Origin of the sequence: Modestobacter roseus, assembly GCF_007994135.1 — a bacterium.
In the GTDB taxonomy this organism is placed as follows: Bacteria; Actinomycetota; Actinomycetes; order Mycobacteriales; family Geodermatophilaceae; genus Modestobacter; species Modestobacter roseus.
On sequence record NZ_VLKF01000001.1, the window covers coordinates 4,402,187 to 4,459,299 of the forward strand.

Below are 57,113 nucleotides of genomic sequence, written 5' to 3' on the forward strand. Positions count from 1 at the left end.
GGTTGATCCCCATGTCGCCCTTCTCGAACGCGAGCGCGCTGGCGGCCATGTACAGCCGCCACACCCGGGCCCGGCCCTCGGTGGTCGCGGCGACGGCGGCGTCCCAGTGGGTCTCGAGCCGCTGCACCCACGCGCGCAGGGTGAGCGCGTAGTGCCGGCGCAGCGCCTCGACGTCGAGCACCTCCAGGCCGCCGGCCTCCAGGGCGCCGACCGTCTCGGTCAGCCCCAGCAGCTCGCCGTCGGGGAAGACGTAGCGGGCGATGAAGCTGTCGCGGCTCCAGGTGGTCGTGCCGGCGTTCCAGGCGATGGCGTGGTTGAGCAGCCGCGCACCCGGGGCCAGGAGCGCGGCCAGCGTGCGCACGTAGGTGGGCAGCTGCTCCCGGCCGACGTGCTCGGACATGCCGATGGAGCTGATCGCGTCGAACGGCCCGTCGTCGACCGTCCGGTAGTCCTGCACCCGGATGTCGATCCGGTCGGTCAACCCGGCCTCGGCGGCCCGCTTGCGCGCCAGCCGGGCCTGCTCCTCCGACAGCGTGATGCCGACGACGTCGACGCCGTAGCGCTGGGCGGCGTGGATCGCCATGGACCCCCACCCGCAGCCCACGTCGAGCAGCCGCATCCCCGGCTGCAGCCCGAGCTTGCGGCAGACCAGGTCGAGCTTCGCCTCCTGGGCGGCCTCCAGGTCGGCGACCAGATCCCCGGAGGCGGACTCCCAGACCGCGCAGGAGTAGACCATCGACGGGCCGAGCACCAGCTCGTAGAAGTCGTTGCCGACGTCGTAGTGGTGGCTGATCGCGGCGGCGTCCCGGGCCCGGGAGTGGCGCCGGCCGACCCGGCCCAGGTCGGCCTCCTCGGCCGGGGGTGCGGGCTCCGGGCCGATCGCACCCAGCCGCAGCGCCGTGCCCAGCAGGTCCAGCCGCTCACGCACGGTCGGGGCGGCCATCGGTCCGGTCTCGGCGAGCCGGCCGGCGGAGCTCAGCGCGGCGAAGGTGGCGAAGACGTCGCCCTCGACGTCGATCTCCCCGGCGACGTAGCCGCGGCCCAGCCCGAGCTGACCGGGCGACCAGAGCAGCCGGCGCAGCGCCTTCCGGGACCGGACGGCGACCACCGGCGCACCGGGCGGGCCGGCCAGCGAGCCGTCCCAGCCGCGCAGCCGCAGCGGCAGCTCCGTCGTCCCCAGCACCGCACCCAGCGCTGCTGCCAGCCGGTCCGCGACCGTCGGGCGTCCCGCCATGACCACGCTCCTCGCCTCCGCACGCAACCGGACAGGCCGGTTGCACTCGCCAACTGTCTCGCGCAACACCGGGCGATCGGAAGATCATCCCGTCCCGAGGCGGTCAGCGGAACCAGGTGCGGTGCGGCTGGTCAGCCCGGCTGGGCCAGCGCCACCGAGGTGATCCGGTGGACGGCGAACGTGCGGGTCTCCCCGCGGCCCTCGTCGAACCCCTGCAGGAAGCCCCCGGCCAGCGACACCGGCTGCACCATCCGCTGGCTGCCCGACCCCTGCGCGTCGACGTAGCCGAGCCACACCGGCACGCCGTCGCGCACCGCCTGGGACAGCAGCTCCAGCGTGCCCGCCGTCGTCACCCCGGGCACCTGGCGCACCGGCTCGGTGCGGCGGGCGGCGAGCGCGGCGTCGCCGGCGCGGATCTCGCGCACGGTCGCCGCGACGTCGTCGGCGGACATCGGGCGGGGCGCCACCGGTGCGGAGCCGCCGGGCCGGCGGCCGGCCGCGCGCGGCGGCTGGGCCGGCCGGGTCAGCACCGCGCCCCCGGCGTTCTCCCCGGCCGGGGCGTAGCCCGCCGCGCGCAGCACGGTGAGCACCTCCTCCGGGGGCAGCCCGCTGACCAGCACACCCGGTGCGAGCCGGCGGAGCTCGGCGTTCGCCGTCCGCCGGTCGCTGAGCACCTGGGACACCAGGCCATGGTCGTCGGAGCGCACGTAGCACTCGATGGCGCCGACCCGCAGCCGCCCGTGCTGGCGGGCGACGTCGTCGACGAGGTAGTCCAGCGCCTGCGGCACCGGGGTGCGCGAGACCCGGGTGAAGAGGTCGTGCAGGTCGGTGGCCGACCAACCGGCGTCCAGCGCGCGGCGGATGCTGCCGTCGCTGACCCGGTAGACGGTGGCACCGCCGGAGGACTCCACGTCGGCGACGACGGCGAGCGTCGCGGCCAGCTCGGCGACCAGCGGGCCGGGGGCGATCAGCGACAGGTCCGGCTGGGCGAGCACGTGGTCCAGCGGCTCGGGCAGCAGCCCGCGCATGCCGTCACCGGCGGCGTCCTCCCCGCCGGTGAGCAGGCCCCGCCCCGCGGTGCTCAGCACCCCACCCACGGCGATGCCCAGGCGTTCGGCCTCGGCCAGCAGGGCCGGCACCGGCGCCAGCCGGTCGGCCCGCCGCGGGGTGCGCCAGCGCAGCAGCGCGACGAGCTCGTCGGCGACCAGGCCGCGCCCGGGCGGGAACTCGGCCAGCACGGCCAGCGCCGAGCGCCGCAGCACCGGGGCGGTCTGCCGGACGACGTCGGGGGAGAGCACGTTGACCGCCTTGCCGGCCACGTCGCGCTGCCCGACCAGCGAGATCAGCCGGGTGCTGGCCAGCCAGCCGCCGGCCAGCGACGCCCACCGGTCGGGGAGGTCCTGCTCGCGCCAGGCGTCGTAGAGCCGGGTGGGCAGCCACTCGTCGCGCTGCGCCCCGCCGACGTCCAGCAGCCCGGCCACGTGCGCGAGCTCGATCAGGACGGCGACGTCGGCCTCGCCGATGCGCAGCTCCTTGGCCAGCCGCTTCTGGTCGCGCACCCCCAGCCCGCCGCTGCGCAGCAACCCGGCCGGCTCCTCCTCCAGCGCGGTGAGCAGGTCGGCGACCCGGCCCAGCACCTCCAGCGCGGCGCCGGCGGCCTGCCGGTCGACGACGGTGGCGTCGCGCTCGGCGACCCGGGGCTCCGGGCGGAGCCGGGGCGGGCCGAGCGGCGCGTCCCCGCGCAGCAGCAGCCCGATCTCGCGCGGGAGCTCGACGTTGACCGCGTCGATCCGGGCGAGCAGGCCCTGCTGCAGCAGCCGGCGGGCGGGGGAGGGCGGCCCGCCGGCGGTGGTGTCGGGCAGGTGCCCGACCGGGCGGTCACCGGCGAGCCGCTCCAGCACCGCACGCTCGTCGTCGTCCAGGCCGGCGAGGGCGGCCGCCAGGTCGCGCGGCAGCGGCACCCGCAGGTCGGTCGCCCGCCGGCCCAGCCCGGCCGGGTAGCGCACCGCCCGGCGGACCGGCTCCGGCGCGTGCAGGTCGGCGTCGCCCCACAGCAGCGCCCGGGTGGTCAGCTCCTCCACCGCGGCGTCGACCACGTCGGCGGGCACGCCGGGCAGCAGACCGGGCAGCTCGGCCCGCGGGACGCCGTCGGTGGGGGAGAGCAGCACCGCGTCGAGCACCTGGAGCGTGGCGGCGTCCAGCTCGTCGAGGGCCCGGTCGACCGAGACCGGCACCGCCAGCCGGGTCGCCAACCCGACGACGTCGGAGGGCGCCGGGCGCGCCACGTCGGGCCGGGCGGCCAGCAGGGCGCCCAGCTGCTCGTCGGTGCGGGTGCGCAGCCAGGCGGCGAGCGTGGCGGGCGGCTGGTCCGGAGACATCCGGTCCACGCTACGTCCTGGGCGGAGCGGGCCGCTCTGTCACGATGCCCGCGTGGCCGCCCTGGACGATCCGCAGACCCGCACCGCCCTGGCCGCCCATCGTGCCGGGGCGCTGCGCTGGCTCGGTGGGGGCGCGCTCGCCGTCGTCCTGGGCTGCGTGGCCGGGGCGGCGGTCGTCCGCATCGCCCGGGACGGCGGGGAGCGGGCGCCGTTCGCCGGCCTGGTCGTCGTCGCGCTGGTGGCCGGGGGCGTCGTCGGCGTCGTCGTGGGGGTCGGTGCGCTGCTGCGCACCCGGCGGTGGACCCGGGCGCTGGCCGGCACCGGCTGGCGGGCCGGGGTGCTGCGGGTCGCCGGACCGGCGACGCTGCAGGTCGAGCCGGTCGGCTACGACGACCTCACCGACGAGCCGGTGCGGCTGCGGCTGCAGTCCACCGCGATCTGGCGGACCCGGGCGGTGCAGCGGCTGGACGGCGCCGAGGTGCGCTGCGCGGAGGTGTCCCCGCGCGAGTGGCTGCTGACCGCCGACGGCGCGGGCACGGTGTACGGCGCCCGGGTCGCGACCCGCTGAGCGACCCGCTGGCCCACCCGCTGGTGCGACACCACGGAGTGCGGTGCGTGTCACGGGGCGGCGACACGGGAAGATGAGCTACGAACGCGCCGGTGTCCGGACCGGCGGCACCGCACACGGAGGCGACATGGCCAAGCGCAACGACAAGCAGGCCCACCTGGTCGAGCCCACCTGGGGACGGCGCTCCGAGGGGGAGCCGCCGGTGACCGAGCTGGTCAGCGAGATGGCCGGCGGGCTCTCCCCGTTCGGTGAGGACCACGCCTTCCCGCTGCCGCCGGAGATGCTGCGCTACGCCCACCCGCAGGACCGCCCCAACCGGGCGGGCGTGCAGCTCCCCGAGAACCGGCGCTGACCACCCGCGCGTAGCCGTCCTCGAGCAGCGGCACCTCCGCGGTGCCGCTGCTGGACGGCGCCGTGCCGACGACCTCGACGACTGAGCGTGCGCCCGCTCAGCCGGCCGGGGGCGCCTCGGTGGTCGTCGTCGCGCCCTCGCCGGCGCGGATGAAGCCCACCGGCCAGGCCCCGGAGAGCCCCTCGCAGGCGTCCGGGTCCGCGCGCTGCACGACCACCAGGTAGTACGTCGGCGGGACGACGTCGGAGGTGCTGATCCCGTCGAACACGGCCTGACCGGCGTCGACGTCCACCTCACCGATCTGCTCCTCGAGCTGCTCGTCGAAGACCTGCACGCTCCAGCCGTCGTCGGCGACCTCGTCGGGCACCTCGAGGGTCACCGGGGTGTCCGGGGAGACCTCCAGGATCGGCGCGGTGACCTGGTACCGCTCGCCCTCGCCGTCCCGGCACCACTGGGTGGGGTCCAGCGTCACCTGCTGCGGGCCGACCTCCACGGCGACCGTCGGCACCGGGTCGCCGGTGGCCCGGTCGCCGCAGCCGGAGAGCACCGCCAGCCCACCCAGCAGTGCCACCGCGGCTGCGCCGCGTGCCGTGCTCACGTCCGTACCTCCTCGTCGGCGGCCCGGCCGCCGGCTCCGTCGCGGCGGGTCCGCAGGCTCCACAGGGTCAGCCCGACGGCGAGCACCAGCAGCGCCGACGCCACGGTGAAGCCCAGCCAGCCGATGGTGGGCAGCACGATGCCCAGGGCGCCGCCGACCACCCAGGCCAGCTGCAGCCAGGTCTCCGAACGGGCGAACGCCGAGGCGCGCAGCGCGTCGGGCACCTCCCGCTGGATGATCGCGTCCAGGGCCACCTTGCCCAGCGCGTTGGTCACCGCGGCCACCCCGGCGACCAGCGCCGCCATCGGCAGGCTGAACACCGCGGCGGCCAGGCCGGTGATCACGGCGGCGATGCCGGCGGCCACGAGCACCACCCGGTCCGGGCTAGCGGTGCGCAGCCGGGACCCCACCGCGGTGCCCAGGAAGCTGCCCGCGCCCGCGGCGGCGGCGATCCCGCCCAACGCGGCGGTCGCCGGCCAGCCGCCGTCGACGGTGGCCTGCACCAGGAACGCCGAGAAGATGGTCAGGAAGCCGGCCAGCCCGCGCAGGGCGGCGGTGGCGCGCAGCGCGGTGGCCACGTGCGGGACCACCGGCCGCCGGCCGCGCCCGGGCAGCCGGATCGGCGTCGTCCGCAGCACGTCGGCGGGCTGCTCCCCGACGGCCACGTCGACGTGGGGTGGCAGCCGCACGGCCAGCACCGCAGCGACGACGAAGACGGCGGCGGTGGCGCCGAGCTCCCAGGCGAAGCCGAGCAGGGAGGCGATGCCCGCGCCCACGGCGCCCAGCACGCCGCCGGCGGCCAGGCCGAACACCGACAGCCGGGCGTTGGCGGAGGTCAGCGACAGGGCGCCGGGCAGCACCCGCGGGACGACGGCGGCGCGCAGCACGTTGAACGACTTGCTCAGCACGAGCACGCCCAGCGCGGCCGGGTACAGCCCCAGGTCGTCGTGGTGGACGGCCATCAGCACCGCCAGCACGGCCCGGCCGCCCAGGCTCGCGGCGAGCGCCCAGCGCCGGCCGCGCTGCAGCCGGTCGAGCGCGGGGCCGATCACCGGTGCGACCAGGGCGAACGGCGCCATCGTCACCAGCAGGTACAGGGCCACGTTCCACCGCTGCGCGTCGGTGGTGGCCGCGGAGAAGAACAGCGTGCCGGCCAGCGAGACCATGATCATCGCGTCGCCGGCGACGTGCAGGGCGTTGACCCAGACCAGGTTCGACAGGCCGGTCTGCCCGGCGCCGTCGGCGCGGCCCGCAGCGCGGACCCGCCGGACCGTCGCCGCGGTCAGCTCCCGGCTCCGCGCCGCCGCGACCCGGGTGACGGTGAGCTTGGCCGGGCTCGTGCCCGCCGCGGGCGGTGCGGTCGTGGCGCCCGGCGGGGCGGCCTGCGGCGGCGGGCCCGGGGGAGCCGGCGTGGTGACCGGGGGCGGTGGCACCGGCCGGGTCGGGTGCGCGGCGGGTGCGCCGCGGGGGCGGACGACGGCGGTCGGGGCGTCGTCGCCCCGGGGCTGGGCGGTGGCCACCGGCATCGGCGTGGTCTCCTGCCGGCGGATGCCCATCGGAGCGGTCTCCACCCCGGGTCCGGGCTCGCCCCGCGGGCGGCGCCGGCTCCGCCAGGAACGGGGTCCAGGAGCGGCGGGCACGGCCCCATCGTGCCGCAGTCACCTGTGCGACCGGCGGGAACGGCGCCGCGGAGGTGCGGTGGCGTGCGCCGACGCGGGCATCCGGGACAATGGCCCCGTGTCCGACTCCGCGTACGCCGCTGCCCATGGTCCCCAGCCGGACGAGGTGCTGGCCGCTGCGGTCGACCTGGCCCGGGCCGCCGCCGTCGAGGTCGCCGGTGACGCCGGCGTGGTCGGCGACCACCTCGGCGTCCACGTCGAGCCGCTGCTCGCCGAGGAGACGGCCGGCGAGGAGCCGCCGGCCGAGGTGCTCGGCGCCGTCCTGACCCACAGCTTCGCCGCCACGCTGCCCGGCTACCTCGGCTGGCACTGGGCGGTCACCGTGGCCCGGGTCCCCGGCGACGACGAGGTGACCGTCGACGAGGTGGTCCTGCTGCCCGGCGACTCGGCGCTGCTCGCCCCGGCCTGGGTGCCGTGGCACGAGCGGCTGCGGCCCGGCGACATGGCGGTGGGCGACGTGCTGCCGGCCACCGAGGACGACGACCGGCTGGTGCCCTCCTACCTCGCCGAGGACGACACCGCCGACGACCCGGCCGGCCGGGTGGTGGCCGAGGAGCTGGGGATGGGCCGCGAGCGCGTCCTCTCCCCGAACGGCCGCGGGAAGGCCGCCGACCGCTGGCGGGAGGGCGACTTCGGTCCGCGTTCGGCGATGGCCCGGCACGCCCCCGGCCCGTGCGGCACCTGCGGCTTCTGGATCCCGCTGGCCGGGTCGATGCGGCTGTCGTTCGGCGCGTGCAGCAACGCCTACGCCCCGGCCGACGGTCGCGTGGTGACCGTCGACTACGGCTGCGGCGCGCACAGCCAGGCGACCCTGGACCGCACCGGTGGCGACCCGGTCGAGGTCACCAACACCGCCCGCTACGACACGGCCGACTTCGACGTGCTCTGACATCGTCGCCCTCCGGGCGACACCGCGGCGCTACCGCTGCCCCTGCCGGCGCATGAGGACGAGGCCGAGCCCGGCGAGGACGATGGCCGCGACGCAGGTCCAGGTCCAGACCCGGTCGACCCGGTCGCCCAGCACGAGCAGCACCACCAGCGCGACGGCCCACAGCGCGGTCCCGATCTGCACGACGCGGGCGGTGTCGACCTTCAGCGGCGGCGGGGACGGGCGCGTGGGTGCGGGCACGCGCCGAGCCTAGGGGCCCGCGCGCCCCGCCTGCCGGCGCCCCGTCGGGCCATCCGCAAACCCGGTGCCGTGACCGGTGTGCGGCGCTACCGTCCCGGCATGCCGTTCCGTTGACCCGTCTCCCGAAGCCCGCTGCCACTCGCGGCCCGGCCGCTCGCGCGCCTGGCCGTGGCCTGGGCCGCGCTCTCCGAGCTCGTGCCGTACTACCCGCTGTACGCACTGCTCTTCCTCGACACCGGGCTGTCCGGCGCCCAGATCAGCCTGCTGTTCGCGGTCTGGTCGGTCACCGCCCTGCTCACCGAGGTGCCGGCCGGTGCACTGGCCGACCGGTGGTCGCGGCGCGGGGTGCTCGTGCTGGGTGGCGTGCTGCAGGCGGCCGGCTTCGTCGTCTGGACGGCGGCGCCGGGGTTCCGGGCCTTCCTCGTCGGTTTCGTGGTGTGGGGCGTGGCCGGCGCGCTCTGGTCGGGCGCCGCCGAGGCCCTGGTCTACGACGGGCTGGCCGCCGTGGGCGCCGAGGAGTCGTTCGCCCGGGTCAACGGGGCGATGACCGCCGCCGAGCTGCTGGTGCAGGTCCCGACCGCGGTCGCGGCGGCGCTGCTCTACGCCGCCGGTGGCCACGAGCTGGTCGGCTGGGTCAGCGTCGCCTGCTGCCTGGCCGCCGCCGCCCTGGCGCTGCGGTTCCCGGAGGCGCCGCGGGCCGAGGACGGGGAGGACCTGCTCGACACCCTGCGGGCCGGTGTCCGGGCCGCCGTGCGCACGCCGGGTCTGCGGGTCGTGGTGCTGGCGGTGTCGCTCATCGGCGGGCTGGACGCGGTCGAGGAGTACTTCCCGGTGCTGGCCGACGACTGGGGCCTGGAGCCGACGGTCGTGCCCCTCGCGGTGCTGGCGGTGTCGCTGGTGGGTGCCCTCGGTGCGTGGCTCGCGGGGCGGGCCGGGCGGCTGCCCTCGCCCGCGCTGCTGGGCTCCCTCGTCGCCGGGGGCGGGCTGCTGTTCCTGGCGGGCGCCTGGGCCCGGCCCGCCGCGCTGGCCGCGGTCGCCCTGTTCTACGGCCTCTACCTGGGCGTGCTCGTCGTGGCCGAGGCCCGGCTGCAGGAGCGGATCGAGGGGCGGCACCGGGCGACGATCACGTCGGTCGCCGGGCTGGGGGTCGAGCTGGCGGCGCTGGCCGTGTTCGGCGCGTGGGCGCTCGCCGGCGTCAGCGGTGTCGCCGTGGTGGTGCTCGCGACCGTGCCGCTGGTCGCCGCCGGGCTGCGGCTGCCCGCCCGGGAGCCGGTGGACGACGGCTGAGTCCGTCCGGTGTGGCACGCTGTCGCCGCTCGTTGCCAGCTGCACCGGGCGGTCCGCAGGTGCGCCGTCGCACTGTCGCGCCGCGCCGGCCCGCGTCCCCCGGGGGTCCCCATGCCCGACAGGTCCCGTCCCGCCCGCACGTCCGCCGCCGGTCCGCAGGCGCCCGACGCGGCCGACGGCACGGCGGTGCTCGGCACGTCGGAGGGCGGCTCGCCGCGGCGCAGCGCCGGCCCGCGGGTCAAGCCGCGCAACGGCCTGGACCGGTACTTCGAGATCAGCGCCCGGCGGTCCACCGTGGGCCGGGAGGTCCGCGGCGGGTTCACCACCTTCTTCACGATGGCCTACATCGTGGTGCTGAACCCGATCATCCTGTCCGGCGTCGACGTGAACGGGAACGCGCTGCCCTTCACCGCGGTCGCCGCGACCACCGCCGTCGTCGCCGGCGTGCTGACCATCGCCATGGGCGTGTTCGGCAAGTACCCGCTGGGGCTGGCCACCGGGCTCGGGATCAACGCCATCGTCGCGGTCTACGCCGCCACCCAGCTGTCCTGGCCGGAGGTCATGGGCCTGGTCGTGCTGGAGGGCCTGCTGATCGCGGTGCTGGTGCTCACCGGCTTCCGCCGCGCGGTGTTCAACGCCATCCCCACCCAGCTGAAGGTCTCCATCGCCGTCGGCATCGGGTTCTTCCTCACCATCGTCGGCCTCGCCGACGCCGGCGTGGTCCGGCCCGGGGAGGGCGCGCTGATCAGCTTCGGCGTGGGGGGTCAGCTCGCCGGCTGGCCGCTGCTGACCTTCGTCGTCGGCCTGCTGGTCACCAGCGTGCTGGTGGTGCGCCGGACCCGCGGCGCGCTGCTGATCGGCATCGTGGTGACGACCGTGTTCGCGGTGGTCGTCGAGGCGATCGCCCAGGTCGGGCCGCGCACCGGCGCCGACGGCGCGAGCAACCCGCGGGGCTGGGCGCTGCAGGTGCCCTCCTGGCCGGACTCCTGGTTCGACCTGCCCGACCTGTCGCTGGTCGGCCAGTTCTCGCTGTTCGGCGGCTTCGACCGGATCGGCGTGGTCGCCGCCCTGCTCATCGTCTTCTCGATCATGATCGCGGACTTCTTCGACACCGTCGGCACGGTCACCGCCGTCGGCGCGGAGGGCGACCTGCTGGACTCCGACCGCAACCTGCCGCGTTCCCAGCCGGTGCTGCTGGTCGACTCGCTCGCCGCCGCCGCGGGTGGGGCCTCCAGCATCTCGTCGAACACCACCTACATCGAGAGCGCGGCCGGGGTCGGCGACGGCGCGCGCACCGGGCTGGCCAGCGTGGTCACGGGACTGGTCTTCCTGGTCGCGGCCTTCTTCACCCCGCTGGTGCAGGTCGTGCCGTCGGAGGCCGCCGCGCCGGTGCTGGTGATCGTCGGGGCCATGCTGATCAGCCAGATCCGGGAGCTGGCCTGGGACGACATGGCGCTGGTCATCCCGGCCTTCCTCACCATCGCGCTGATGCCGTTCACCTACTCGATCACCATCGGCATCGGCGCCGGCGTCATCAGCTACGTGCTGCTGAGCGTGGTCACCGGCCGGCGGCGCGACGTGCACCCGCTCATGTGGGTGGTCGCGGCGGTGTTCGTCGTCTACTTCGCGCTCGAGCCGATCCAGCAGCTCCTGTAGCGACGGCCCGGCGGGGGGTCGGGTCGTTAGGCACGCTTCTCACCTCCGTTACGCTGGCGACGTGGCTCGGACGACGCTGGACACCGCGGCGCTCGCCCACGACCTGCGGCTGGCCGTCATGCGGTTCTCCCGGCGGCTGCGCAACCAGCGGGTCGACACCTCGGTGACGCTGACCCACCTGGCCGCCCTGTCGACGCTGAAGCGGCACGGTGCGATGAGCCCGGGCGAGCTGGCGGCGCACGAGCGGGTGCAGCCGCCGTCGATGACCCGGGTGGTCGTCGCGCTGGAGGGCAAGGGCCTGGTCACCCGCACCCCGCACCCCACCGACGGGCGGCAGGTGGTCATCGACCTCACGCCGGCGGCGGAGGTGCTGCTCGACGAGGAGGTGCGGGCCCGGGAGGCGTGGCTGACCGGGCAGCTCCAGGAGCTGACCGCCGAGGAGCGCGCCACGCTGCGCGAGGCGGCGGCGATCATGGACAAGCTCGCCAGTGGGTGACCTCCACGCCTGAGGCAGCCGCACCGGGACGGGCGGGGATGTTCGCGGCCCTCCGGGTCCGCAACTTCCGGCTGTACGCCTCGGCGAACCTGGTCAGCCTCACCGGCACCTGGATGCAGCGGATCGGCCAGGACTGGCTGGTCCTGCAGCTGTCCGGGGGCAGCGGCGTGGCCTTGGGCATCACCACCGCGCTCCAGTTCGCCCCGACCCTGCTGTTCAGCTTCTACGGCGGGGTGCTGGCCGACCGGTACGACAAGCGCCGGGTCCTGACGATGACGCAGTCGGTCATGGGGGTGCTGGCCCTCGGGCTCGGCCTGCTGGTGGTCACCGACGCGATCGCGCTCTGGCACGTGTACCTGCTGGCCGCCGCGCTCGGCGTCGCCTCGTCGCTGGACATGCCGGTCCGCCAGTCCTTCGTCTCGGAGATGGTCGGCCCCGACCGGCTGGCCAACGCGGTCAGCCTGAACTCCACCGTCTTCAACGGCGCCCGGCTGGTCGGGCCTGCGCTGGCCGGCACGCTCATCGGCGTCTCCGGCGGCGACACCGGGCCGGCGTTCCTGGTCAACGCCGCGAGCTTCGCGGTGACCATCACCGCGCTGCTGGCGATGCGCGGCAGCGAACTGCACCGCAGCCGCCCGGTGGCCCGGTCCCGCGGGCAGCTCCGCGAGGCGCTGGGCTACACCCGGCGCCACCCCGACCTGGTGCTGGCCATGGCGCTGGCCTTCGTGGCCGGCACCTTCGGCTTCAACACCCAGATCACCATCGCGCTGATGGCCCGGGAGGAGTACGGCCTCGGAGCGACTGCCTTCGGGTTCCTGTCCACCTGCTACGCCGTCGGCTCGCTGTCCGGGGCGCTGCTGTCCACCCGGCGCAGCACCCGGCCGCTGCAGCGGTTCCTGGTCGTCTCCGCGGGCGCGTTCGGCGTGCTCCTCGTCGTGGCCGGGCTGATGCCGAACGAGGCGTCGTTCGCGGTCGCGCTGGTGCCGACGGGTGCCGCCGCGCTGGTGTTCAGCGTCGCCTGCAACAGCTTCGTGCAGCTCGGCGTCGCGCCGGAGATGCGGGGCCGGGTGCTGGCGCTGTACTTCACCTGCTTCATGGGCGGCACCCCGCTGGGAGCGCCGGTGATCGGCTGGGTGTCCGAGCACCTGGGGGCCCGCTGGGGGTTCATCGCCGGCGGGCTGGCCTGCGCCACGGCCGCCGTGGTCGCCGCTGCGCTGCTCGCCCGTGGCCGGCGGGTGCGGTTGGAGCTGCACGTCCGGCCGCCGCGGGCGCAGCTGCACGTCGCCGCCCGGCCGCCGGTGCCCGCGGCGGCGGCCGCGCTGGTCGATGCCGCCGACGGGGAGGTGCCGGGGGAGCAGGTGGCGCGGGACCCGGACCCGCACGCGGACCCGGGACGATCAGCTCACCGGCTGCGCTGACGTCGTCACGTTGTGGTCTTGATGACAGCGTCGTACCGTTTCCTCGTGCCGTCGGGAGGGTCGGGCTCTGCAGACGTCGGGACGACGCTGATGCGCCTCGGCGTGCTCACCGTGCTCCTCGCCGTCGCGGTGCTGGTGATCCTGCTGCTCGTCCGCTGGGCGACCGGGGAGCTGGAGCACCGCCGAGCGGCCCGCCGCCGCGCCGAGGCCCGGGCCCTGGCCCGTCGGACCGCACCGCCGCGGCCGCCCACCCGGCGCCCCGCCACCCATCCGGCCGGTCGCCGTGTCGGGCCGCCGACCGATCCGAACCTGCCCGCGCGCCGGCCGCTGGAGGCCGTCGCCGCCGACGTCCGGCGGCTCACGCGCGAGCTGGCGATGGTGCCCGGGGGGATGCCGATGGCCCGCCGGCGTGGGCTGCTGGCCGCCTACGACGACGTGCTCGTCGAGGCGGCCGCCCTGCTGCAGGTCGACCACCGGCTGACCGAGGTGCCACCGGAGCACCGCGAGCTGGAACGGATCCGGCTGATCGGCTCCCTGGAGGCCGCCGGGCTGGTGGTGGGTCGCTGACCCGCCCGGACGCCGACGGCTCGGCGGGCCGGCTGTTCCTCGCCGTCGACCCGGCGCCGGACGCCGTCGCGGAGCTCGACCGCGCGCTGCAGCCGCTGCGCCAGGCCCCGGGCGCTCCCCGCTGGAGCCCGCTGGACCGCTGGCACCTCACCCTGCTGTTCCTCGACCAGGTGCCCGGGGTGCGGCTGACGCCGCTGCTCGACGCGGTCGGGCCCGCCGTCGGCGCGGCGCCGCCGATGTCGCTGGCGATGGCCGAGGGCGGCCGGTTCGGGTCGCGGCGCCGCCCCACCGTCTGCTGGGTCGGCGTCACCGGCGACGTCGCGCCGCTCACCGCGCTGGCCGACCGGCTGGCCACCGCCGCCCGCGGCGTCGGCCTGCCCGTCGAGGACCGGCCCTTCCGGCCGCACCTGACGGTGGGCCGGTGGCGCCGCGGGCAGCCCGCCGACGGCGACCTGCCCGACCGGCTGCAGGGGCACCGGGGGCCGTCGTGGCCGGTGACCGAGGTGGTGCTGTGCCGCAGCCACCTCGGCCCGGTGCCGCGCTACGAGCGGGTCACCGCCTGGCCGGTGGGCTGACCCGCGTGCCGCACCGTGGCCGGCTCACCACGCGTACTCCATCGGGGCGGCCTGCTTGCCGGGGAACAGCTCGTCCAGCCGGTCGAGCTGAGCCTGCTCCAGGGTGATCGAGGTGGCACCCAGGGAGCCCTCGAACTGCGCCATCGTGCGCGGACCGATGATCGGCGCGGTCACCCCCGGGCGGGTCAGCAGCCACGCGATGCCGACGTCGGCCGGCGCCAGCCCCACTCCGCGCAGGCGTCCTCGTACGCCTGGACGGCGGGCCGGTGCTGCTCCAGCCGCTGCTGGGCCGCCTCGGCGCTGCGCCGGTCCCCGTCGGCCTTGGCCAGCACCCCGGCCAGCAGGCCGCCCTGCAACGGGCTCCACGGGATGATGCCGATGCCGTAGTGCTGGGCGGCCGGGAGCACCTCCAGCTCGATGTCCCGGACCAGCAGGTTGTAGATGGACTGCTCGCTCACCAACCCGGTGAAGTGCCGCGCGCGGGCGGACTCGCTGGCCGCGGCGAGCTGCCAGCCGGCGTGGTTGGACGAGCCGACGTAGAGCACCTTGCCCTGGGCGACGAGCGTCTCGCAGGCCTGCCAGATCTCGTCCCACGGCGTGGCCGGGTCGGAGTGGTGGAACTGGTAGAGGTCGATCCAGTCGGTCTGCAGCCGACGCAGCGACGCCTCGCAGGCCCGGACGATGTTGCGGGCGGACAGGAACGTGTCGTTGGGCCAGTCGGTCATGCCGCCGTAGACCTTGGTGGCCAGCACGGTGCGGTCCCGGCGCTCTCCGCCCTGCGCGAACCAGGTGCCCAGCACCTCCTCGGTGCGGCCCTTGCCGGCGTCGAAGCCGTAGACGTTCGCGGTGTCGAAGAAGTTCACGCCTTCGGTGTGGGCGCGGTCCATGATCGCGTGGCTGTCCTCCTCGGAGGTCTTCCAGCCGAAGTTCATCGTGCCCAGGCACAGCCGGGAGACGGAGAGGCCGCTGCGGCCGAGGTGGGTCTGGTCCATGCCGTCGAGCCTGGCACCCTGTCCGGCGTGCCGCAGACCGACCAGCCCGCCAGCGCCTTCGACACCGCCACCGCCGTCACCCGGACCGAGGGCGGCGTCCTCACCACCGAGCTCGACCCCGGCTGGGACGTCGGCGGCGGGATCCTGAACGGCGGCTACCTGCTCTCGATCGCCGCCCGGGCCGCGGTGCTCGAGTCGCCGCACCCGCACCCGGTGGCGCTGTCGGCCAGCTACCTGCGCGCGCCCGCGGCCGGGCGGGCCTCGCTCACCGTCGTCCCCGGGCCGGCCGGGCGCACCCTGGCGCACAGCCAGGTGGTGCTCGCCGACGACGCCGGGCCGGCCATCACCGTGCAGGCGACGACGGCGGTCCTGGGCGACGAGCCGTCGGCGGTGGCCGCGGTGCCGCCTGCGGTGGCCCCGGTCGGGCAGTGCCTGTCGATCGCCGAGCACGCACACCTGGCGCCGCCGGAGATCCAGGTGCCGGGGCTGGTCCGGCGGATCGACGTCCGGCTGGACCCGGCGAGCGCCGGGTGGGCGCTGGGACAGCCGGGGGAGGAGCCGGTGCTGCGGGCGTGGCTGCGCTTCACCGACGAACGCGAGCCGGACCCGCTGGCGCTGGTCGCCTTCGCCGACGCGCTGCCGCCCACCAGCTGGGCGCTGGGCCGGTTCGGCTGGGCGCCGACGGTGCAGCTCCAGGTGCTCGTGCGCGCGCTGCCGGCGCCGGGCTGGTGCCTGGTGGAGGCCCGCGCCGGCGAGATCGCCGGTGGCTGGCTGGACGAGGACTACCGGATCTGGGACTCCACCGGCCGGCTGGTCGCGCAGAGCCGGCAGCTCGCCCGCGCCCCTCGCTGACGCCCGGGACAGGTCGGTCCGGGAATCACCCCGGCGCGTGGCGGTCCAGGAAGGGCACCAGCACGTCCCGTAGGGCACCCGGATGGGTGAGCGCCACGTCGTGCCCGGCGCCGGGGATCGTCACCTGCTCGGCGTGCGGCAGCCAGCCGCGTACCAGCGCATCGACCCCCTCGAAGAGCGGACCGTGCTCGCTGCCCGCGACGTGCAGCACCGGGCAGCGCACCTGGGCGGCGGTACCCGCGTCGAACCGCCAGCCGAGCAGCGCCGGGACGTCGACGTCGAAGAACGTGGCGCTGTCGGCCAGCGCCCGCGCCGCGCTGCCGGGGGCGGTGCCGTCGAGCAGCTCGCGCCAGTGCGGCCCCGTCGTCCGGGTGAGGAAGCGGTCGGCCGCCTCCGCCGCCCCGCGGGCCTGCCGGTCGCTGCGCACCTCGGCGTTCGCGGCGCGGAACGCGGCGTCCCGGGCGCCGTGCACCGGCGGCGGTTCCACCAGCGTGAGGGTGCGGACCGTGCCCGGGTGGTCGACCGCCAGCTGCAGGGCCACCGCGGCGCTGTAGGAGACCCCGAGGACGTGCGCGCTGCCGATGCCGAGTGCCGCGAGCAGCCCGGCGCAGTCCGCGGCGTCCCGCGCGACCGAGCCGGGGAGCGGAGCCGGGCTGCTGCCGCCGTACCCGCGCCGGTGGTGGTGGACCACCCGGAAGCGGTGCTGCAGCCGCTCGGCCAGCGGCAGCAGCTCGTCCGCGACCAGCGCGGTCGGCACCAGGGCAACGGGTTCACCGGCGCCGAGCACGGCCGTCGCCAGCTCCGCGCCGTCGACGGCGACCGGCACCATCGGCCCGAGCACGCGGCGATCCTCGCGCACCGGCGGGCCGGCGGCCAGGTGCCCGGGCGCGGCTCGTGCGGCCGGGACCTCAGGCGTCCTGGCGGAGCACGGTGGCGGGGTCGGCGCGGTCGGCGGCGCGCTGCGCGTAGAGCGCTGCCAGGCCAGCCACGGCGAGGACGACGGCGGCCGTGCCGGCCGCTGCTGCCCATGGCACGTCGAGCAGCGGCGTGGGCGGGCGGAGCAGGTCGACGTCGAGGCGCCGGTACACGAGCGCGACGGCGCCCGCGGCGAGCACCGCACCCAGCAGCACGCCGGCCACCGCGACCCCGGCGAGCTCGACGAGCAGCGACCGCAGGTGCGCCGCGCGGGTCAGCCCCAGCCGGCGGGCCATCACGTAGCCCGACACCCGGGTGCGGGAGCGGGCCTCCAGGTACAGCAGCAGCCCGCCGACGGCGATCACCCCGACGAACACCGCGAGCGCGGACAGGTAGCCGAACGTCCAGGTGATGCCGAGGAAGTTCGCGGTGTTGAGCACCAGCGGCGGGGTGAGCGTGCGGTTGCGCGCGCCGCCGGCGTCGACCAGGGCGGTGACCGCGGCGTCGGGGTCGTCGTTCGTCCAGACCTCGGCCCGCCGCTCCGCGCCGGCCTCCCGGGGGACGTCGGGCAGCCGGTCGGCGTCCACCAGCACGACCGGCCCGTCGATGCGCCGCCCGGGCAGCACCTGGGCGGTGGCCACCACCTGCGCGGGCAGCTCCATCCGGCCCAGTCGCAGCCCGGGGTCCCCGGTGGGCAGGCCGGCGGCGACCACCGGCAGCCGGCCGTCGACGGCGGGGCCGGTCAGCTCGGCCACCAGGTCGGCCAGCGGGCGGTCGGCGAACGACTCGTCCCAGAAGGCGGTGCCGGCGAAGGTGTCCGGGTCGACGCCGAGCACCTGGACGTCGACGCGCGACCCGTCCGGCTCGACCGCATCGGCCTCGTAGCGCTCGACCAGGGTGCCCACCGCGTCGATGCCGGTCGTCGGCGCGAACCGGGACAGCGAGGTGACCGCCGCCTCCGCGCCGATCTGCACGCCGACCTTCGCGTCCAGGGTGGTCTGCGCGCTCGCGGTGAGGGTGGCGGTGTAGCCCAGGACGGCGACCGGCAGGGTGACCGCGACCAGCAGGGTGGCGGTGGCCAGCCGGGCGGCGCTCAGCCGGTTGACGGCGAGGAAGACGGCGGGCCCCCGGCGTCCGGCCCAGCGCCGCAGCCGGGGCAGGCCCGCGCTGAGCACCCGGGCGAGCAGCGCCGCGGCGCCGGCGATCGCCAGCAGCGGGAACGCCACCAGCAGCCCGTTCACCTGGGCCACCCCGGCGTCGTCGACGACTGCGTCGCGCCCCTCCAGCAGCAGCCAGCACCAGGCGGCGGCCAGCAGCAGCGCCACCTCCCACGGCACCCGGGCCGGCCACCGGGGCGCGGCGCCGAGTGGTCGCTCGGCGGTGCCACGAGCACGCAGCCCGGCGACCAGCGACGCGGCGGCCAGCCCGACGACGAACGCGGCGACGCCGGCCCAGACCGCGGCGGTGGTGGCGGCGGGGTCCAGGTCGTCGGCCGGGCCCAGCCGGGCCACCAGCAGTCGGGAGGCAGCCCAGCCCAGCGCGGCACCGGCCAGCGCGGGCAGCCCCAGCTCGAGGGCGGCCTTGCCGGCCAACGGCACCGGGCCGACGCCGCGGGCGGCGAGCAGCCGCACCTCGGTGGCCCGGCGGTCGGCCCAGAAGCTGCCGGCCGAGGCGACCAGCACCAGTGCCAGCAGTGCACCGGCCACCGCCACCGGGATCACCGGGCCGCGCAGGCCGCGCTCGATCAGCCGGGCGCGGTCGATGGCGTCGGGCATCCGGTCGTTGAGCACCGGCCCGGCCACCTGGGCTCCGAGCCGCGCGATCTCCGGCTCGGCGACCGCCTGGACCTCGGCCTGCTCGGTGAGCAGCTGCTCGGCGTCGGTGACCGAGAGCGTCTCCGGGTCGACCTGCACCTGCTGCAGCCGCCGGGCACCACCGGTGGCGGTGGCCAGCCGGTAGAAGGTCGCCTCGTCGGTGGCCAGCACCACCGGCGGGGGCGCGCTGTTGGCCGAGGCCTCGTTGAGGAACAGCAGCTCGTAGTCGCACCAGTAGGGGTCGTCGGGGGTCTCGGCGAGGTCGGTGTAGACCCCGGCCACCGGTAAGGGCACCCCGCCCACGGCCAGCTCGTCGCCCGCAGTCAGGGCGTCGCCGCGCGCCACGGACCGCGGCAGCAGCAACCCAGGCGTGTCCAGGTCGCCGTCCAGCAACTGGAGGTGCTCGGCCAGGTCGGGTCGGTGGAGCGCGGTGACGAGGGTGCTGAGCGGCTCACCGTCCGGGCCGGCCAACAGCAGGCTCTGGGCCCTGACGCCGGACTGGCCGATGGTCGCCGTGCCGAGGGCCGGCACCGCAGTCCGGTCGCGCTCGGCCCACGCGTCGATCAGGTCCTGGTCGACCGGAGGGCGCTGCCCGTCCGTGCCGTACAGCGGCGTGCCGTCCTCGGGATCGGCGAGCGCCCATCCGATGCCGGTCTGCGCCCAGCCCACCTCGGCACACCGCTGGGCGAGCTGCTGCTGCAGCGCCGCCGAGCGGGCGGAGGAGAGGAACAGCGGGGCGGAGGCCACCGCGCAGGCCAGGATCGCCGTGGTCACCAGCACGGCGACCACCGCGGCGGCGGAGCGCAGGCCCAGCAGCGGCGCCCGGGTCCACGGCGCCAGCCGCCACAGCGCCGGGCGGCTCATACCGGCGCCCCGGCCGTGACGAGCCCGTCGCGCATCGACAGCACCCGGTCCGCGCGGGACCAGGCGATCTCGTCGTGGGTGGCGACCAGCACGGCGGCGCCGTCGTCGGCGGCGGCCCGGACGGCGTCGAGCAGCCGGTCGGCGTGGCCGCGGTCCTGGTGGGCGGTGGGCTCGTCGGCCAGCAGCACCGCCGGGCGCAGCAGCAGGGCCCGCGCCACCGCCACCCGCTGCTGCTCACCGAGGGAGGCCTGGTGCGGGTAGCGGTCGGCCAGGTGGTCCAGCCCGAAGCCGGCCAGCAGCGCGGCGGCCCGGGGCCCGTCGTCGGCCAGGGTGCCGCGCAGCCGGGCGGGCAGCAGCACGTTGTCGGCCAGGCTCAGGTCGGCGACCAGCCCGAGCGCCTGCGGCACCAGGGCCAGCTCCGGCCAGCCCAGCGCGTCCGGTCGCCGGCCGGCCAGGTCGCCGGCGTAGGTCAGCTGCCCGGCGTCGGCGGTCTCCCACCCGCACAGCAGCGCCAGCAGCGTCGACTTGCCCGACCCCGAGGGGCCGACCAGCGCGACGAACTCACCGGCGGCCACCGCCAGGTCGACCCCGGCCAGCGCGGCGACGCTCTCGGCGCCCCGCCGGTAGTGCTTGACCAGCCCGGTGCCGCGGAAGCCACCGCTCACGCCGCCACCAGCCGGCCGTGGTCGAGCCGGATGAACCCGTCGGCGATCGCCGTCACCCGCGGGTCGTGCGAGGAGACGACGAACCCGACCCCGCCCGCGGCGAGCTCCTCCATCGCGGCGAGCACCCGCTCGGCCGCGGCCGTGTCCAGCTCAGCGGTCGGCTCGTCGGCGACCACCAGCGCCGGGCCGCCGACGACGCCGCAGGCCACCGCCAGCCGCTGCTGCTCACCGCCGGAGAGCTGCCCCGGGCGGTGGTCGGCGCGCCCGGCCAGGCCGAGCCGGTCCAGCAGGTCGGTGGCCTCGCCGTCGCTGACCGGGGCGCCGCGCAGCTGGGCGGCCAGCCGCACCTGCGCGACGGCGTCGAGGTAGGGGAGCAGGTTCTCCCCGGGCCGCTGGAACAGGTAGGCGACCTGTCGCTGTCGCAGCCGGCGCCGGGCCCACGCCCGCAGCCGGTCGACCCGCTGCCCGGCGATGACCACCTCGCCGTCGTCGGGGGAGTCGATGCAGGCCAGCAGGCGCAGCAGCGAGGACTTGCCCGACCCCGACGGCCCGACGACCACGGTCACCCGGGCGCGCGGGATCTCCAGGCTCACGCCGTCCAGGGCGGTGACCGACTCGGTCGACGTCCGGTAGGTCTTGACCACTCCCCGGCAGACGGCCGCCGCATCCGAGTCGCTCATCAGGGCGGGAGCCTAGGCGGTGGCCGGCCCGATCCCCGGCAGCTCCACCGGACCGGTCAGGTACCGCTGGACGGTCGGCCCGATCGCGGCCACCAGCTCCTCGGGTGGTGCGGAGGCGAGCGGCTCGATCCGCAGCACGTAGCGGGTCATCACCACCCCGACCAGCTGCGACGCCACCAGCGCGCCTCGCGCCTCCGCCTCGGCCGGCGGCAGGTCCAGGGTGCCCACCACCCGGCGGAGCACCTGGGCGGTGAGGAACTCCCGCAGCAGCCGGGCGGTCCACTCGTTGCTCACCGCCGAGCGCACCAGCGCCAGCCCGCCGGCGCGGGCCGGGCCGTCCCACACCCGCAGCAGCATCCGGACGACGTTCGCGCCGAGCTCGTCGGGGCCGCCGGCGAGCACCTCGGGCAGCAGGTCCGCCGGGTCGGCCGGTGCCTCGACCGCGGCGACGAAGAGCTTGTCCTTGCTGCCGAAGTAGTGGTGCACCAGCGCCGGGTCGACGCCGGCCGCGGTGGCGATCAGCCGGATGGAGGCGCCGTCGAAGCCCCGCTCGGCGAAGGCGTCGCGGGCCGCGGCCAGCACCGCCTCCCGGGTGCCGGGGTTGCCGGGCCGTCGGCCGGAGGGCCGACGGCGGGGGGCGGGGTCGCTCAGCTGGTCCTCCTCCGCAGGGTGGTCGCCGCCAGCCCGAGGGCCAGCAGCGCGGCGCCGGCCACGACGGCGACGTCGGCCCACATGGTGCCCGTCGCGGTGGGGGAGCCGCCGACCTCCTGCAGTGCGTCGACCGCGTAGGTCAGCGGGAGCGCGTCGCTCACCCCCTGCAGCCAGCCGGCCAGCTGCTCCCGCGGCACGAGCAGCCCGCACAGGAAGAACTGCGGCAGCACCACGACCGGCATGAACTGGACCGCCTGGAACTCGCTGCGGGCGAACGCGCTGGCCAGCAGCCCGAGGGCGACGCCGAGCACCGCGTCGACGACGGCGATCAGCACCACGAGCACCACCGGACCGGCGACGTCCAGGTCGTACAGGGTGGTCGCGACGGTCACCGTCACCACCGCCTGGGCCGCCGCGGTCAGCCCGAAGGCGGTGCCGTAGCCCAGCAGCAGGTCACCCCGGGACAGCGGGGTGGTGAGCAGCCGCTCGAGGGTGCCGGTGGTGCGTTCCCGCAGCATCGCGATGCTGGTGACCAGGAACATCACCACGAACGGCAGCACGCCGAGCATGGTCAGCCCCACCCGGTCGAAGGTGTCCGGCTGCCCGGGCGCGGTGGGGACCTCGGCGTAGACCAGGTACAGCAGCCCGAGCAGCGCGCTGGGGAGCACCAGGAGCATGGCGACCGTGCGGTGGTCGTGCCGCAGCTGCCGCAGCACCCGGACGGCGGTGGCGCCGGCCAGACCCGGGTGCAAGGGGGCGGGGTGCAACGGAGCCGGGTGCAACGGGGCAGGGTGCAGCGGGGCGGTCATGCCGCCACCTGCCCGGCCCGGTGGATCAGGGTCAGGAACGCCTGCTCGAGGTCGTCGGTGCCGGCCTCGGCGCGCAGCTGCGCGGGCGTGGAGTCGCTGAGCAGCCGCCCGTCGCGCAGCAGCAGCAGCCGGTCGCAGCGGCCGGCCTCGTCCATCACGTGGCTGGAGACCAGCAGCGTCGTCCCGCCTTCGGCGAGGCGGTGGAACAGCTCCCACAGCTCGACCCGGAGCACCGGGTCCAGCCCCACGGTGGGCTCGTCGAGCACCAGCAGGGCCGGCCGGGCGACCAGGGCGCAGGCCAGCGAGACGCGTCCGCGTTGCCCGCCGGAGAGGTCGCCGACCAGCTGCTGGGCCGCCGCGCCCAGGCCGACGTCGTCCAGCGCGGCGTCGGCGTCGGCCGCGGCCCGGCCGGCCAGGGCGGCGAAGTGCCGGGTGTTCTCCCGCACGGTCAGGTCGGCGTAGACGCTCGGCGCCTGGGTCACGTAGCCGACCCGGCTGCGCAGCGACCGCGCCCCGGCCGGCTCGCCGAGCACGGCGACCTGCCCCGACGTGGTCCGCTGCACGCCGACGACGGCGCGCAGCAGCGTCGTCTTCCCGCTGCCACTGGGCCCCAGCAGGCCGGTGACCTGACCGGGCGGCGCGGCGAAGTCCAGTCCGTGCAGCACCCGGCGGCCGCCGCGGTGCACGACGAGATCGGTGACGGTGACGGCGTCCATGCCGGCCTCCAGAACTCAACGGCTGATGAACTCAACGTGTGATGAGTTCAGCATCCGAGGCCGGGGACGTCAAGCGTCGAAGAGGGCGACCCCCGTGCGACCGGCCTTCGCGCGGTACATCGCGATGTCGGCCTGGCGGAAGAGCGTCCCGGTGTCGGCGGCGTCCGGCCCCGAGACGGCGATGCCCAGGCTCGCGTCGACGTCCAGCTCGTGCCCCTCGACCGGGAACGGCTGCTGGAGCGCCGCGCGCAGCCGGGTGGCGGCCGAGACGGCCTCCGCCGCGCTCACCCCGGGCATCAGGACGGCGAACTCGTCGCCGCCGAGCCGGCCCACCAGGTCGGTGTCGCGCACCAGCGGGCGCAGCCGGGGGCCCACCTGGGCCAGCAGCTGGTCGCCGTGCCCGTGGCCCAGGGTGTCGTTGACCTCCTTGAAGCCGTCCAGGTCCAGGAACACCACGGCCAGCCGGCCGCCCCCGCGCGGGTCGCTGAGCAGTGCATCGGCCCGGTCGAGCACCGCGGCCCGGTTCGGCAGGCCGGTGAGGTCGTCGTGGGTGGCCTGGAAGGAGAGCCGGCGCTGCAGCTCCAGGCGCTCGGTGACGTCCCGGGCGGTCAGCAGCACGCCGCCGATCACCGGGTCGTCGCGGCGGTCGGACGAGCTGATCTCCAGGTGCCGCCAGCCGCCGTCCCGGTGCCGGACCTGCACCACGAACACCTGGTCCCGGGCCTGGTCCCGGGTGATCGGGGCGCCGGCCGGGGTGAACAGGTCACCGTCCTCGGCGTGCAGCAGGTCCCGCACCCGCTGGCCGAGGACGTCCTCCCGCGCCCAGCCGAGCACGTCGGTGATCGAGTCGGAGACGAACGCGATCTCCCCGGCCGGGTTGAGCAGGGCCATGACGTCACTGGTGGCGTGCACCACCGACCGGAAGCGGCGCTCGCGTTCCAGCGCGGTGAGGAGGGAGTTGAAGGCCGCGGCCGTCGCGCCCAGGTCGTCGGCGGACTCCACCGGCAGGTCCAGCGCCGTGCGGGGCCCGTCGCCGGTCACCGGGTCACCGACGATCCGGGCCACGGTGGTCAGCCGGCCGGCGAGCACCCTCAGCCGGCGGCCGATCAGCACGCGCACCAGCAGCCAGTTGGCGCCGCCCAGGACGAGCCCGGCGGCCAGGCAGGCGGTGCGGAACGAGGGAGCACCGGCGTACCGGGCCGGCACGCCCAGCAGCTCGGCGAACAGCGGGAACACCGCGCCCATGGCCAGACCCAGCAGCGCCATGCCGACGGCGAGCCGCGGGAACACACCCCACCGGGCGGGGGTCCCCCCGGCCACGGGTGGGGTGCGGCTCGACACCCCGAGTGCATCGGCCCGATCGGTGTGCGCCCGCAGGTCCGTCACCGGCGGGCTCCCCCGGGAGGGTGGACCCGGTGGGGTCAGCGGCGCGCGGCCAGCGCCCGGCCCAGTTCGGTGCCGGACCGGAACGCGCTCTCCACCTTCGGCGGCGCGGACCAGCCGTCGCCGCACACCCCGAGGCCCTCGTGCAGCAGGAAGGGCTCCTCCCGGGGCGACCCCGGCCGGGCCATCGCCCAGCGGTGCGCGTGCGTCCAGTCCGGTTCCCCGGTCACGCCCAGCACCTGCTGGAGGGCGGCGACCACCGCCGGGACCACGCCCTCGGGGGCGTCCAGGTGCCGGGCGGCCAGCTCCGCGGTGGTGTGCGCGACCAGCACCGGGGCGCCGTCCCCGCGCCGGGCGCCGTCGTCGGCGACCCATTCCAGGTCGGGGTGGTCGTGCACGAAGACGCCGTGCAGGTCGGCCGGCCAGCGCCGGTCGGGCCAGCCGAGCGCGACGGCGACGGCGGGGCGCCAGCCGTCGGCGTCCAGCCGGGCGCGCACCGGGTCGCCCGTGGCCAGCAGCCGGGCCGCCTGCGGGTCGGGCAGGGCCAGCACCGCCGTGGCCACCGGGTCGCCGTCCACCGTGGGGGTGTCGCCGCCGGTGACGGCGCTGACCGCGTGCTCGGGGACCACGTCGAGGCCCTCGGCGAGGTCCACCACGAGGCTGCGCAGCCCGCCGGGGGTGCCGTAGCGCACCGGCCCGGACGTCGTCCGCTCGATCCCGTCCGGGCCGGCGACGGCGAAGGTGTCGGTCCACGGGTGGGCCAGCCCGCGGCGCACCCAGTCGTCGACCAGGGGCCGCAGGGGCGAGTCGTCGCCCGCGGTCAGGTAGGACGCGCCCAGGTCGACCGGTCGACCGTGCAGGGTGCGGCCGCCCATCCGCCCACCCGGCCGGCGTCCCCGGTCGAGCACCTGCACCGGCCGGCCGGCCGACGCGAGCTCCCGGGCGCAGGCGATGCCGGAGATGCCCGCGCCGACGACGACGGTCTTCAGGGAGGAGGAGGCCACGGAGCGATCCTGCGGTGCCCGTCGCCGTCCCGCGCGCTGGAGGCGGCGGGGCGACGGGGATGATCGGCGCCGTGCCCGTCGACCCCCTGCTGATCACCGACCCGGCCGACGAGCGGGTCGCCGACTTCCGCGACCTGGTCGCCGGCGACCGCCGGCCCGGCACCGAGCGGGGCACCGGGCCGGTGATCGTGGAGGGCGTCCCCGCCGTCGAGCGCCTGCTCGCCTCGCCCTACCCGGTGCGCAGCGTCTTCGGCATCCCCGGGCGGGTGTCCGCGCTGGACCTCCCGGACGGCGTGGCCGCCTACGAGGCGGACCGGTGGGTGCTGTCGGACGTCATCGGTTTCCGGTTGACCCGGGGCGTGCTCGCCTCGGCCGACCGGCTGCCCCCGGCGGACCTCGACGAGCTGCTGGCCGGCCCCGACCCGGCCGCGCCGCGCCGGCTGGCGGTGCTGGAAGGGCTGAACGACCACGAGAACATCGGCTCGATCGCCCGCTCGGCGATGGCGCTGGGCGTCGACGGCCTGCTGCTGGACCCGACCTGCGCCGACCCGCTCTACCGGCGGTGCGTGCGGGTCTCCATGGGCCACGTGCTGTCGCTGCCGATCGCGGTGCTGGGCGACTGGCCGGGCGGCCTGGACCGGCTGCACGAGGCCGGGTACCTCACGGTCGCGCTCACCCCCGCGGACGACGCCGTCGACCTCGGCGAGGTGGACCTCGCCGCCTCCCCGCGCACCGCGGTGCTGCTCGGCGCCGAGGGGCCCGGGCTCACCGAGGCGGCCAGGACCGCCGCGCGGGTGCGGGCCCGGATCCCGATGCGCGCCGGGGTGGACTCCCTGGGCGTGGCCGCCGCGGCGGCGATCGCCTTCGCGACGCTGCGCTGACCCGTCCGGCCGGGCACTGGCGTACGGCGTTGCGCGCCCCTACCGTTCCGGCATGACGTTCTGGGTGGTCACCGGGCTGGTGCTGGCCGTGCTGCTGGGCGGCGCGTGGTGGATGGACCGGCGCGCGAAGGCCCGGGGAGCCCGGGTGAACGGCGACGTGGGACGCGGCGTGAGCCGTGCCGCGGTGCGCGGCGACGTCGACGCCCACCGCGGCGCCGACACCCAGGGGCACCGCACCAGCATGGGTGGCGGCTGGTGACCCGAGCGGGACGACGGCCCGCGGGCCGCCGTCCCGCTGCCGATCAGCCGCGCAGGGACAGCCGCGCCAGCTCGGCGCGCGCCTCCTCGGCGTACTGCGGGTTGCACATCACGTCGTAGCGGCCGGCCACCGTCTTGCTGGTGCTGGTGAAGTCGCGCCGGCCACCGGTGGCCGCGTAGCCCACCGCGGCGAACACCGCGCCGAAGACCAGACCGATCAGCAGACCGGTGAGCACCGAGCCGATCCAGCTGCTGCCGTCGGGGGCGAAGATGCCCAGCAGCAGGCCGACGAACAGACCGAACCAGGCGCCGCTGGCCGCGCCCGCGCCGATCGCCCGGCCCCAGGTGAGCCGGCCGGTGACCTTCTCCACCAGCCGCAGGTCGCTGCCGATGATCGTCACGTTCTCCACCGGGAACTTCTGGTCGGAGAGGTGGTCCACCGCGCGCTGGGCCTGCTGGTAGTCGTCGTAGGACCCCACCTGCACGCCGCCGAGCGGCATCGAGACCGAAGCTGACACGTCGTCCTCCGTTCCGGGCCGGTCTGGTCGTCGGTGGCCGGAGGTCCCGGCACCGCTCGCGTCCGCCGACCGGTCCACTACCCGGAACGATCATCGTGGACACGCTGTTCCTCGGCGCGCGTCACGCCAGGCTGTCGGCCCAGGCGCGGTGCAGGCCGGCGAACCGGCCGGTGCCGGTGATCAGCTCGGCGGGCGCGCCGTCCTCGACCACCTGCCCGGCCTCCATCACCAGCACCCGGTCGGCGATCTCCACCGTGGAGAGCCGGTGGGCGATGATCAGCGCCGTCCGGTCGGCCAGCAGGGTCTGCAGGGCCCGCTGCACCAGGCGCTCGCTGGGCACGTCGAGGGAGCTGGTGGCCTCGTCGAGCACCAGCACCGCCGGGTCGGCGAGGAAGGCGCGGGCGAAGCTGACCAGCTGCCGCTGCCCGGCCGACAGCCGGCCGCCTCGCTTGCGGACGTCGGTGTCGTACCCCTCGGGCAGTGCCCGGATGAAGGTGTCGGCGCCGATCGCCCGGGCGGCCTCCTCGACCTCCGCGCGGGTGGCGTCCGGGCGGCCGAACCCGATGTTGTCGGCGATCGAGCCGGAGAACAGGAAGCTCTCCTGGGTGACCATGACCACCGCCCGGCGCAGGTCGGCGTCGGCCAACCGGTCCAGCGGCACCCCGTCCAGCCGCACCTGCCCGGCGAGCGGGTCGTAGAAACGGGCCGCGAGCCGGGCCAGGGTCGACTTCCCGGCGCCGGTGGCGCCGACCAGGGCGACGGTCTGCCCGGCCGGGATCGTCAGGTCCAGCTCCGGGAGCACGGTGGCCGCGCCGTAGCCGAAGCGCACCTCGTCGAAGACCAGCTCCCCGGCGGGGGAGGGGAGCGGGGTCGGATCGGCCGGCTCGGGCACCGTCGAGCGCTCCTCGAGCACCCCGGAGAGCTTCTCCAGCGCGGCGCTGGCCGACTGGTAGCTGTTGTAGAACATCGCGATGTCCTGCAGCGGGTCGAAGAACCGGCGCAGGTAGAGCAGGAAGGACAGCAGGACGCCGACCGCGAGGTCGCCGTCGATCACCCGCAGCGCGCCGTAGCCGAGCACGCCGACGGTGACCAGGTTCGCCACCGTGGTGACCGCCGGCACGAAGACCGCGATCAGCCAGAAGGCGTGGTGGTGGGCGCGCCGGTTGGCCTCGTTCAGCTCGGTGTGCAGCTCGTCGTTGCGCGGCTCGCGGCGGAACGCCTGCACGGCACGGATGCCCCCGAAGGTCTCGGTGAACTGCACGATCAGCGCCGCGACGGTCTCCCGGGTGCGGCGGTAGGCGATCGTCGAGTTGCGCTGGAACCACCGGCCGATGAGGAACAGCGCGGGGAAGCCGAGCAGGGCGACCAGCCCGAGCGGCAGGTCGAGCACCAGCAGGACGACGCCGATGCCGACGACGCTGAACAGCGCGGTGAGCAGCCCGTCCAGCCCCTCGTCGAGCAGCTCGGCGAGCGCCTCCACGTCGCTGGTCAGCCGGCTGATCGTCTTCCCCGAGGTGTACCGCTCGTGGAAGGACAGCGGCAGGTGCTGCACGTGGGTGAACACCCTCCGGCGCAGGGTCAGCAGCACGGCCTGGCCGACCCGGCCGGAGCCGGTCAGGAACACGTAGCGGAGCCCGGCGTCGGCGCAGGCGGCGCCGACCATCGCGGCGGTGACCCAGACCAGGGGCCAGGCATCGCCGTCGACCAGCGCCGGCAGCGCGACGTCGACGCCGATGCCGATGAGCAGCGGGCCGGCCAGCCAGGCGGCGTTCTGCGCCACGATGACCGCCAGCAGCGCCCACAGCGCCCGGCGGTGCGGGCGGAGCAGCTCGCCCAGCAGCCGGCGGGAGCGGCCGCGCAGGAACGTGCTGGCGGAGGTGCTCAGCTCCCCGGCGTCCTCCGCGGCGACGCCGCGCCAGTCGGCGTGCGCGTCGGCCGGCGCGCCGCCGGGGAGGTCGCGGCGCCCGCGCCGGTCCCGGGGGTGGTCACCGGGCACCTCCCTCGCCGGCCCCGGCGAGCTCCGGCGCCGAGGAGAGCAGCTCGCGGTAGGCCGGCACGGTGGCCAGCAGCTCGCCGTGCGGGCCCACCGCGGTGATCCGGCCGTCCTGCAGCAGCGCCACCCGGTCGGCCAGCAGCACGGTCGAGGCCCGGTGGGCGACCACCAGCGCCGTCGTCTCGGCGAGCACCTCGCGCAGCGCGCGCTCGACCAGCGCCTCGGTGTGCACGTCGAGCGCGGACAGCGGGTCGTCGAGCACCAGCACCGACGGCCGCCCGAGCACCGCGCGGGCCAGCGCCAGCCGCTGCCGCTGGCCGCCGGACAGCGACAGGCCCTGCTCGCCGATCCGGGTGTCCAGGCCCCAGGGCAGGTCGTGCACGAACCCGGCCTGCGCGACCCGCAGCGCCTCCTCGACCTCGGCGTCGCCGGCGCCGGGCCGGCCCAGCGTGACGTTCTCCCGCACGCTCATCGAGAAGAGGGTGGCCTCCTCGAACGCGGTGGCCACCACGCGGCGCAGCTGGTCCAGCGGCAGGTCGCGGACGTCGTGGCCGTCGAGGGTCACCCGCCCGCCCGTGACGTCGTACAGCCGGGCCACCAGCGCGGTCGCCGTCGTCTTGCCCGACCCGGTCGCGCCCACCAGCGCGACCGTCTCCCCGGGGGCGATCTCGAGGTCGATGCCGCGCAGCACCGGGTCGCCGGTGCCGGGGAAGCGGAAGGAGACGTCCTCGAAGCGCAGCCGCGCCGGCGTGCCCACCGGCTGCGGATGCACCCCGGGGCGGTCGGTGACCGTCAGTTCGGCGTCGAGCAGCTCGCCGATCCGGTCGCAGGCGCTGGCCGCCTCCTGGGCCTGGGCCAGCAGGAACCCGAGGGAGAGGATCGGCCACAGCAGCACGGTGAACAGGGCGATGAACCCGATCAGCGCGCCGGCGGTCAGCGCGCCGCTGTTCACCGCCAGGGCGCCGCCCACCAGGATCATCGCGAGGGTGACCTGCGGGTGGAACTCGAACAGGCACCAGATCAGCGCCAGCGTGCGGACCTTGCCCAGCTGCAGCTCCCGCAGCCGCACGGCCTTGCGGTCGTAGCGGCCGAAGACCAGGCCGCTGCGGCCCAGCGACCGGACCACCCGGATGCCCTGCACCGCCTCCTCCACGTCGGTGGCCAGCTCGCCCTGCTCGTCCTGCACCAGGCGCGACTCGGTGTTGTAGCGCTTCTCCCAGCGCGCCCCGAAGACCACCAGCGGGGCACTGGTGGCCAGCACGGCCAGGCCCAGCGGCCAGTGGATGGCGACCAGCAGGGCGCCGACGACGATGCAGGTGATCAGGTTCACCAGCAGGAAGACCGCCCCGAACCCGACGAAGCGCCGGATGGTGGCGACGTCGGAGGTGGCGCGGGAGAGCAGCTGCCCCGAGGACCAGCCCTCGTGGAAGGCGACCGGGAGCCGCTGCAGCCGCTGGTACAGGGCGTCGCGCAGGTCGCGCTCGATCTGCAGGCTGCTGACGTTCATCGCCCAGCGGCGGAGGAAGAACAGCGCCGCCTCCGCCAGCCCGAACAGCAGGGCCAGCCCCAGCAGCGGCAGGAGCGCGCCGCGGTCGCCGTCGGCGATGGGCCCCTCGACGATCGGCGGGACCAGGAGCGGTACCGCAAGCTGGGCGAGGCTGGCCAGCAACGCCGCCGTGAAGGTCAGCGCGATGAGGCGGCGGTAGGGGCGGGCGAAGGGCCACAGCCGCGTCAGCGCGGTGAGCCGCCCCCGGTCGGTCTCGGCGGGGGCGGGGGTCTCGGTCATGGCCAGCGCAGGTTATGCCGAGGGACCGACGATCTCGATCCGATTGGGGAGGGCCGTCCTCAGCGGCGCCGGCGGACCCCGAAGACGATGTCCTCCCAGGCCGGGATCCGGGCCCGCGGGTCGTCCTCGTCCTCGAACTCGGTGGCGCCGTCGACGTCCGGCTCGGCGAGGCGGCCGAGCACCACGGTGTCCTGGGTGTCGGGGTCGGTGCCCGGCTCGGTTCCCGGCACGCCGGTCCGAGCGGGCGCAGCGGCTCCGGGAACGGGCACGGCCCCGGCGGCGGGGGAGTCGAGGTGGTCCCCGTCGGCGTCCGGCGGCGCGTCCTCGGCGAGGTGCTGCTCGTCGGGAGCGGGTGCCTGGTCCTCCCCGGCACGCACCACGGAGATGCCGCGGCGGCCGGCCGGTGCGGGCGGCAGCCCGGCCGGGACGTCCGGCACGACCCGGACCAGCCGGGTGCCCTCGGCGAAGTCGGTGGTGGCGGCGTCGACCGGCGTCACCGACTTGGCGGGGATGTCGTAGCGCCAGCGCGTGCCGCCGGACGTGGCGCCGGTGTCCCAGTCGGCGCGCACCTGCCACGAGCCGTCCTCGCTGCGGTGGGCGTCCCAGCTGATCGCGTCGACGTCGGTGCCCAGCAGCCGCAGCCGCTCGGACATGTACTCCTCGAGCGGGACGCCCGGGGTGCCGTCGGAGAGCCGGACCCGCGCCTCGCGGGCCTGCTCGGCGACCCGTGCGCGCTCCTGGAGCACCGGGTAGGCGAAGCGCATGATCCGCTCGACCCGCGTGCCGGAGGCCCGTGCGACCTCCTCCGGGGACTCCCCGGCCCGGATGCGGGCCTGGATGACCCGCGGGGGCAGCTCGTCGGCCGGCGGCTGACCGGTGCGGCGGGACTCCCCGGCCAGCACGGCCCGCAGCCGGTCGTCGACGGGCAGCTCGAACCGCTCGCCGTCCTCCGCCGCGTCCGACCCGTCGGAGGTGGGCGCCGGCTCGGCGGCGAGCACCAGGTTCTTGCCGTCGTCGGAGAGAGCCACGAAGCGCAGGGCGCGCATGAGGGGCGACCTCCAGCAGGTTCCGGTGCGAGCCGGGGGAGCGGACCCCGGTCACGCTATCGCCCGCCCGGGCGACCCGCGCCACGGACACGCCCGGCCCGGCGCGTCGGCTCGACAACGAGGTCCGTCGTGCACCCGGGTCGCCCCGACCCAGGGCGACGGTGCGGTCGCAGGCTGCTGACGGCTCGACCAGAATGGACCCTTCGGCGTTCGCCGAGCCCCCGCCCGGGTCATGTGCTGGAAACACCCGCGGGGGATGGTGGTCCGACGGACGGCGCGGTGCGGCGCCTCCGCGACGAGCGGAAGGGGAGCACGTGTGCGGCATCTCCGGTGAGGTCCGGTTCGACGGCGGCGTGGCCGACATGGCGGCCGTGGCCGCGATGTGCGACCAGCTGCAGCGGCGGGGGCCGGACGGCTCGGGTGGCTGGCAGGCCGGGCCGGTCGCGCTGGGCCACCGGCGGCTGAAGATCATCGACCTGACCGACGCCGGGGCGCAGCCGATGGTGGACGCCGAGCTCGGGTTGACGATGGTCTTCAACGGGATCATCTACAACTACAAGGAGCTGCGCGCCGAGCTGCAGGCCGCCGGCTACCGCTTCTTCTCCACCTCCGACACCGAGGTGGTGCTCAAGGCCTACCACCGCTGGGGCCGCGAGTGCGTCGAGCGCTTCCTGGGGATGTTCGCCTTCGTCGTCGTCGAGCGGGACACCGGGCGCGTGGTCATGGCCCGCGACCGCTTCGGGATCAAGCCGCTGTACCTCAGCCGTGGGCCCGGCCGGCTCCGGTTCGCCTCGTCGCTGCCCGCGCTGGTCCGCGCCGGCGGGGTGGACACCACCATCGACCCGGTGGCGCTGCACCACTACATGTCCTTCCACGCCGTCGTCCCGGCGCCGCGCACGATCCTGGCCGGGGTCGGGAAGCTGCCGCCGGCGACCGTGCGCACCTACGAACCCGACGGTCGCGAGACCGACTGGGTGTACTGGCGCCCGGTGCACGAGCGGCGCCCGGAGCTCGCCGGCCTGCACCCGGTGGAGTGGCAGGAGCGGGTGCTCGACTCGCTGCGCGTGGCGGTGCGCCGGCGGATGGTCGCCGACGTGCCCGTCGGTGTGCTGCTGTCCGGCGGCATCGACTCCAGCCTGGTCGTCGGCCTGCTCGCCGAGGAGGGGCAGAAGGGGCTGGCCACCTTCTCCATCGGCTTCGAGGCGGTCGGTGAGCGCTCGGGCGACGAGTTCGTCTACTCCGACGTCGTCGCGCAGACCTTCGAGACCGACCACCACCGGCTGATGATCCCCAGCGCCGACGTGCACGCCGGCCTCGACGGGGCGATCGGCGCGATGGCCGAGCCGCAGGTCAGCCACGACGCCGTCGCCTTCTACCTGCTCTCCCAGCAGGTCAGCCAGCACGTGAAGGTGGTGCAGAGCGGCCAGGGCGCCGACGAGGTGATGGCCGGGTACGACTGGTACCCGCCGCTGGCCGACGTCCCGGCCGACCAGGCCGTCGACGCCTACACCCGGCACTTCGTCGACCAGCCGCACAGCCGGCTGGCCCAGGTGCTCGCCGAGCAGTGGCTCACCGCCGACGACGTCAGCCGGCAGCTGGTCGCCGACCACTTCGCCCGGCCGGGCGCGGAGACGACGCTGGACAAGGCGCTGCGGCTGGACTCCACGGTGATGCTCGTCGACGACCCGGTGAAGCGGGTCGACAACATGACGATGGCCTGGGGCCTGGAGGCCCGCGTGCCGTTCCTGGACCACGAGTTCGCCGAGCTCGCCGCCGCCGTCCCGCCCGAGCTGAAGCTCGCCCACGGCGGCAAGGGCGTGCTCAAGGACGCCGCCCGGAAGGTGATCCCGGCCGACGTCATCGACCGGCCCAAGGGCTACTTCCCGGTGCCGGCGATCATCGACCTGCACGGGGACTACCTGGAGACGGTGCGCGCGGCGCTGCACGCACCGGAGGCCCGGGAGCGCGGCCTGTTCCGCCCCGAGCACGTCGACCGGCTGCTCGCCGAGCCGAACGCGCACCGCACCACGCTGGGCGCCAACCAGCTGTGGCAGGTGGGTCTGCTGGAGCTCTGGCTGCAGCGGCACGGGATCCGCTGACCGGCGTGTGAGCCAGCTCGCGGCGTGGTGGGGAAGGGCGTGCGGCCGGCGTCTGCTCCACTCTGCTGACGGCCCGGGGCGCCCGGGCCACCGTCGACCTGAGGAGGAGCCATGACCGACGTGCTGCGCCGGACCGGCCTCTCCACCCCGGTCCGGCTGGCCATCGCCGAGATCGCCGGGGCCTCCGGCGCCTGGACCCCGGCGCTCGCGCCGACCGGCGACCGGATCGCCTACGTCAGCGACCGCTCCGGGCTGCCCCGGCTCGAGGTGGCCGCGCTGGACCAGCACACCCCGCCGGCGGTGCTGTCGGCCGCGGACGAGGAGGTCGTCTCGGTCGCCTGGTCACCGGACGGCGAGTGGCTGGCCTACCTGGTCAGCCCGGGCGGGTCGATCTGCGCGCAGCTGTGGGCGGTGCGCCCGGACGGCACCGACCGGCACCTGGTCGCCGGGGAGGACCCGCGGGCGACCGTGCTCGCCGGTGGCTGGACGCTGCAGCCGGGCCACTACGTCTGCTCGATCGCCCCCGGCGACGGCCCGGACGCCGACGTGGTGCTGGTCGACGTGGTCAGCGGGGCGCACCGCACGCTGGCCCGCGGCGGGTTCCTCGCGGTGACCGCCGTCGCCGCCGACGAGCGCACCGTGCTGGCCCGCCGTGGCCCGCGCGGGCACCGGCACGTGGTCACCGTCGACGTCGCCACCGGCGTGCAGCGGCGGGTGATCCCGCTGGGTGCCCCCGGCGGCGCGGCCAGCGAGGACGGCCGGTTCGCCCTCGACGGCGCGGCGGTCTTCCTGCGCGCCGCGCTCCCGCCCCGGCCCGGCCTGCCGCGCAGCGACCGGACCGCGCTGCTGCGGGTGCCGCTGCACGGCGAGGACCGCCTCCCCGGGGACGCGGAGGTGCTCATCGCCCGTCCGGACGCCGACCTGGAGGCCTACGCCGTCCGGCTGGACGGCACGGTCGTCTGCGTGTGGAACCGCGACGGCGTCACGCAGCTGGAGCTCCGCCGGGTTGCCGACGGTGGCCTGGTGCGGTCGGTGCCGCTGCCGGAGCCGGTCATGCCCGGCTGGTCGCTGGCCGCGGACGGGCGGACCCTGCTGGCCGAGCTGACCGGTCCGACGGCGCCCCGCGCCCTGTACCGGGTGTCGCTGGACGAGGAGACGGACGCGCCGGCCCCGTTGCCGTCCACCCCGCACTGGCCCGACCCGCGCCTGCTGGTCACCCCGGTGCGCCGGGAGTACCGGTCCGCCGACGGCACCGAGCTCGACGGGTGGCTGTACACCCCGCCCGGCGTCGACGGGCCCAACCGGACCGTGGTCAGCTTCCACGGCGGGCCGGAGGGGCAGGAGCGGCCGGCGTTCTCCCCGCTCGCCCAGTCGCTGGTCGCCGCCGGGCTCACCGTGTTCGCCCCGAACGTGCGCGGCTCGGGCGGCCGCGGGCACGCGTTCATGGCCGCCGACGACCTGCACGCCCGCGAGGCGTCCTTCGCCGACGTCCCGGCCACCGTCGACCACCTGGTCACCAGCGGGATCGCGCTGCCCGGGCACGTCGGGGCCTACGGGTGGTCCTACGGCGGTTACCTCACCCTGGTCGCGCTCACCCGCTGGCCGGAGCTCTTCGCCACCGGCGTCACGCTGGCCGGGATGAGCGACCTGCGCACCTTCTTCGCCGGCACCGAGCCCTGGATGGCGGCGGCGTCGGTCACCGAGTACGGCGACCCGGTGACCGACCGGGACATGCTCGCCTCGATCTCGCCGATGACGATGCTGGACCGGCTGCGTGCCCCCGTGCTGCTCACCCACGGAGACCGGGACACCAACGTGCCGGTGCTGGAGTCCGTGCAGGCCCACCAGGCCCTCGCCGCCCGCCGCGCCGCCGACTGCGGCGCCCCCGCCGAACTGCTCCTCTTCCGGGGGGAGGGTCACACGATCGTGGGTCGGGAGAACGTGCTGCACCTGTCGGAGCGGGTCACCGAGTGGTTCGATCGCTGGCTGTGAGCTCCCCGCCGGTCAGCCCCCCGGCCGACCCCGCAGCAGACGACCGGCGATGAGCGAGACCGCGGGCGTCTTCGCGCGCTACCCGGGCTCCGCCACCGACGAGGCGGTCGACGCCGCCGGCCGCGTGCGCCCGGAGTGGTCCCCGGTGGCGCGCGTGCTCGACGAGCTCGGCGCCGGGGGGATCGCCGCCACCGCGGCCGCTACCGCCCAGGAGCGCGGGCTGCGCGGCGTCGTGCAGGGCAGCTGGCTGGACGGGCGGTTCACCGAGCGGCCGGTGCCGATGTGCCCGGTGCCGCGGCTGCTCCCGGCCGCCGACTGGGCGCACCTCGCGCGCGGGGTCGAGCAGCGCGCCCGCGCGCTGAACGCCTTCCTCGCCGACGTCTACCGCGCCGCCGGCCGACGGCGCAGCGACCCGGACGGCGGCCCGGAGGTGGTGCGCGCCGGCGTGGTGCCCGCCCGGCTGGTCACCGCCAGCCCCGGCCACCGCCCCGAGGCCGTGGCCCTGGGCACGCCGACCCGGGCCCGGGCCACCGTGCTGGCGTGCGACCTCGTCCAGGGCCCGGACGGCTGGGTGGTGCTCGCCGACGACGCGCGGATGCCGGTCGGCATCGGCTACGCGCTGGCCGACCGGGACAGCGGCCGGGCCGCGCTGCCGGACCTCTACGCCGACGCCGAGGCGCGCGGGCTGGCCGACCCGGCCGGGGCGGTCGCGCTGCTGCGGGCGGCCCTGGTCGAGGCGGCGCCCCCGGCGTGCAGCGGCGCTCCCGGGCTGGCGGTGCTCAGCGACGGGCCGGGCAGCACCAGCTGGTTCGAGCACCGGCTGCTCGCCGAGGCGCTGGGCGTGCCGCTGGCCACCCCGGACACCCTCTGGGCGACCCCGGCCGGCGGGGTCGCCGTCCAGGTGCGCGGGGAGCGGGTGCCGGTCGACGTGCTGTACCGGCGGGTGGACGAGAGCGAGCTGGCCGGCCACCTGACCGCCGGCGGCCCGCCGCTGGGCGTGCTGACCGGGCACGCGGTGCGGGCCGGCCGGCTCACCCTGGCCAACGTGCCGGGCAACGGCGTCGCGGACGACCCCGCACTGCACCGGTACGTGCCCGAGCTGATCCGCTTCTACCTGGCCGAGGAGCCGGTGCTGGCCGGCGTGCCCACCTGGTCACTGGCCGAGGACGCGCACCTGGCCCAGGTCCGCGACCGGCTGCACGAGCTGGTCGTGGTGCCGGTCGACGGCTACGGCGGGCAGGGCGTGGTGCACGGCCCGCGGTGCTCGGCGGCCGAGCTGGCCGAGTTGCACGCCGAGGTGGAGGCCGCACCCCACCGGTTCGTCGTCCGGGAGCCGGTCGAGCCCTCGACCGTGCCCACCGTCGTCGACGGGACCGTGCGGCCGCGGCGGGCGGGCCTTCGGGTGTTCGCCGTCGCCGGGGCGGGCAGCACCCGGGTGCTGCCCGCCCCGCTCAGCCGGGTCGCGGCCGACGTGGACGGCCTGCCGGCCGACGACGACGCGGCCAGCAAGGACACCTGGGTCCTGCCCGGCTGACGCGGACGCCGGCGGCCGCGGGCGCGCCGTCAGAGGGGCTGCAGCCGGCGCCAGGCGGTCCAGGCGCTGGCGATCATGTCGGGCAGGCCCCGCCGCGCGCGGAACCCCAGCTCGCGCTCGATCCGGCCGACCGCGGCGACGACGCTCGCCGCGTCCCCGGGACGGCGGCCGGCCACGACCGGGGTGGTGTCGGCGCCGGTGACCTCGGCGACGACGCGCAGCACGTCGCGCACGCTGCAGCCGGCGCCGGTGCCCACGTTGTACGTGCCGCCGGCCGACCCCGCGGTCAGCGCCCGGGCGGCGGCCAGGTGCGCGGTGGCGACGTCGGCGACGTGCACGTAGTCCCGGACCCCGGTGCCGTCGGGGGTGGCGTGGTCGTCGCCGAACACCACCGGCGGCGTGCCGGCGTCGAGGGCGGCGAAGACCATCGGCACCAGGTTGGCCGCACCGGTGTCGCCGAGCCGGGGTCGCGCGGCGCCGGCCACGTTGAAGTAGCGCAGCGAGGTGGCCGCCAGCCCGTAGGCGGTGGCGCAGTCGCGCAGCACCCACTCGCTGACCAGCTTGGTCTGCCCGTAGGGCGACAGCGGGCGGCACGGCGCGTCCTCGGTGACCGGGTCGGCGTCGGGTGCGCCGTAGACCGCGGCGCTGCTGGAGAAGACGAACCGGCCCACGCCCTTCGCCCGGCAGCTCTCCAGCAGCGCGACCAGCCCCTCGACGTTCTCCGCGAAGTACCGGAGGGGGTCGGCCACCGACTCCGCGACCGCCTTCTTGCCGGCCACGTGCACCACGCCCTGCACCGCGTGCTCGCGCAGCACCCGGCGCACCAGCCCGCGGTCCCGCACCGAGCCGACCACCAGGGGCACCCCGGGCAGCCCGTCGAGCCGGCCGGCGTCCCCGCTGGACAGGTCGTCGAGCACCACCACTGGTTCACCGGCGGCGGCCATCGCGTGCACCACGTGGGCGCCGATGTAGCCGGCGCCGCCGGTGACCAGCCAGGTCACGCCTGCACCGCCACCAGTTCCGGCGGCAGCGCCGCGAGCGCCGCCGGCCCGGCCAGCAGCACCTCCGGCAGGTCCGCGAGGGCGGTGCGCATGCCGGTCTCCCCGCCGAACTGGAAGCCCAGCTGGCTGCGGTAGCAGGCGCATGCCCCGGCCCGCCGCTCCGGCAGCTGCGGGAGCCGCACGGGCGACAGCCCGCCGGGCAGCGCCCCGCCGGGGACGGCGTCGGGCCGCCGCAGCACGTAGGGGCTGTCCCGCCACCACAGCGTCGGCCGGTCCAGCGCCGCCACCGCGCGCAGCACCTGCAGGTGGTCGACGTGGGCGCCCAGCCCCTGCGGCGCCAGCCACAGGTCGGCGTCCAAGCCGGCCAGCCGGTCGGCGACCTCGGTCCACACGTCGTCGCCGGGGTGCACGCCGGCGAACAGGTCCGGCGCGCTGGTGTAGCCGCGGTGCGGGGCCTCGGGCAGGTCCCAGTCGACCGCCGTCGCGCCGAGCACCGCCACCGCGGCGGCGTTCTCGATCCGGCGCAGCGCCAGGTAGTCGACGTCGGCCGGCAGCCCCTTGTCCAGCTGGCAGGCCAGCGCGAAGCCGGTCGGGTCGGGCACGCTGCGGGTGAAGCAGGTGACCACGGTGACCTCGTGCCCCGCGTCGGCCAGTGCGGCGAGGGTCGCCCCGGCGGAGAAGGCGGCGTCGTCGAGGTGCGGGCTGACCGCGAGCACGCGCATCAGAGCAGGTGCGCCGCGGACCGGAAGCGGCACGTCTCGTCCACCGTGGCGGGTGACGTCCAGTCCAGGTCCGGCGCGGTGCCGGCCAGCTCGGTGCAGACCTCGTCGATGCTGCGGGCGAGCACCGGCCAGGAGTACAGCCGGCGCACCTCCTCCAGCGCGGTGGTGGCCAGCCGGGTGCGCAGCGCGGCGTCGCCGAGCAGCCGGTCCAGCTCCTTGCGCAGGCCGGCGACGTCGCCCGGTTCGTGCAGCAGCCCGTTCTCCTCGTGCCGCAGGCAGTCGACGACGCCGACGCTGTCGGTGCTCACCGTGGGCAGCCCGCTGGCCATCGCCTCCAGCAGGGTGTTGCTGAACCCCTCGCTGTAGGTGGGGCTGACGAACACGTCCGCCGTGCGGTACACCGCGGGTGCCTCGTCCGGGGGCACGTAGCCGAGGAAGGTCGTGCGCCCGTCGGCGCGGGCCTTCGCCTCGTCCAGGTCCGGGCCGATGCCGGACACCACCAGCCGGACGCCGTCGGGCAGCGCCTCGAGCAGGTCGAGCACGCCCTTGCGCCGGTCGACCCGGCCGTGGAACAGCAGCACCGGCGGGTCGGCCAGGCTGCCCAGCGGCCGGTCGCCGGGGGTGAACCGGGTGGTGTCGGTCGCGCCCGGCACGATCGTGAACCGCGCCGGGTCGGTGCCCAGGTTGCCGACGACCTCGTCGCGGAAACTGGCGCTGCCGATCAGCACCGCTCCGGCGTGGTCGAGCACGGCGCGCATCGCGTCGGCGTGCGTGCTGCAGCAGGTGCCCACCCAGTGCCCGTCGCCGCCCTGGATGCTGACCAGGTTCGGCAGTCCGGTCCGCCGGGAGGCCTCCAGCACGGCCAGGCCGGGCGGGTAGCCGTACTGGGCGTGCAGCACGTCGAAGGGCCGCTGCTCGTGCAGCTCGACGACGGTGCGCACGATCTCGGCGATGTCGCCCTCCCAGTCGGCCGGGACGACGGTCTCGCCCCGGCTGGGCAGGGCGTGCACCTCGACGCCCGCGGGCACCCGGTCGGCCGGCGGCACGCCGCCGCCGTAGACCCGGGTGCCCGCCTCGTCGTCCCGGTACTGGCTGACCAGGGTGACCTCGTGGCCCAGCGCGACGAGCTCGCGGAGCAGGTTCTCCGCGTAGACGCTCATCCCGCTCACCGCGGGCCAGTAGCGGCGGCTGACGAAGCAGATCCTCATGACTCGTCCCTCATGACTCGGCCTTCCGCAACAGCTCGATGGAGCGGGGCACCAGCTGGTGCGCCCGGTGGCCGTCCCGCGAGAGCTCGAGGGTGACCAGCCGCTGGTAGTCGGCCGCCTGCAGCGCGGCCAGCACCGCGGGCAGGTCTACGTCGCCCTCGTCGAGCGGCAGGTGGTCGTGCACGCCGCGGCGCATCCCCTCGACCGCGACCGTGCCCAGGCGGTCGGCGAAGGTCGCCACCGCCTGCTCGGGGGCGTACCGGCCGCTGACGACGCAGTGCCCGGTGTCCAGCGCCAGGGTCAGCCCCGGGACCTCGGCGGCCAGCCGCGCCCAGTCGTCGGCGTCCTCGACGAGCATCCCCGGCTCCGGCTCGACGGCCAGGTCGTAGGCGCGCCCACCGTGGCTGTCGACCAGGGCCCGGACGCCGTCGGCCAGCCAGCGCCACGCGTCGTCCCGGTCGACCCCCGGCTGCGGCACGCCGGCCCAGAAGCTCACCGCCTCGGCCCGCAGCACCTCGGCGAGGTCGCAGGCCAGCCGCAGGTAGGCCAGCCGGCGGTGGCGGCCCTCGGCGCCGGGGTTGACCAGCGTGGGCTCGTGCTTGACCCGCGGGTCGAGCAGGAACCGGGCACCGGTCTCCACGACCACGTCCAGACCCAGGGCGTCGCAGCGCGCCCGCACCCGCTCGGCCTGGGCGAACGCGTCGTCGGCGAACGGGTCCAGGTGCACCACGTCGAGGGTGAGCGCCACCCCGGCGTAGCCGCAGTCGGCCAGGAAGGCCAGCGCGTCGTCCAGCCGGTGGGAGGTCAGCCCGTTGGTGTTGTAGGCGTACCGCAGGCTCATGACACGGCCCCGGCCGCCGTCGCCGCGACGTGCCGGCCCGGCTCCCGGTACAGCGCGTACAGCTCGCCCACCGCGCGGTCCGCGCCGGCCCGGTCGAACCAGGCCGGCCCGCCGAGGCGCTCTTCGGCCTCGGCGGTCAGGTGCACCCTCGCCCAGCCGCCCGGGTCGACGCCGACGGCGGCGAGCCCGGCACCGGGGCCGTCGCGCTCCAGCAGCCGTTGCACGCCGCGCTCGCCGATCCGGCCGTAGGACATCGTCTCGGCCTCCAGCCCCGGCACCAGCACCTTCGCTCCGACCGCCTCGCCCTGCGAGGGCTGCAGGTCGACCAGCACGTCGAACCCGGCCGCGGTCAGCGTCCCGACGGGGTCGCCGCTGCCGGTGGGCAGGTCGGTCAGCGCCACGGTGCTGCGCTGGGCGAGCACCGAACCCCGCAGCAGGTCGACCAGCCGGTCGGTGCCCAGCCGGGTCCACGCCAGCATCGCCCGCAGCGCCCGGTCCTCCTCGACCATCCGCTCCGGCGGGTGCCCGCGCAGCCACTGGTCCAGGTAGCCCGGCGGGGTCGCGGCCGCGACGGCGTCCAGCGGGCCGTGCATGAACGCCTTCCGGCTGCGGGCGGCGGCGAACTCGAACAGCGCCTTGCGCACCGCGGCGTCCCGGTCGGCCGACGCCGCCTCGCCGCAGGCGGTGACCATCATCGGCGCCGGCTCCGAGCCGTCCCGCGAGCAGCCGACGGCGTAGACCGAGACGACGCCGTGCCCGGTGCTCGCCAGCTTGACCAGGACGTCGATGCCCGCGGCGTCCAGCCGGTCCAGCAGGGCGAGGGCGTCCGGGTCGCGCAGCCCGGCCAGGTCGAGCACCACGCCCTGGTCCAGCGCCCGGAAGGTGGTGACGTTGCCGTCGCGCTGCAGCAGCTCCAGCACCGCGTGGCCGACCGCCCGCTCGGCGTCGAACCCGGCGCCCTGCCCGTTGCTGATCACGGTGGTCAGCCAGCCGCCGGGCGGCGGGTCGCCGGGCAGCTCCTCCGGGGCGGAGACCACCAGCTCGGCGGGGACGAGCACCTGCTCGCCGTCCCGGGTGCGGCTCATCGGCAGCCACTGCAGCGGCCGGTCGTCGACGTAGTCGCTGCCGGCCTCGAGGCACAGCGTGCGCGGGTCGGCGACCCGGTCCCGGCCCTCGGTGCGGGCCAGCTCGCGGTAGGAGCCGTGCACCCGGTCGAGCCCGGCGTGCGCGCGGACGGACAGCGCCATCTCCGCCATCTCTCCCAGCGCCCCGGTGCGCGCCTCCTCCCGGGTGGCGCCGTAGCCCAGCCCGCTGCCGCCGGGGTGGTCCGGCGTCGAGGACAGGAACGCGCTGTGCAGCGGCACGTCGAGGACGTCCAGCCCCTCGATCGGGAACTCCTCGACGCCGGGCGGGAACGAGGCGAGGTACCGCTGGGCGGTGCTCACAGCTCGGCCAGCGGGATCGGGGCGGCGTCCGGCCGGCGGGACAGCAGCCGCTGCACCAGGTGCACGACGTGGTCGGTGGTCACGCCCGGCACCAGCTCGAACGGGGTGGCGACGGCGCCGAAGTCCAGTTCGGCGACCACCGCCAGGTACTCCCGCAGCTCCCCGTGCGACAAGGGGATCTGCGCGTGGAACGCCTTGTGGGCGCTCAGGCCCACCGGTGCGCCGTCGCCGTCCAGGTCGACCTTCAGCGAGTCGCCGCAGAAGAGCACCCCGCGCCGGCTGTCGTGCAGCACCGAGTGGCCGGGGAAGTGCCCGCCGGTGCGGTGCAGGGTGAGGTCCGGCGCCAGCTCCAGCACGTCGTCGGCGGGCCAGGTGACCCGGAAGGCCTTGGTCCACTCCAGGTCGCGCACCCCGACGCAGACGGTGCCCGGTTCCAGCTCCAGCTGCAGCTGCCACAGCGCGCCGTAGCCGTGCACGTGGCTGGCGGCCAGCACGTCGAACCCGCCCTTCTCGGCGGCCATCCGGCGCAGCTCGGCCAGCATCTCGGGCGTGTACCAGGGGGCGCACTCGAAGCCGACCAGCCCGGCGTCGGTCTCGATCACCCAGCCGCGGCTGTCCAGCCCGAACCGCGGCTCGGTGCCGAACTCGGTGACGCCGGCGACCGCGGTGGGCCGCCAGAACCCGGTGACCAGCTCGTCGGCCTGCTTGGGCGTCACGAACTCGAAGCCGTGCTCGGGCAGCGCGTTGCGCACGTCGGCGCAGACCGGGCACACCTGCGGGCCGGGCGCCGGCCAGCGCTGCCAGTGCCCGCAGTTGGTGCAGGCGAAGGCGGGCAGGTCGGGCAGCAGGCCGCGGTAGGGGTTGGTGTCGGGTGACGTCACAGAGCAGCTCCGGTGCGGTCGGTGGCGGTGTCGAGGGCCTGCACGAGCAGGCGGTGCAGGGCGAGGTCGCGTGCGGCCGGGTACGGCCAGGGCGCCGTGCCGGCGACGGCGGCGCCGAACGCGGCGAACTGGGCGGTGAAGGGGCCGGTGCCGGCGAACGGGACGTCGACCGGCTCGGGGCGGAACAGGGTGAGCGAGCCACCGGCGGTCTGGCCCATCGTGTCCACGGCGACCGCGGTGCCCCGGGTGCCGACCACCTCCAGCCGGCGGCGGGGGAGGGCGTCGGGGCAGTTGTAGGCCACGTGCAGGTCGACCAGCACGCCGCCGGAGGTGCGGCCGATGAGCAGCGCGCCGTCGTCGACCGGGTAGGTCTGCACCCGGCGCTGCAGCAGTGCGGTGAGCTCGGCGACGTCCTCGCCGACCAGCACCCCGGCCAGGTCCAGCCCGTGCGGGGCCAGGTCGATCGCGGCGCCGCCACCGGCCCGGGCCGGGTCGACGCGCCAGTTGTCGTGCGGCCTGCCGTCGGGCGACCAGTCGGCCGGCAGCCAGCAGCAGTAGACGACCCGGACGGCGGTGACCGTGCCGAGCTCGGGCACCAGCTCGCGCAGCCGCACGTGGGCCGGGTGCCAGCGCTGGTCGTAGGCGGTGCCGAGCAGCACGCCGGCCCGGTCGGCCGCGGCGACGACCGCTTCGGCGTCGGCGACGTCGGCGGCCAGCGGCTTCTCGCACAGCACCGCCACACCCGCGCCGGCCGCGGCCTCGACGACCTGTCGGTGCGCGGAGTTGGGCACCGCCACGTAGACCGCGTCGAGCCCGGGCGTGGCGAGGAAGGCGGCCAGGTCGGTCGTCGCCCGGGGGCCGACGGGCATCCGGGACAGCGCCCCCGGGTCGCGGTCGTGCAGGGCGACCAGGCAGGCGCCGGGAACCTGGCGCAGGGCCGGGACGGCGTGGTCGCGGGCGACCCAGCCGCAGCCGGCCACCCCCCAGCCGACGCGGCTCACCACTGCTCCGGCAGGTCGACCAGCAGCCGCCGGCGGGCGGCGTCGGCGGGCAGCGGCTCGGGCCAGCGTTCCGGCAGGTGGCCCGACCGGGGGCCGTACTCGGCTTCGTACCGATCGCTGGGCCAGCGCAGCTCGCCGTCGACGTAGAGCGGGTTGGGGCGCAGCGGCCCGAGCGGCTCGCCGAGGTCGGCCGGCGCCGGGCCGCGCAGGTCACCGGCGACCAGGCCGATCGCCTCGCTGCCGGTCAGGTCCCCGGCCGCCGCCGGCCGGGGCTCGCGGCCCTCGAGCAGTGACCGGGTCAGCTCGGCGTCGTCGTAGAGCACCGTGGCGCCGAGCAGCCGGGCGTACTCCTGCGGGTCGAGCGGCTCACCGGCGGAGACGGTGTCGGCGACGTGCGCGTGCCCCACGACGACGGTGCCGCCCGGCCCGGCGAGCGCGCGCATCGCGGCCGCGGCGGCGGGCTTGTCGCGCAGGAAGTAGAACGCGTCGTGGCAGGTGACGTACGCCGGCCGGGCCACCTGCAGGTCCGGTGCGGCGGTCAGGTCGGCGCACACGTACCGGGCCTCGGGGCAGATGAACCGCTGGGCGAGCCACAGCTTGGCCCAGACGACGTCCAGGCCGAGCAGGTCGCGCACCCCGCGGCGGGACAGCTCGCGCAGCTGGGTGCCGATGCCGCAGGCGACGTCGACGACCGGTCGGTCGCCGGGCCAGTGCTGCCCGAGCAGGGCGAGCACGGCCAGGTGCGTGGGGTCGGACCAGCGGTGGGCGAAGTAGTCGCCCACCCGGCCCATGCCGAGCAGCGCCATCGCCTCCCGCAGCGTGGGTGCCGCCGGCACCCGGGCCAGCTGCTCGTCCGGCGGGGGCGGCTCGGGCCACCAGTCGTCGGCGTCGGCGAGCAGCGCCACCCGGGCCCGGTCGACGTCGCCGTCGGCGACCAGCCCGGCCACCCGGGCCTGCAGCTCCTCGCGCCCCGCGCGGGCGAACGGGATGCCGTCCACGACCGGGATGCCGGTCGCGGTGAGGCCCGTCGCCGCGTCCAGGCCGGCCGTGCTCACAGCCCGGCCGCGGCGAGCACGTCGAGGTGGAAGGCCTGCACCGGCCCGGCGTGCACCAGCTCCAGGTCGTCCAGCGCCTGGCCGGCGGTGAACGCGGCGGCCCGCGCGTGGTGGTGCACCTGCAGCACCCGGTCGAGCACGTCGGCGGCGTGGAAGGCCTGCGACGCCGGCGCCACGGCGTCGCCCCGCAGCAGCAGCACCTCCCGCAGCCGGGCGGCCAGCGGTGCGGGCAGAGCGGTCAGCTCGCGCTCTTCCAGCGTGCCGATCACCCGGTCCAGCTGGTCGCCGAGCAGCACCTCGCCGGCGAACCCGGCGTCGGGCAGCACCACGTTGTGCAGGTGGTGGGCCAGCCCGACCAGGAAGGGGACGACCGGGTCCGCACCCATCAGCGGCGCCAGCAAGGCGGCGTAGACGGCGACGGTGAAGCAGTGGTCGCCGTGGCTCTCCGGCGGTTCCACGACCACCCGCGGCTTCCCGGGCGCGGTGGCGCCGGCCCGCGGCTGGGCGTTGAGCGCCACCGCGAGGGGCGGGGGCGCGCCGGCTCCCCGCAGCCCCGGCAGCGCGGCCCGCAGCCGGCCGGCCAGCCCGCCGTCCAGCGCGCCGGCCACCTCGTCGAAGGCGCGCCGCAGCACCGCCTGCGCCTCGTCGGCGGAGAGCCCGGCCGCGGCCAGCACCGCGGCGTCGACGCCGGCCAGCCGGGCCCGGGCGACGGCGGCGGCGGTCTCCGACAGCGCCACCGTCCCGGCGTCCTCACCCGCGAGGAGCCGGGCCCAGGACCGGGCGAACGCCTGCTCGGCGAGCGACCCGGGTGCGCCCGCGGTTCGCACCCGCTTGGCGTCGCCGATCTCGGCCAGCAGCGGACGCAGCCCGCCGAGGGGTGCCGGCCCGGACGTCGTCGCCGTCACCGGGAGGCCGGGTCGGCGTCGCTCCCCGTCCGGTCGGCCCCGCTGGTCAACCAGTCCATCAACACGGACTCCTGCCGGTGCAGCGCGTGCTCGGGGGTGCTGCCGTCGGCGGTGATGGGGGCCTTGAAGAACCAGCCCAGGTGCCGCTGCACGCCGCCCTCGCCGCGCTGCTGGGCCAGGTCGACCAGCCGGACGATCTCCACGGCCAGCGGCGCGGCCAGGATCGAGTCCCGGCACTGGAAGTCGACCTTGATCTGCATCCGCTGGCCGAGGAAGCCGATCAGGTCGATCGCGTCCCAGGCCTCCTTCTGGTCACCGCGCGGCCGGTAGTAGTCGATCCGGACGACGTGGTCCTCGACCGGGTAGCCGAGGATCGAGTCCAGCACCTTCCCCTTGGTCTGCAGCTTGCTCTCCAGCGACGCCGGGTCGTCGAGGGCCAAGCCGTCGCGGTTGCCCAGGATGTTGGCGGAGTACCAGCCCTCGACGGTCAGCGCGCGGCTGCGGAAGGCCGGGGCCAGCACCGTCTTCATCATGGTCTGGCCGGTCTTGCCGTCCTTGCCCGCGATCGGGACCGCGTGCCGCTCGGCCAGCTGGACCAGGGCCGGCACGTCGGCGGACAGGGACGGGGTGAAGTTCGCGTAGCCGACGCCTTCGACGATGGCCGCGTAGGCGTAGACCATCGACGGCGTGATGGCCCGGTCGTCGGCGTCCAGCCCGGCCTCGAAGGCCTCCGGCGTCTGCAGGCAGGCCGCCGCGGGGTCGGGCCAGCGCTCGGTGGAGGCGAGGTTGAGCAGCACCAGCCCGTCGAGCTGCTGCTCCTCGCGGAACCGGCGGAGGTCGGCGCGGACGGCGTCCACCTGGGCCCGCCGGCCCTCGGCCAGCACGACGTTGCCGCCGGTGACGTTGCGGCAGAAGTCGGCGTCGCCAGCGGCCGGCCACGGCGTGATGCCCGACAGCAGCGGCTCGGCCTGCTGCAGCTGGCGGGCGTCGAGCACGCCGTGCTGCTCGGCGGCCTTGTAGAGGTCGGAGGCGTCGAGGTCCCAGCCGCCGACGACCAGGTCGTCGTAGCCGGCGAGGCCGGTGGCCTCCTCCAGGGACCGGCCACCGACGGTCACCCCGGCGAGCGGGAGACCGTCGGCGCCCACGGCGCCGAGCCGGAGCAGCTCCAGCCCGGCCACCGCGGTGGTCGCGACGGCACCCCCGAGTCCGACGATGGCGGTTCCGACGCGGCGTGCGGGCTGCGGCACGGGGTGCTCCTCGAGCTCAGTGCCCGGGTGGACTCCCCAGGCCTGAGACGACCCTCACGCGACCCCACAAGATGCGCGACCAGAAGATGGCACACGATCTGGTTGCTGCGCCGACACGCCGTAGAGCGCCCGGGACACGCCGTCGCCGTTCACCTGGACGTCTCCGGCCGCGGCGGGCGCCGCGGGGTCAGAGGCGGCCGACGACGTGGTCGATGCAGGCGGTCAGCGCGCTGACGTCGTCCGGGTCGACCGCAGGGAACATGCCCACCCGCAGCTGGTTGCGGCCCAGCTTCCGGTACGGCTCGACGTCGACGACGCCATTGGCCCGCAGCGTCTTCGCGACCGCGGCGGCGTCGACCGACGCGTCGAAGTCGACGGTGCCGACCACCAGGGAGCGGTGTGCCGGGTCGGCGACGAACGGCGTCGTGTACGCCGTCTGCTCCGCCCACCCGTACAGCCGGCTCGAGGACTCCTGGCTGCGCGCCACCGCCCCGGACAGGCCGCCGAGGCCGAGCATCCACTCGATCTGGTCGGCCAGCAGGAACAGCGTGGCGACCGCCGGGGTGTTGTAGGTCTGGTCCTTGCCCGAGTTGTCCACCGCGATCGACAGGTCCAGGAAGCCGGGGATCCAGCGGCCCGAGGCCTTGATCTCGGCGACCCGGGCCAGCGCCGCCGGCGACATCAGCGCGATCCACAGCCCGCCGTCGCTGGCGAAGGACTTCTGCGGGGCGAAGTAGTAGACGTCGGCCTCCTGGACGTCGACCGGCAGCCCGCCGGCGCCGGAGGTCGCGTCGACCACCACCAGGGCGTCGTCGTCGGCGCCGGCCGGGCGGACCACCGGCGCCATGACCCCGGTGGAGGTCTCGTTGTGCGCCCAGGCGTAGACGTCGACGCCGGCCTCCGCGGTCGGCAGCGCCAGCGAGCCCGGGTCGGCCTTCGCGATCGTGGGGGCGTCGAGGAACGGGGCCTCGGCGATCGCGGAGGCGAACTTCGCGGAGAACTCGCCGTAGCTGCCGTGCGCGCTCTTGCGGCGCACCAGCCCGATGGTCGCGGCGTCCCAGAACGCCGTCGACCCGCCGTTGCCGAGCACCACCTGGTAGCCCTCGGGCAGGTCGAACAGCTGGGTGAGGCCCTCCCGCACCCGCTTGACCAGGCCCTTGACCGGGGCCTGCCGGTGCGAGGTGCCCATCAGGCCGGCGCCGACGGTGGCCAGCGCCTGCAGCGCCTCGGGCCTGACCTTGGAGGGGCCGCAGCCGAAGCGGCCGTCCTTCGGGAGCAGGTCGGTCGGGATGGTGATCGTCATGGTGTCGTCCTCACGTGGTGCCGACGGCCCCGGTGCAGGGACCCGCCGCGAGCGTGCGAGTGGTGGGGGGCAGCGGGGTCCTTCATCAGGCGGGGGCGGTGAGGGTCGTCGTCCGGATGGTGTCCCAGCCCTCGACGTCCTGCGGCTTGCGCGGGTCCGGGCCGACGTAGCGGGCCGAGGGGCGCACCAGCCGGCCGGTGTTCTTCTGCTCCAGGACGTGCGCGCACCACCCCGCGGTCCGGGCGCAGGTGAACATCGAGGTGAACATGTGCGGCGGCACCTCGGCGAAGTCGAGGACGATCGCCGCCCAGAACTCGACGTTGGTCTCGATCGGCCGGTCCGGACGCCGCTCGCGCAGCTCCTTCAGCGCGGCCTGCTCCAGGGCGAGGGCCGCCTCGAAGCGCGGGGCGCCGAGCTCCTCGGCGGTGCGGCGCAGCACCCGGGCCCGCGGGTCCTCGGCCCGGTAGACCCGGTGGCCGAAGCCCATCAGCCGTTCCTTGCGGTCGAGCAGGTCCTTGACGTAGGCCTCCGCGTTCCCGGACTGCTCCACGCCGTCGAGCATGTGCAGCACCCGCGAGGGGGCGCCGCCGTGCAGCGGGCCGGACATCGCGCCGATCGCGCCGGAGAGTGCGGCGGCGACGTCGGCACCGGTGGAGGCGATCACCCGGGCGGTGAAGGTGGAGGCGTTCATGCCGTGCTCGGCCGCCGACGTCCAGTAGGCGTCGACCGCGGCCACGTGGCGCGGGTCGGGCTCGCCGCGCCAGCGCACCATGAACCGCTCGACGATCGTCGAGGCCTCGTCGACCCGCTTCTGCGGGACGGCGGGGACGCCGATGCCGCGCGCGGACTGGGCGACGTAGGACAGCGCCATCACCGCGGCGCGGGCGAGCTCGTCGCGGGCCTCCTCGGCGGAGATGTCCAGCAGCGGGCGGTAGCCCCAGATCGGGGTGAGCATCGCCAGCGCGGCCTGCACGTCGACCCGGACGTCGCCGGTGTGCACCGGGATCGGGAACGGCTCGGCCGGCGGCAGACCCGGCCCGAACTGGCCGTCGACCAGCAGCGCCCACACGTGGCCGAAGGTGACCTGACCGACCAGGTCCTCGATGTCCACGCCGCGGTAGCGCAGTGCCCCGCCGTCCTTGTCCGGCTCGGCGATCGTGGTCTCGAAGGCGGTGACGCCTTCCAGGCCGGGGACGAAGTCGTCAGCCATCTCGCATGCTCCCTCGCGCGCGGGTGGGGGTGGACGCCGGTGCTGGTCGGTCCACAACCTAGGCGGTACCGGGCGGCAGCGGTGCAGCCGGGCACCCGGTCGCCGGGCGGTGCGCGCTGCAACGGTGACAGCATGGAGGCGTGCCCGACCTGACCAGCATGCGCAGGGACTACGACGCCCAGGGGCTCTCCGAGGAGACCGTGGCCCCCACCTGGGTCGAGCAGTTCGACCGGTGGTTCGCCGACGCGGTGGCCGCCGAGCTGCCCGAACCCAACGCCATGGTGGTCGCCACCGCCGACGCCGACGGCGTGCCCGACGCCCGGATCGTGCTGATGAAGGGCTACGACGCCGGCGGCTTCGTGTTCGGCACCAACTACGCCTCGGCCAAGGGCGCGCAGCTGGCGGTGAACCCGCGCGCCGCCGTCGTCTTCCCGTGGCACGTCCAGCAGCGGCAGGTGCGGGTCACCGGCACCGTCGAGCGGATCGGCGAGACCGCCTCCGACGCGCTCTGGGACCCCCGCCCGCGCGGGGCGCAGCTGGCCGCCGTCGCCTCGGTGCAGTCGACCGTCGTCGACGACCGAGAGGAGCTGGTCGAGCGGATGCGGCTGCTGGACGCCGAGACCGGGCCGGGGCCGGTGCCGCGGCCGCCGAGCTGGGGCGGCTACCGGGTGGCGCCCACGCGCGTGGAGTTCTGGCAGGGTGGCCACGACCGGCTGCACGACCGGCTGGTCTTCGTGCGGGATGACGAGGAAGGCGGCGGCTGGGTCCTGCAGCGCCTCGCCCCATGAAGGGTGAAGGACCCCACCGCCCCCCACACCTCGCACGCTCGGCGCGGGACCCTGCGCCGGGGCCTGGCCCCCGCACCTCGCAGGCTCGGCGCGGGCCCCTGCAGCGGGGCCGTTCCAGCACCTCACCTCCGGTCGACCCGGTGGAGGGCGGGCTGGGCGTCGAGCAGCCGACGCCGCCGGTGCCGCGGCGCCGCGGGTGGGCGATCGACACCACGCCGCTGCGCAACCGCGCCTACCGCCGGGTCTTCGGCGGGGTCGCGGTCACCATGCTCGGTCAGCAGATGACGCTGGTCGCCGTCCCGTACCAGGTCTACCGCCTCACCGGCTCGTCGCTGATGGTCGGGCTGACCTCGGTGGTCGCGCTGGTGCCGTTGGTGGTCTTCGGCCTGCTCGGCGGGGCGATCGCCGATGCGATGGACCGCCGCCGGCTGATGGTGATCAGCTCGGTCGGGGCCGCCGTCACCAGCGCGCTGCTGGCCGTCCAGGCGCTGCTCCCCGGTCCCGGGCAGCTGTGGGTGCTGTGGGTGCTGGCCGCCGCCGTGTCGGCGTTCGCCGCGGTCAACCAGCCCGCCCGCAGCGCCGTCATCCCGGCCCTGGTCGGGGCCGAGGGCGTCGCCGCGGCCAACGCGCTGGCGATGACCGTGCGGCAGGCCGGGGTGATCGTCGGCCCGCTGCTGGCCGGGCTGCTGATCGGCCTGGGCGACCTGTCGATCCTCTACACCGTCGACGCGATCGGCTTCGTCCTCGCCGTGCTGCTGCTGCGCGGGCTGCCGGCCCTGCCCCCGGAGGGGGTGTCCGGCCCGCTGCGACTGGGGGCCGCGGTGCGCGGCGTGGGGGAGGGCTTCGGGTTCCTGCGCACCCAGCCGGTGCTGCTGATGACCTTCGTCGTCGACGTGATCGCGATGCTGTTCGCCTGGCCGCAGGCGGTGTTCCCCGAGCTGTCCGAGACCACCTACGCCGGTGACGCGAACAGCTTGGGCTGGCTGTTCGCCGGGGTGTCCATCGGCTCGCTGCTGATGGGGCTGACGTCGGGCTGGGTGAGCCGGGTCGACCGGCAGGGCGCCGTGGTGCTCGCCGCGATCGCGGTCTGGGGCGTGGCCATCATCGGGTTCGGGGTGTCGGCCTCGCTCTGGCTGGCGGTGCTCTGCCTGGCGGTCGCGGGCGCGGCGGACATGGTCAGCGCCGTCCTGCGCTCCGCGATGCTGCAGACGGCGGCGCCGGACGAGATGCGCGGGCGCATGCAGGGCGTGTTCGTCGTCGTGGTCGCCGGCGGCCCGCGGCTGGGCGACCTGCGCGCCGGCGTCATGGCCAGCAGCCTCGGGGTCACCGCGGCGATGGTCTCCGGCGGCGTCGTGATCATCGTGGCGATGGCCGTGGTCGCCGTCGCCGTCCCGTCGTTCTGGTTCTTCCGCGCCTCGCGCGCCGACGAGGTCGCGGCGCAGGCCCGGGCCCGGATGGCGGAACGCGCGAACGACTGACCGCTGTCACACGGGGTAGCTGCGCCTCCATGGCCCTGCCGAAGATCCTCGTCCTCGTCCTCGCCGGTGGTCAGGGGGGCCGGCTGGAGCTGCTCACCGAGACCCGCGCCAAGCCCGCCGTCCCGTTCGCCGGCGTCTACCGGCTGATCGACTTCCCGCTGTCCAACTGCGAGCACTCGCAGATCCCCGACGTGTGGGTGTCGGTGCAGTACCAGCCGATGTCGCTGTCGCAGCACCTGGCCAACGGCCGCCCCTGGGACCTGGACCGCACGACCGGCGGACTGATGGTGCTGCCCCCGTTCCAGGCGCCCAGCGAGCGGGCCGGGTTCACCGCGGGCACCGCCGACGGGCTCTGGCGGCAGGCCCAGCTGATCCGCGACTTCGCCCCGGATGCGCTCGTCGTCGTCAGCTCCGACGCCGTCTACAAGCTCGACTACCGCGCCGTCGTCGACGAGCACCTGGGGTCCGGCGCCGAGGTGACCATGGTGACGACCGACGTCGCGGCCGACGACGCGTCCCGGTACGGGATCGTGCAGACCGACGGCGACCGGGTCACCGACTACGCCTACAAGCCCGACGAGCCGGCCACCACGACCGCCACCAACGAGGTCTTCGTCTTCAGCCCGACGCCGACGCTGGACCGGCTCGAGGCGCTGGACGACGAGGTCGGCGAGGAGGGCCTGGAGGACCTGGGCACCCACCTGCTGCCCGCGCAGACCCGGGACGGCGTGGCCCGTGCGCACCGGCTGAACAGCTACTGGCGCGACGTCGGGACGGTCGAGGCCTACTGGCAGGCGCACCAGGACTTCCTCTCCCCGGAGCCGCCCATCGACCTGGACGAGCCGGCCTGGCCGGTGCACACGCGCGGCGGCCGGCGCAGCGCCGCACGGGTGCTGCACGGCGCGGTGGTCGAGGGCAGCCTGATCTCCGGCGGCACCCGGGTGGCCGGGCGGGTGAGCGGCTCGGTGCTCTCGCCCGGGGTGGTCGTGGAGGAGGGCGCCACCGTCGTCGACTCGGTGCTGCTGCCCGGCGCCCGGGTGCGCGCGGGCGCGACCGTGACCCGGACGGTGCTGGACGACGACGTCGTGGTCGGCCGGAGCGCCACCGTCGGCGGGGACGGGGACATCACCCTGGTGGGCCGCCGGGCCCAGGTCGAGGACGGCGCCGAGCTGGCCGCCGGCGCCCGGCTCCCCGAGCCCGAGCGCAGCTGACCCCCACCGGCTCTCGGCGCTCCCACTCCGGCTTTCGGCGCCGAAACCCGGCCGGGTTCGGCGCCGAAACCTGATCGGTGGGGTCAGGCGAGGGTCGTGGCGACCACCCGGAGGTCGGTGACCAGCGCGTCGTAGGCGGCCTGGCGGCCCTCGTCCGGGGTGCGCAGCACCGCCGAGGGGTGCGTCGTCGCGATGACCCAGGTCTGGTGCGGGGCGTCCTCGTCCTGGTCGGCCTCGGGGACGGGTTCGGTGCCCGGCAGCGTCCACGGCATCAGCTGCCCGTGGTCGCGGGTGATCCGGAACGACGGCGAGATCAGCGCCTTCGCCGCGACCGCGCCCAGGCACACGACGACCTCGGGCTGCAGCACGGCGAACTCCGCCTCCAGCCACGGCCGGCAGGCGGCGAGGTGCTCGGCTCCCGGTGACTGGTGGATCCGCCGCTTCGGGGTCGGCCGGAACCGGAAGTGCTTCACCGAGTTGGTGACGTAGGCGTCGCGGCGGTCGATGCCGGCCTCGACCAGGGCCTCGTCCAGCAGGCGCCCGGCCGGGCCGACGAACGGCTCGCCCGTCCGGTCCTCGGAGTCGCCGGGTTGCTCACCGACGAAGACGACGCGGGCGGTCTCCGGCCCCTCGCCGAACACGGTCTGGGTGGCCGGTTCCCACAGCTCGCAGGCCCGGCAGCCCGCGGCGGCCTCGCGGAGCCCGGCCAGGCCGACGCCGCTGGGCGGCTGCGCGGGGTGGTTCTCGCTGCTCATGGACCGATGACACCGGAAACGGTGCTGTCCCGCAGCGTGGGACGTCGCTACGGTCGCGGCGGTTGGGCGACACACCCAGCCGTTCACTTGACGGGACGGAAAGTGATCCGCCAGTCTTTCCGCGATGGAAAGTCAGCCCGGGCGGACGTGCCGGGATGCGACGACGACCGGAGGAGCAGTGCTCGAGATCGACGGCCTGGTCAAGGCCTACGGCGAGAACCAGGTGCTCAAGGGGGTGAGCTTCACCGTCGCACCCGGCCAGATGTTCGGCTTCTGCGGGTCCAACGGTGCCGGCAAGACCACCACGATGCGCATCGCCATGGGTCTGGCCCGCGCCGACGCCGGCGAGGTGCGCTGGAACGGCGCCCCGGTCGACGAGGCGGTGCGCCGCCGGATCGGCTACATGCCGGAGGAGCGCGGCCTCTACCCGAAGATGAAGGTGCGCGAGCAGCTGGCCTACTTCGCCCGGCTGCACGGCATGGACGCCGGCAGCGCCGGTCGCGCGGCCGGCGAGTGGGGCGAGCGGCTCGGCCTGGGGGAGCGGCTGGGCGACCCGGTGGAGAAGCTGTCGCTGGGCAACCAGCAGCGCGTGCAGCTGGCCGCCGCGCTCGTCAGCGAACCGGACGTGCTGATCCTCGACGAGCCGTTCTCCGGCCTGGACCCGGTCGGCGTCGACTCCCTCGCGGAGGCGCTGCTGGACCAGTGCCGGCGCGGCGTGCCGGTCGTCTTCTCCAGCCACCAGCTGGACCTGGTCGAGCGGCTCTGTGACGCCGTCGGCATCCTGGCCCGCGGTTCGATGGTCGCCACCGGCACCGTCGCCGAGCTGCGCGCCTCGGCCCACGGCCGGCAGCTGCGCGTCGTCGCCCCCGACGCCGCGGCCGGCTGGGCCGCCGGCCTGCCCGGTGTCCGGGTGGTCTCGGAGAGCCGCGGCGACACGGTGCTCGAGCTGCAGCACGGCGCCGACGACCAGCAGGTGCTGCACGCCGCGGTCGCCACCGGGCGGGTGACCCACTTCGCCTGGCGTGAGCCCACGCTGGTCGAGCTGTTCCGCGACGCGGTCAGCGCCCCGGCGACCCCCGTGGCGGTGGCGGCGTGAGCGCCCCGGTGCGGCACCAGACGCGTCCGCAGAGCCCGGCGGCGCTGGTCCGCCTGGTCGCCGCCCGCGAGGTCACGACCCGGATCCGCGACAAGAACTTCCTGATCGGCTCCGCCGTCCTGATCCTGCTCATCGTCGGCATGCTGGTCTTCCAGGTGATCATCAACAGCGGCACCGACGAGACCCGCATCGGCGTCGTCGGCGGGGACGCCGCCGTGGAGCAGGCGCTGACGGCCCAGGGTGACGCGCTGGGCACCGACGTCACGGTCGTCGAGTACGACGACGAGGCGGCGGCCCGGACGGCGGTGGAGGACGAGGACGTCGACGGCGCGCTGCTCAGCCCGTCGGGTGCGCAGCCCGAGCTGCTGGTCGACAGCGGCGGCGAGAGCACCCGGACCCTGGTCCAGGGCGCGCTGACCAACCTGGCCATGGCCGCCCAGCTCGACCAGGCCGGGGTGCAGCTGCAGCCCGGGCCGGAGGTGGAGCTGGTCTCGCTGGACGCCGACGCCGACGACCGGTTCACCTCGACCATCGTCGCGCTGGTCGGGGTGGTCGTGCTGTACAGCCTGATCATCCTGTTCGGCCAGTTCGTCGCCCAGGGCGTGGTCGAGGAGAAGTCCAGCCGGGTGGTCGAGCTGCTGCTGGCCACCATGCGCCCCTGGCAGCTGCTCGCCGGCAAGGTCATCGGGCTGGGGCTGCTCGGCCTGGCCCAGATCCTGCTGGTCGCGGTCATCGGCGTGGCCGGGGCGCTGGCCTTCGACGTCGTCGAGCTGCCCGGCGACGTCATCGGCCCGGTGGTCACCGTGATCGCGTGGTTCGTGCTCGGCTACGCGTTCTACGCCTCGGTGTTCGCCGCGGCCGCCTCGCTGGTCAGCCGGCAGGAGGACCTCGGCACGGTCATCACCCCGACCACGATCCTGCTGGTGGCCGGGTTCGTGATCGCCATCCAGGCCGCGCAGGACCCGGCCAGCACGCTGGCCACGGTCACCTCGTTCATCCCGGGGCTCTCACCGATGGTGATGCCGGTGCGCATGGCCGCCGGGGAGGCCGCTGTCTGGGAGGTCGCCGTCGCGGTCGTGCTGATGCTGCTGGCGATCGCCGCGGTGGTGCGGATCGGGGGCCGGATCTACTCCGGCGCCCTGCTGCGCACCAGCGGCAAGGTCAGCATGCGCGAGGCCCTCAAGACCGAGCGCGCCTGAGGCCTGAGCTCCAGGGCGGGGCGGGCGCTCGACCCGGCCGCCTGGGGCGGGTGGGGTGGGTGGGGCGGTGAAGTCGTGCATTCGACCAATTTCGAGATCCGAACTGGCTCGACTCGTCCCACCACGCGCCGGTCCCGTTCGCCCGGTGCGCCCGAGACTCTGCCCGACCGGGGCGCCTGCCCCGAGGCGGGCGGAGCGAGGAGTGGGTTCGGTGGGGACTGTCCAGAGGGTGGGGCGACGTCCGGGCAGGCGGGCACTCGCGTGCGCGCTCGGCGTCACGGCAACGCTGGGCGGGCTCCTCGCAGCTCCGGCCGCGCAGGCCGCCAGCTTCGACGTCGAGTGGCAGGACACGGAAGGCAGCCCCGTCACCTGGTCGGT

The 57,113-nt window shown here is 76.0% G+C and carries 51 protein-coding genes and 1 pseudogene (1 of these 52 cut by a window edge); 20 read left to right on the top strand and 32 right to left on the bottom strand.

Annotated features, from left to right (window positions below):
- Both JD78_RS21050 and JD78_RS21055 read right to left on the bottom strand, forming a co-directional pair.
- Nucleotides 1-1,234, bottom strand: the 5' portion of a protein-coding gene (locus JD78_RS21050) for an SAM-dependent methyltransferase (protein WP_166521388.1). 62 nt of this gene lie to the left of the window's left edge; the window shows 1,234 of its 1,296 coding nt (coding positions 1-1,234); it begins with the start codon at nt 1,232-1,234; the stop codon falls past the left edge of the window.
- Nucleotides 1,235-1,365: 131 nt separating this feature from the next.
- Nucleotides 1,366-3,612 (bottom strand): helicase C-terminal domain-containing protein, encoded by a 2,247-nt coding sequence (locus JD78_RS21055; RefSeq protein ID WP_153357920.1) that lies wholly within the window; start codon nt 3,610-3,612, stop codon nt 1,366-1,368.
- A gap of 52 nt (nt 3,613-3,664) precedes the next feature.
- On the opposite strand from JD78_RS21055, the gene JD78_RS21060 reads away from it, so the two are divergent.
- Nucleotides 3,665-4,180: a hypothetical protein gene (locus JD78_RS21060; RefSeq protein ID WP_153357924.1), complete on the top strand. Its 516-nt coding sequence runs from the start codon at nt 3,665-3,667 to the stop codon at nt 4,178-4,180.
- A gap of 127 nt (nt 4,181-4,307) precedes the next feature.
- Nucleotides 4,308-4,532: a hypothetical protein gene (locus tag JD78_RS21065; protein WP_153357927.1), complete on the top strand. Its 225-nt coding sequence runs from the start codon at nt 4,308-4,310 to the stop codon at nt 4,530-4,532.
- A 97-nt stretch (nt 4,533-4,629) separates the two neighbouring features.
- Here JD78_RS21065 and JD78_RS21070 read toward each other — a convergent pair whose 3' ends face one another.
- On the bottom strand, nt 4,630-5,130 hold the full coding sequence (locus tag JD78_RS21070) for a DUF2771 family protein (protein WP_228394972.1): 501 nt from the start codon (nt 5,128-5,130) through the stop codon (nt 4,630-4,632).
- Nucleotides 5,127-6,701: an MFS transporter gene (locus JD78_RS21075; protein ID WP_228394973.1), complete on the bottom strand. Its 1,575-nt coding sequence runs from the start codon at nt 6,699-6,701 to the stop codon at nt 5,127-5,129. Before JD78_RS21075 ends, JD78_RS21070 begins: the two co-directional genes overlap by 4 nt.
- 166 nt (nt 6,702-6,867) lie before the next feature.
- On the opposite strand from JD78_RS21075, the gene JD78_RS21080 reads away from it, so the two are divergent.
- Nucleotides 6,868-7,698 (top strand): DUF3027 domain-containing protein, encoded by an 831-nt coding sequence (locus tag JD78_RS21080; RefSeq protein ID WP_153357930.1) that lies wholly within the window; start codon nt 6,868-6,870, stop codon nt 7,696-7,698.
- A 30-nt stretch (nt 7,699-7,728) separates the two neighbouring features.
- On the opposite strand, the gene JD78_RS21085 is transcribed toward JD78_RS21080, so the two are convergent.
- Nucleotides 7,729-7,938 carry a DUF2530 domain-containing protein gene (locus tag JD78_RS21085; RefSeq protein ID WP_153357932.1) on the bottom strand — a complete coding sequence of 70 codons (210 nt, stop codon included), beginning with the start codon at nt 7,936-7,938 and terminating at the stop codon, nt 7,729-7,731.
- Nucleotides 7,939-8,106: 168 nt separating this feature from the next.
- On the opposite strand from JD78_RS21085, the gene JD78_RS21090 reads away from it, so the two are divergent.
- The 6 genes from JD78_RS21090 (at nt 8,107) to thpR (ending at nt 13,937) form a co-directional block, all read left to right on the top strand.
- Nucleotides 8,107-9,225: an MFS transporter gene (locus JD78_RS21090; RefSeq protein ID WP_153357935.1), complete on the top strand. Its 1,119-nt coding sequence runs from the start codon at nt 8,107-8,109 to the stop codon at nt 9,223-9,225.
- Between the two features lie 111 nt (nt 9,226-9,336).
- Nucleotides 9,337-10,881 (top strand): NCS2 family permease, encoded by a 1,545-nt coding sequence (locus JD78_RS21095; RefSeq protein ID WP_153357938.1) that lies wholly within the window; start codon nt 9,337-9,339, stop codon nt 10,879-10,881.
- Between the two features lie 61 nt (nt 10,882-10,942).
- Nucleotides 10,943-11,377 (top strand): MarR family winged helix-turn-helix transcriptional regulator, encoded by a 435-nt coding sequence (locus JD78_RS21100; protein WP_194290409.1) that lies wholly within the window; start codon nt 10,943-10,945, stop codon nt 11,375-11,377.
- 38 nt (nt 11,378-11,415) lie between these two features.
- The gene (locus JD78_RS21105) at nt 11,416-12,795 is read left to right on the top strand and encodes an MFS transporter (protein ID WP_153357941.1); all 1,380 of its coding nucleotides are present in this window, start codon (nt 11,416-11,418) and stop codon (nt 12,793-12,795) included.
- A 45-nt stretch (nt 12,796-12,840) separates the two neighbouring features.
- Nucleotides 12,841-13,362, top strand: a complete 522-nt coding sequence (locus tag JD78_RS21110; RefSeq protein ID WP_153357944.1) for a hypothetical protein — start codon at nt 12,841-12,843, stop codon at nt 13,360-13,362.
- Between the two features lie 32 nt (nt 13,363-13,394).
- A complete protein-coding gene (gene thpR / locus JD78_RS21115) occupies nt 13,395-13,937 on the top strand; it encodes an RNA 2',3'-cyclic phosphodiesterase (RefSeq protein ID WP_228394994.1) in 543 nt (180 codons plus the stop codon).
- A gap of 24 nt (nt 13,938-13,961) precedes the next feature.
- Here thpR and JD78_RS21120 read toward each other — a convergent pair.
- Nucleotides 13,962-14,929 (bottom strand): annotated as a pseudogene (locus tag JD78_RS21120) (aldo/keto reductase).
- A gap of 27 nt (nt 14,930-14,956) precedes the next feature.
- On the opposite strand from JD78_RS21120, the gene JD78_RS21125 reads away from it, so the two are divergent.
- A complete protein-coding gene (locus JD78_RS21125; protein ID WP_153357952.1) occupies nt 14,957-15,781 on the top strand; it encodes a thioesterase family protein in 825 nt (274 codons plus the stop codon).
- 25 nt (nt 15,782-15,806) lie between these two features.
- On the opposite strand, the gene JD78_RS21130 is transcribed toward JD78_RS21125, so the two are convergent.
- The 9 genes from JD78_RS21130 to JD78_RS21170 all read right to left on the bottom strand — a co-directional run bounded on the left by JD78_RS21130 (nt 15,807) and on the right by JD78_RS21170 (nt 25,282).
- Nucleotides 15,807-16,622 carry an alpha/beta fold hydrolase gene (locus JD78_RS21130; RefSeq protein ID WP_153357954.1) on the bottom strand — a complete coding sequence of 272 codons (816 nt, stop codon included), beginning with the start codon at nt 16,620-16,622 and terminating at the stop codon, nt 15,807-15,809.
- Between the two features lie 67 nt (nt 16,623-16,689).
- Nucleotides 16,690-19,374 (bottom strand): FtsX-like permease family protein, encoded by a 2,685-nt coding sequence (locus tag JD78_RS21135; protein WP_153357957.1) that lies wholly within the window; start codon nt 19,372-19,374, stop codon nt 16,690-16,692.
- Nucleotides 19,371-20,039 carry an ABC transporter ATP-binding protein gene (locus JD78_RS21140; protein ID WP_208104175.1) on the bottom strand — a complete coding sequence of 223 codons (669 nt, stop codon included), beginning with the start codon at nt 20,037-20,039 and terminating at the stop codon, nt 19,371-19,373. The genes JD78_RS21135 and JD78_RS21140 overlap by 4 nt, the downstream gene beginning before the upstream one ends.
- Nucleotides 20,036-20,719 carry an ABC transporter ATP-binding protein gene (locus JD78_RS21145; RefSeq protein WP_153357960.1) on the bottom strand — a complete coding sequence of 228 codons (684 nt, stop codon included), beginning with the start codon at nt 20,717-20,719 and terminating at the stop codon, nt 20,036-20,038. Before JD78_RS21145 ends, JD78_RS21140 begins: the two co-directional genes overlap by 4 nt.
- Before the next feature lie 12 nt (nt 20,720-20,731).
- Complete coding sequence (locus tag JD78_RS21150) at nt 20,732-21,301, bottom strand: TetR/AcrR family transcriptional regulator (RefSeq protein WP_208104176.1); 570 nt, start codon at nt 21,299-21,301, stop codon at nt 20,732-20,734.
- Between the two features lie 65 nt (nt 21,302-21,366).
- On the bottom strand, nt 21,367-22,179 hold the full coding sequence (locus JD78_RS21155; RefSeq protein ID WP_208104177.1) for an ABC transporter permease: 813 nt from the start codon (nt 22,177-22,179) through the stop codon (nt 21,367-21,369).
- The gene (locus tag JD78_RS21160; RefSeq protein WP_153357963.1) at nt 22,176-22,895 is read right to left on the bottom strand and encodes an ABC transporter ATP-binding protein; all 720 of its coding nucleotides are present in this window, start codon (nt 22,893-22,895) and stop codon (nt 22,176-22,178) included. The genes JD78_RS21155 and JD78_RS21160 overlap by 4 nt, the downstream gene beginning before the upstream one ends.
- Before the next feature lie 69 nt (nt 22,896-22,964).
- Nucleotides 22,965-24,281 carry a sensor domain-containing diguanylate cyclase gene (locus JD78_RS21165; protein WP_153357966.1) on the bottom strand — a complete coding sequence of 439 codons (1,317 nt, stop codon included), beginning with the start codon at nt 24,279-24,281 and terminating at the stop codon, nt 22,965-22,967.
- Between the two features lie 35 nt (nt 24,282-24,316).
- On the bottom strand, nt 24,317-25,282 hold the full coding sequence (locus tag JD78_RS21170) for an NAD(P)/FAD-dependent oxidoreductase (RefSeq protein ID WP_153357969.1): 966 nt from the start codon (nt 25,280-25,282) through the stop codon (nt 24,317-24,319).
- Between the two features lie 71 nt (nt 25,283-25,353).
- Here JD78_RS21170 and JD78_RS21175 point away from each other — a divergent pair, with 71 nt between their 5' ends.
- Together JD78_RS21175 and JD78_RS21180 are read left to right on the top strand one after the other, a co-directional pair.
- The gene (locus JD78_RS21175) at nt 25,354-26,163 is read left to right on the top strand and encodes a TrmH family RNA methyltransferase (RefSeq protein WP_228394974.1); all 810 of its coding nucleotides are present in this window, start codon (nt 25,354-25,356) and stop codon (nt 26,161-26,163) included.
- A gap of 52 nt (nt 26,164-26,215) precedes the next feature.
- The gene (locus JD78_RS21180; RefSeq protein WP_153357971.1) at nt 26,216-26,422 is read left to right on the top strand and encodes a hypothetical protein; all 207 of its coding nucleotides are present in this window, start codon (nt 26,216-26,218) and stop codon (nt 26,420-26,422) included.
- A gap of 43 nt (nt 26,423-26,465) precedes the next feature.
- Here JD78_RS21180 and JD78_RS21185 read toward each other — a convergent pair whose 3' ends face one another.
- From JD78_RS21185 to JD78_RS21200, 4 genes are all read right to left on the bottom strand, one after another.
- Nucleotides 26,466-26,939 (bottom strand): YflT domain-containing protein, encoded by a 474-nt coding sequence (locus JD78_RS21185; protein ID WP_228394975.1) that lies wholly within the window; start codon nt 26,937-26,939, stop codon nt 26,466-26,468.
- A 121-nt stretch (nt 26,940-27,060) separates the two neighbouring features.
- A complete protein-coding gene (locus JD78_RS21190; RefSeq protein WP_166521390.1) occupies nt 27,061-28,935 on the bottom strand; it encodes an ABC transporter ATP-binding protein in 1,875 nt (624 codons plus the stop codon).
- On the bottom strand, nt 28,925-30,718 hold the full coding sequence (locus JD78_RS21195; protein WP_153357977.1) for an ABC transporter ATP-binding protein: 1,794 nt from the start codon (nt 30,716-30,718) through the stop codon (nt 28,925-28,927). The genes JD78_RS21190 and JD78_RS21195 overlap by 11 nt, the downstream gene beginning before the upstream one ends.
- A 59-nt stretch (nt 30,719-30,777) precedes the next feature.
- The gene (locus JD78_RS21200; protein ID WP_153357980.1) at nt 30,778-31,764 is read right to left on the bottom strand and encodes a DUF3071 domain-containing protein; all 987 of its coding nucleotides are present in this window, start codon (nt 31,762-31,764) and stop codon (nt 30,778-30,780) included.
- A gap of 314 nt (nt 31,765-32,078) precedes the next feature.
- Here JD78_RS21200 and JD78_RS21205 point away from each other — a divergent pair, with 314 nt between their 5' ends.
- The 3 genes from JD78_RS21205 (at nt 32,079) to JD78_RS21215 (ending at nt 37,389) form a co-directional block, all read left to right on the top strand.
- Entirely contained in the window at nt 32,079-33,863 is a 1,785-nt protein-coding gene (locus tag JD78_RS21205) for an N-acetylglutaminylglutamine amidotransferase (RefSeq protein ID WP_153357983.1), read from the top strand.
- Between the two features lie 111 nt (nt 33,864-33,974).
- A complete protein-coding gene (locus tag JD78_RS21210; RefSeq protein ID WP_153357985.1) occupies nt 33,975-35,855 on the top strand; it encodes a S9 family peptidase in 1,881 nt (626 codons plus the stop codon).
- A gap of 49 nt (nt 35,856-35,904) precedes the next feature.
- Nucleotides 35,905-37,389, top strand: coding sequence for a circularly permuted type 2 ATP-grasp protein (locus JD78_RS21215; RefSeq protein WP_153357988.1), 1,485 nt, complete (start codon nt 35,905-35,907; stop codon nt 37,387-37,389).
- A 29-nt stretch (nt 37,390-37,418) separates the two neighbouring features.
- Here JD78_RS21215 and galE read toward each other — a convergent pair whose 3' ends face one another.
- The 12 genes from galE to JD78_RS21275 form a co-directional block, all read right to left on the bottom strand.
- Entirely contained in the window at nt 37,419-38,390 is a 972-nt protein-coding gene (gene galE / locus JD78_RS21220; protein ID WP_153357991.1) for a UDP-glucose 4-epimerase GalE, read from the bottom strand.
- Entirely contained in the window at nt 38,387-39,112 is a 726-nt protein-coding gene (locus JD78_RS21225) for a PIG-L deacetylase family protein (protein WP_153358173.1), read from the bottom strand. Before JD78_RS21225 ends, galE begins: the two co-directional genes overlap by 4 nt.
- On the bottom strand, nt 39,112-40,320 hold the full coding sequence (locus JD78_RS21230; protein ID WP_153357993.1) for a glycosyltransferase family 4 protein: 1,209 nt from the start codon (nt 40,318-40,320) through the stop codon (nt 39,112-39,114). Before JD78_RS21230 ends, JD78_RS21225 begins: the two co-directional genes overlap by 1 nt.
- 10 nt (nt 40,321-40,330) lie before the next feature.
- Nucleotides 40,331-41,161 (bottom strand): sugar phosphate isomerase/epimerase family protein, encoded by an 831-nt coding sequence (locus JD78_RS21235; protein ID WP_153357996.1) that lies wholly within the window; start codon nt 41,159-41,161, stop codon nt 40,331-40,333.
- Nucleotides 41,158-42,606 carry a YcaO-like family protein gene (locus tag JD78_RS21240; RefSeq protein ID WP_153357997.1) on the bottom strand — a complete coding sequence of 483 codons (1,449 nt, stop codon included), beginning with the start codon at nt 42,604-42,606 and terminating at the stop codon, nt 41,158-41,160. The genes JD78_RS21235 and JD78_RS21240 overlap by 4 nt, the downstream gene beginning before the upstream one ends.
- Nucleotides 42,603-43,487, bottom strand: coding sequence for an MBL fold metallo-hydrolase (locus JD78_RS21245; RefSeq protein WP_153357999.1), 885 nt, complete (start codon nt 43,485-43,487; stop codon nt 42,603-42,605). The genes JD78_RS21240 and JD78_RS21245 overlap by 4 nt, the downstream gene beginning before the upstream one ends.
- The gene (locus tag JD78_RS21250) at nt 43,484-44,488 is read right to left on the bottom strand and encodes a Gfo/Idh/MocA family protein (protein ID WP_153358001.1); all 1,005 of its coding nucleotides are present in this window, start codon (nt 44,486-44,488) and stop codon (nt 43,484-43,486) included. Before JD78_RS21250 ends, JD78_RS21245 begins: the two co-directional genes overlap by 4 nt.
- Nucleotides 44,485-45,543 (bottom strand): class I SAM-dependent methyltransferase, encoded by a 1,059-nt coding sequence (locus JD78_RS21255; RefSeq protein ID WP_228394976.1) that lies wholly within the window; start codon nt 45,541-45,543, stop codon nt 44,485-44,487. Before JD78_RS21255 ends, JD78_RS21250 begins: the two co-directional genes overlap by 4 nt.
- Nucleotides 45,540-46,448: an HD domain-containing protein gene (locus tag JD78_RS21260; RefSeq protein ID WP_208104178.1), complete on the bottom strand. Its 909-nt coding sequence runs from the start codon at nt 46,446-46,448 to the stop codon at nt 45,540-45,542. Before JD78_RS21260 ends, JD78_RS21255 begins: the two co-directional genes overlap by 4 nt.
- Nucleotides 46,445-47,695 carry an inositol-3-phosphate synthase gene (locus tag JD78_RS21265; protein ID WP_153358003.1) on the bottom strand — a complete coding sequence of 417 codons (1,251 nt, stop codon included), beginning with the start codon at nt 47,693-47,695 and terminating at the stop codon, nt 46,445-46,447. Before JD78_RS21265 ends, JD78_RS21260 begins: the two co-directional genes overlap by 4 nt.
- 187 nt (nt 47,696-47,882) lie before the next feature.
- Nucleotides 47,883-48,998 (bottom strand): phosphoserine transaminase, encoded by a 1,116-nt coding sequence (gene serC, locus JD78_RS21270; protein ID WP_153358005.1) that lies wholly within the window; start codon nt 48,996-48,998, stop codon nt 47,883-47,885.
- Nucleotides 48,999-49,083: 85 nt separating this feature from the next.
- Nucleotides 49,084-50,208, bottom strand: a complete 1,125-nt coding sequence (locus tag JD78_RS21275; RefSeq protein WP_153358007.1) for a citrate synthase 2 — start codon at nt 50,206-50,208, stop codon at nt 49,084-49,086.
- Between the two features lie 140 nt (nt 50,209-50,348).
- Here JD78_RS21275 and pdxH point away from each other — a divergent pair, with 140 nt between their 5' ends.
- The 3 genes from pdxH to JD78_RS21290 all read left to right on the top strand — a co-directional run bounded on the left by pdxH (nt 50,349) and on the right by JD78_RS21290 (nt 53,685).
- On the top strand, nt 50,349-50,996 hold the full coding sequence (gene pdxH / locus JD78_RS21280) for a pyridoxamine 5'-phosphate oxidase (protein ID WP_208104179.1): 648 nt from the start codon (nt 50,349-50,351) through the stop codon (nt 50,994-50,996).
- 140 nt (nt 50,997-51,136) lie between these two features.
- A complete protein-coding gene (locus tag JD78_RS21285; protein WP_243731106.1) occupies nt 51,137-52,474 on the top strand; it encodes an MFS transporter in 1,338 nt (445 codons plus the stop codon).
- A 29-nt stretch (nt 52,475-52,503) separates the two neighbouring features.
- Complete coding sequence (locus tag JD78_RS21290) at nt 52,504-53,685, top strand: glucose-1-phosphate adenylyltransferase family protein (RefSeq protein WP_153358009.1); 1,182 nt, start codon at nt 52,504-52,506, stop codon at nt 53,683-53,685.
- An 83-nt stretch (nt 53,686-53,768) separates the two neighbouring features.
- Here the strand turns inward: JD78_RS21290 and JD78_RS21295 are convergent, their stop codons facing one another.
- Entirely contained in the window at nt 53,769-54,440 is a 672-nt protein-coding gene (locus JD78_RS21295; protein WP_153358011.1) for a UdgX family uracil-DNA binding protein, read from the bottom strand.
- 178 nt (nt 54,441-54,618) lie between these two features.
- Here JD78_RS21295 and JD78_RS21300 point away from each other — a divergent pair, with 178 nt between their 5' ends.
- On the top strand, nt 54,619-55,536 hold the full coding sequence (locus JD78_RS21300) for an ABC transporter ATP-binding protein (protein ID WP_208104181.1): 918 nt from the start codon (nt 54,619-54,621) through the stop codon (nt 55,534-55,536).
- Nucleotides 55,533-56,735 (top strand): ABC transporter permease, encoded by a 1,203-nt coding sequence (locus JD78_RS21305; RefSeq protein ID WP_228394978.1) that lies wholly within the window; start codon nt 55,533-55,535, stop codon nt 56,733-56,735. Before JD78_RS21300 ends, JD78_RS21305 begins: the two co-directional genes overlap by 4 nt.
- The last annotated feature ends 378 nt before the right edge of the window (nt 56,736-57,113 follow it).

What these genes read in the sequence shown, in the direction of transcription:
- JD78_RS21055 (WP_153357920.1), bottom strand. Translation starts at nt 3,612, where the DNA reads ATGTCTCCGGACCAGCCGCCCGCCACGCTCGCCGCCTGGCTGCGCACC.
- JD78_RS21065 (WP_153357927.1), top strand. Translation starts at nt 4,308, where the DNA reads ATGGCCAAGCGCAACGACAAGCAGGCCCACCTGGTCGAGCCCACCTGG.
- JD78_RS21095 (WP_153357938.1), top strand. Translation starts at nt 9,337, where the DNA reads ATGCCCGACAGGTCCCGTCCCGCCCGCACGTCCGCCGCCGGTCCGCAG.
- JD78_RS21105 (WP_153357941.1), top strand. Translation starts at nt 11,416, where the DNA reads ATGTTCGCGGCCCTCCGGGTCCGCAACTTCCGGCTGTACGCCTCGGCG.
- JD78_RS21135 (WP_153357957.1), bottom strand. Translation starts at nt 19,374, where the DNA reads ATGAGCCGCCCGGCGCTGTGGCGGCTGGCGCCGTGGACCCGGGCGCCG.
- JD78_RS21145 (WP_153357960.1), bottom strand. Translation starts at nt 20,719, where the DNA reads ATGAGCGACTCGGATGCGGCGGCCGTCTGCCGGGGAGTGGTCAAGACC.
- JD78_RS21155 (WP_208104177.1), bottom strand. Translation starts at nt 22,179, where the DNA reads ATGACCGCCCCGCTGCACCCTGCCCCGTTGCACCCGGCTCCGTTGCAC.
- JD78_RS21160 (WP_153357963.1), bottom strand. Translation starts at nt 22,895, where the DNA reads ATGGACGCCGTCACCGTCACCGATCTCGTCGTGCACCGCGGCGGCCGC.
- JD78_RS21180 (WP_153357971.1), top strand. Translation starts at nt 26,216, where the DNA reads ATGACGTTCTGGGTGGTCACCGGGCTGGTGCTGGCCGTGCTGCTGGGC.
- JD78_RS21195 (WP_153357977.1), bottom strand. Translation starts at nt 30,718, where the DNA reads ATGACCGAGACCCCCGCCCCCGCCGAGACCGACCGGGGGCGGCTCACC.
- JD78_RS21200 (WP_153357980.1), bottom strand. Translation starts at nt 31,764, where the DNA reads ATGCGCGCCCTGCGCTTCGTGGCTCTCTCCGACGACGGCAAGAACCTG.
- JD78_RS21210 (WP_153357985.1), top strand. Translation starts at nt 33,975, where the DNA reads ATGACCGACGTGCTGCGCCGGACCGGCCTCTCCACCCCGGTCCGGCTG.
- JD78_RS21215 (WP_153357988.1), top strand. Translation starts at nt 35,905, where the DNA reads ATGAGCGAGACCGCGGGCGTCTTCGCGCGCTACCCGGGCTCCGCCACC.
- JD78_RS21225 (WP_153358173.1), bottom strand. Translation starts at nt 39,112, where the DNA reads ATGCGCGTGCTCGCGGTCAGCCCGCACCTCGACGACGCCGCCTTCTCC.
- JD78_RS21230 (WP_153357993.1), bottom strand. Translation starts at nt 40,320, where the DNA reads ATGAGGATCTGCTTCGTCAGCCGCCGCTACTGGCCCGCGGTGAGCGGG.
- JD78_RS21235 (WP_153357996.1), bottom strand. Translation starts at nt 41,161, where the DNA reads ATGAGCCTGCGGTACGCCTACAACACCAACGGGCTGACCTCCCACCGG.
- serC (WP_153358005.1), bottom strand. Translation starts at nt 48,998, where the DNA reads ATGACGATCACCATCCCGACCGACCTGCTCCCGAAGGACGGCCGCTTC.
- JD78_RS21275 (WP_153358007.1), bottom strand. Translation starts at nt 50,208, where the DNA reads ATGGCTGACGACTTCGTCCCCGGCCTGGAAGGCGTCACCGCCTTCGAG.
- JD78_RS21290 (WP_153358009.1), top strand. Translation starts at nt 52,504, where the DNA reads ATGGCCCTGCCGAAGATCCTCGTCCTCGTCCTCGCCGGTGGTCAGGGG.
- JD78_RS21295 (WP_153358011.1), bottom strand. Translation starts at nt 54,440, where the DNA reads ATGAGCAGCGAGAACCACCCCGCGCAGCCGCCCAGCGGCGTCGGCCTG.